We start from the raw sequence: 56,328 nt of genomic DNA on the forward strand, positions 1-56,328 counted from the left end.
ACCCACTCGATGCACCTACCGGCCGAGGAGGCCGACCACCTCTTCATCGGCTCCTCCGCCGGCCTGCCGAGCAGCGCCGCGAAGATCACCTTCTGAGCCGTGCTGGACCTCGCCACCGTCAACGAAGTCGGCCAGACCAGCTGACAACGGTACGGGGCGGGTCGGGTCACTTCGGCGCGGCCCGCCCCGTACCGCCCATCTGCAACACACCCCCTGGCCCATCCCCCTGGAGCCTTCTATGCGCCCTCGCGTGATTATGGTGTTCGCTGTCGCGGCGATCGTTTTCGGCGGGGTCCTGCTGGTCCCTGCCGCGTACGCCAGACTCGCCACCACCCCCGATCCGACCGACTCCGCATCCGCCACCCCCACCACCCCGCCGCCCGCGCTGACCCCGCCACCGCCGCCGACCCTGGCCGCCGCACCGATATCGGTGCCGGTGGACGGCTTCTTCGCGTGGGCACTGCTGGACCGCGAGAGCGGGCAGACCGCCGGCTCGGCCAACAGTGCCAAGTCGACCAACTCCACCGAATCGATGATCAAGGTTTGGATCGTCGCGGACTTCCTGCGCCGAACGGCGGAGGCGAACAAGACGCCCTCGAACGAACGCCTGAAACAGGCCAGCCAAGCGATCCGCTACAGCTCCAACGACTCGGCCGAAGCGCTCTACAACGCTGGCGGTCGCACAGCGGTGATCAGACGGATGATCAGCCTGTGCCGGTTGACCAAGACGAGGCCGGGCACCATGCCTGGCTACGCGGGCTGGTGGAGCTTCACCGAGATGACCGCCCAAGACGCGGTACGAATGGGCGAGTGTGTCAAGAGCGGCAAGGCCGCGGGTCCCAAATGGACCGACTGGTTGCTCAAGGAGATGCGCAACGTCTGGGGCACCACCGCCAAGAAGGATCAGCAGGAGGCGCGAGAGGGTGGCCGGTGGGGCATCATCGACGGCTTACCGATGGAGATGCTCGAGAAGGACCCGGTCAGCATCAAGAACGGCTGGACCTCGCTCGACTATGACGGCAACTGGCACGTCAACTGTCTGGCCATCACCAACAACTGGGTACTCGCGGTGCAGGTGCGCTACCCGGACCAGCACGGTCTCGACTACGGCGCACGCGTCTGTGCGCGCGTCGCCGCCCAACTGGTGACCCCGCGACCGGGTGCCGCGCTGAACGTGCCCCGACCCCAGACCGGAGGGGTCTGACCGTTCCATCCACGAAGGGGCACCGGCGTCTCCCAACACGGGTGCCCCTTCCCCGTTTCGCTGGCACTACCCCAGAGACTCGCTCCCCCGAGGCTGTGCGCAGCCTCGTCGTACACCAAGGTTGCACCATGACCCGTGACGCGATCCGGCTCCGCAACGTCACCCGCACCTATGGCGCGGGCGACGGGGCGGTGACCGCACTGAACGACCTCTCCCTGTCCTTCACCGAGGGCACCTTCACCGCCGTCATGGGTCCCTCCGGATCGGGCAAGTCAACGCTGCTGCAGTGCGCGGCCGGCCTGGACCGGCCGACCTCCGGCGCGGTGCTGCTCGGCGAGACGGACCTGACGACGCTCAACGAGACGAAGCTGACCCTGCTGCGCCGCGAGCGCATCGGCTTCGTGTTCCAGTCCTTCAACCTCCTGCCGGCGCTGACCGCCGAGCAGAACGTGGCGCTTCCGTTGCGGCTGGCCGGGCGCCGGCCCGGCCGCTCGCAGGTGCAGGACGTACTGGCCCAGGTCGGGCTCGCGGGCCGGGCCAAGCACCGGCCGGGCGAGATGTCCGGCGGCCAGCAGCAGCGCGTCGCGATCGCCCGGGCGCTGATCACCCAGCCCGAGGTGCTCTTCGCCGACGAGCCCACCGGCGCGCTGGACTCCACCACCAGCCGCGAGGTCCTGACGATGCTGCGGTCCATGGTGGACGAGCAGCGGCAGACCATCGTGATGGTCACGCACGACCCGGTCGCCGCGTCGTACGCCGACCTCGTCGTCTTCCTCGCCGACGGCCACCTCAACGGCGAGCTCGCGGCGCCCACGGCCAAGGCCGTCGCCGCCCGGATGACCCAGATGGAGACCGCCGCGTGCTGACCGTGACCCTCAGCACCCTGCGGTCCCGCTGGGTGACGCTCGTCGGCACGTTCGTCGCGCTGGCGCTGGGCGTGGCGCTGATCGCCACGATGGGCCTCGGGCTCGCGTCGACCCTCGACGCCCCCGACCAGAGGCCCGAGCGCTTCGCCGGCGCGCCGGTCGTGGTGCGCGGCGCCGACGAGCTGCGGGTACCCTCACCGATCGGTGATCGCACCCAGCCGCTCGCCCAGCCGCGCGGCGTCGCGCCCGAGGTCGCCACGGCGCTCGCCGCGAAGGCCCCCACGGTCGCCGACCGGTCGTTCCCCGTACGCGTGGCCGGACCCGACGGCGACGACGCCGGCCTGGTCGGGCATCCGTGGTCGATCGCCACGTTCGGCGGATACCGGCTGACCGCCGGGCACGAGCCCCGCCAGCCCGCCGAGGTGGTGCTCCCCGGCGACGCGTCCCTGGTCGGCACGGCGGTGCCGGTGCGCACCCCGGCAGGGCTGAGCACGCGTACGGTCGCCGGCGTGGTCGCGCCGGCCCGCTTCGAGGAGGCGATCTTCTTCGCCGACGCGGAGGCCGCCAAACTGTCGCCGCGCATCGACCACCTGGTCGTGCAGGCGGCGCCCGAGATGGTGCGTACGGTGCTCGGTGCCGGCTCGGACGTCCAGGTGCTCACCGGCAGCGACCGGCGCAAGGCCGACCCGGAGCCCAACCGCGACCGCGACGCCCTCATCGCCATGAACGCCCTGCTGGGCACCGCGGGCGGCGTCACCACGTTCGTGTCCGTCTTCGTGGTGGCGTCCACCTTCGCCTTCGCCGTCGCCCAGCGGCGCCGCGAGATCGGGCTGATGCGCACCGCCGGCGCCACCCCGCGGCAGGTGCGTTCGATGTTGTTCATGGAGGCGATGGTGGTGGGCGTGCTCGCCTCGGCCGCCGGGTGTGTGCTGGGCTCGTACGGCGCCCCGTGGCTCGCGAGCCTGCTCGTCGACGAACAGCTCGCACCCCCGTGGTTCACCATCGGGGCGTACACCTGGCCGTACCACGTGGCGTTCTGGACCGGGCTGCTCGTCGCGCTCGGCGGGGTCACGGTCGCCACGGTGCGGGCGGGGCGCATCCGTCCCGTCGAGGCGCTGCGGGAGGCCTCGGTGGACACCAGGGCCATGACGCTGGGGCGCTGGATCTTCGGGGCCGGCCTGCTCGCCACCGGGCTCGGCATGCTCGTCTGGCGGCTGCTCACCGACCCGGGCGAGGCGCTGCACCGCAAGACGTACACCACCCAGCCGATGCTGCTGATCACCGCGGTGGCGCTGCTCGCGCCGATCCTCGTGCGGCCGCTGACCCGGCTGCTCGCGTGGCTCCCGGCCCAACTGCCCGGCGCCACCGGCATGCTGGTGCGCGAGAACGCGGCCGCCGGCGTGCGGCGCACCGCGGCGATCGCGGCGCCCGTGCTGGTGACCGTGGCGCTGGCCGGCTCGCTGCTGGGTGCGACGGCGACCATCAACGAGGCGAAGGCGACCGAGATCCGGGAGCAGACCCGCGCCGACCTGATCGTGCAGGCCGACGACGCCGCCGGGGGTTTCGCCGCCCAGACGGTGGCGCAGGTCCGCCAGGTGCCCGGAGCCACGGTCATGGCCAGCGCCGCCACCGCCGTCTACCACCTCGAGGAGGGCACGGCGCTGATCCGCTCGGACGCGCAGGCCGTCGACCCGGGCGAGCTCACCGGGGCGCGCAAGCTGCCGGTGCGGGCCGGCGACATTGCCGACCTCGACGACAGCAGCATCGTCGTCAACGAGGAGTGGGCGCAGCACACCGTCGGCGAGCAGGTCGACGTGTGGCTCGGCGACGGCATCAGGACGTCGCTGCGGATCGCGGCCGTGATCGCCGCCGGCACCGGCAACAACGGCGTCTACGTGACCCCGCGTAACGCTCCCGGGGTTCCGCCGGACCGGCTGGAGGTCACCTGGGCCGCGGGCACCGACGCGAGCGCCGGGACCGCGGCGGTCCGGGCCGCCCTGCAGCCCACCGCCGCGGGTGTGCAGACCCGGGCGGAGTGGATCCGGTCGGAGTACCCGAGCAACAGCCGGCAGACCCGCGTCGGCTACCTGGTGGTGCTCGGCATCGCGCTGATCTACACCGGCATCGCGCTGGGCAACACCATGGTGATGGCCACCTCGGACCGGGTACGCGACCTCGCGGTGCTGCGCCTCGCCGGTGCGACGAAGCGGCAGATCCTCATCCTGGTCGCCGTGGAGGCGATGACCGTCGTGGTGGTCGGCGCGGTGCTCGGCACGATCGTGACGGCGGTCAACATCCTGGGCATCTGGGGCTCACTGGCCGCCCTGTCGGTCTGGTCCAGCGTGGTGCTGCCCTGGCAGACGCTCGCGGCGACGCTGGGGGCGTGCGTGGTGGTCGCCGTGGTCGCCTCCGTGCTCCCCGCCGCCGGCGCGCTGCGCACCCGCCCGGTGGAGCTGGCCGGCGCCCGTGAGTGAACGCCGCCGCCCGGCCCCGACCCCCAGGCAACCAACAGGGCGTGCTGACCTGCGCCCTCATGAGCACCTAGCTGCGGAAGCCTTCCACCGGAGTCATAGGCGTCCACCGCTGCTCGTTCCCTTCGTCACCCAGATAGTCACTCAGCCGTTGCTGGGACTAGAGATTCCTCGTTCCGCAAAGGACGCAGCGACGTCGTCGAAGACCCTGACGGCAAGCTCCGGCTGCGCGACGGCATCCGACAGTGGTAGCTCCAGCTGGGGGTCGTACCCGGGTAGGCCCGTGACCGCCTGGACGGCTTCGCCGATCCGATACATCGCCGTAACGATCGCCCGGGCATCTCCACCTCGGTACCAGTAGGGAACCGTGATCCCAGCCTCTTCTGCGTAGTAGCTGACCTGGATGCCGGTCGGCTCGTGAGTCAGCTCGTAGTTGTGGGCCCCCTCGAAGACGGAGACCTCACCGAGCACCTGCCGCGCCGCCGCCACCAGTCGGGCCCAAGCCTCGCCGCTTGGACGCTCGTCGGTGTCGGCCTCCTCGGCCGCCTCCAACGCGTCATCCCAGGACTGGTCGTCGCTTCGGGGCACGAAGATCAGGTCATAGCTCATGGCGATGGACCGTACATCCCACTGGGCTCTCCGGGGAGGGGTGCCGCACCGTCAGTCTGTCCCCGACGACTCTGTCGCGCCGTCCGTGCCGTGCGTGAAAATCGGCGGTGGTCGCCCGCCGACGTCGAGGTTCCTTGGACCTTCGAGTCCGTCAGTTTGTCTGCGCACCGCCACTATTCCCAGCACGGTAGCGACCAGAGCGGCCAGCACGAACAGGACCTCGAACATATGGTCGGGGTACGGGGGCCATCGTTGTTGAAGTCGATCGAGTAGATGCAGTCGGTCGGCCCCGTTAGTGCCGAGACACAGCAACGTCGGTTGGCTAAACGCCAAACGGCGGCCCGCTGAACCAGTCGGGCCGCCGCTCACAGAATGTGGATCAGAGCGGGCGGATGTTCTCCGCCTGCGGGCCCTTCTGGCCCTGGGTGACGTCGAACTCCACCTTCTGATTCTCGTCGAGGCTGCGGAAGCCGCTTGCCGAGATCGCAGAGAAGTGGGCGAAGACGTCGACGCCGCCGTCGTCCGGGCTGATGAAGCCGAAGCCCTTGTCGGCGTTGAACCACTTCACGGTACCTGTAGTCATGTCTGCTCCTCGCAGGCTGTCAGAGACCGCAATGTGCGGACCCTTACGCCGCCGCGTTGATCACCCGCGTCGAATCGACACGAAAAACGAAAAGCGCCTAGATGGGTTCAGATACCCCATCAGGCGCCGGATAACGTCTACGGAAATCAAAACTGCAACTCGGCTACCGTAGCACATCCGTCGCCGATCCCACGGCAGCGCGTGGGCCTGGCCCCTCATCTGCTTGCCCATCCCGCTCGGACGGCACGTTGACCGGGTAAAAAGCGCCGATTCGTCAGCGCACCAGGCGCTCCACTTCGGATCCGCCGAAAAGGTATCCACGGAGGATGCGATGCTCGCCTGCGCGCCGCCGGAACGCCGATCGTCAGCGCCCTGGCCCACCCCGGTCTCACCCGCACCAACCTGACTCCGCGTGCCTGGGAACACCGTGGCCGATTCGGGCGACTGATCGCGTCGGCCGACCTGCTGGCAACTCAGCCGGTGGCGCAGGGCGCGCTGCCGGCGAGAGTGGCGACGGTTCTAATCCTGGCTTGAGGTTGATCGGGGAGGATGAGCGGCAAAGCATCGACTGGAAGGGGGCGCGCCGGCGTGCGGATCATGATCGCGGATGATGACGCGGCCATCCGTGAGTCGCTGGAGCGGGTTCTCCAGGTCGAGGGTTACGACACCAGCACCGTCGCCAACGGTCTCGCCGTGCTCGACGGGGTCGGTGGGGCCGGCGGTGACGCACTGGATCTGCTGATCCTCGACGTGATGATGCCTCGCCTCGGCGGGTTGGAGACGTGCCGGCGGTTGCGGGCGGCGGGTCGGGATCTGCCGGTGCTGATGCTGACCGCCCGGGATCAGGTCTCCGACCGGGTCGCGGGGCTGGACGCGGGCGCTGACGACTACCTGCCCAAGCCGTTCGCCACCGAGGAGTTGCTGGCCCGGGTGCGGGCCCTGCTGCGCCGGCGCACGCCGGCCGACGGGGAGTCGCAGGTCCTGTCGTTCGCCGATGTCCGGGTCGATCCCGACAGGTTCGAGGCGTGGCGTGGCGGGCGCCCGCTGCGCTTGACCCGGACCGAGTTCTCCCTCCTGGAGGTCCTCGTGCGCAACGCGACCCGGGTGTTGACCCGCGACGCGCTGTTCGAGGCGATCTGGGGCTTCGACATGAGCGCTACGGCCAACAACCTCCAGGTGTATGTGAGCTATCTGCGCCGCAAGATGGAGGCCGAGGGTGAGCCGCGATTGATCTACACGCTGCGCGGCCTGGGATACACGTTGCGCGAGACTCCTCCGTGAGCAGGCCCGCCGGCCGGGTACCGCGCCGGCTGACCCGATGGTGGCGCCGGCGGTCCCTGCGGACCAGGCTGACGGTGATCGCGGCGACGGCCATCGCGGTCAGCGTGTTCATGGCCTTCCAGGTGGCCAGCGAGCTGCTGGACTGGGAGCTGCGGGACACCGCCGAGGGTCAGCTACGCGCCGACTCCCGCGTCCTGGCGACGGACGCGGAGCGCGCCGGTGTGGCGCAGGTTCAGCTACCGCCGTATCCCGGGTCCGGTCGGCTGGTACGGGTCATCCTGCCCGACGGCTCGACCCGGACGCCGGTCGGCCAACCCGCGCTGCCTCCGGTCAGCGGGCACGCCGGGCGCGTGGCGCAGGGCGCGTCGGCCGACCTGATGGAGACGAACGACAGCGACGAGGACGGCTACCACATTTACACACTGCGGGCGGGCGACGGTGCGGTCCAGGTGGCCCGCGTGGCCGACGACAGCCCGATCAACCGGTTCGGGTTCGGGATGTTGGTGATCGGGCTGCTCTGCGTGGTTGGCGGCGCCCTTGTCGGGCGGACCGTGGCGCGGGCCGGGCTGGCACCGATCGACCGGCTGACTGCCGCAGCGGTACGTGTCGCGCACACCCGGGTTCTCGACGCCGACATTCCGGCTGAGGGCGGTGGGGAGATCCGGAGGCTGATCCAGTCGATCAACGAGATGCTCGCCGCGCTCCGGGACTCCCGGCGGGCCCAGCGGCTGCTCGCCGAGGACGCCGCCCACGAGCTCAAGACCCCGCTCACCAGCCTGCGCCTCAACGTCGAGCTGCTGATCCGGCTCGATCGGCGCGGCACCCTGGACAACGCACTCTCGGCGGAGAGTCGGACCCGGTTGCTCAACGATCTCGGCGCCCAGGTGGCCGAGTTGAGCACCCTTGCTACCGAGCTGACCGAGGTGGCGCGCGGTGACGTCAGCGACGAGAGCACCGAGCTGCTCGACCTCGCCGACGTGGTGGTGGCCGCCGCGACCCGGGCGCGTTCCCGCGTGCCTGACATCGAGGTCGCGCTCGACGTGACCTCCGTGTGGGTGAGCGGGCGTCCCGCTGCGCTCCAGCGGGCGGTGCTCAACCTCATCGACAATGCCGGCAAGTGGTCCCCCGCGAACCAGCCGGTCCAGGTCCGGCTGCGTGCCGAGGGCGCGTCGGCGGTGCTCGAGGTCGACGACGCCGGGCCGGGCATCGACGCAGTCGACGTACCGCGGGTGTTCGACCGGTTCTACCGTGCCGACAGCGCCCGGGGGTTGCCGGGATCCGGTCTGGGGCTGTCGATCGTGCAGCGGGTCGTCGACGCCCACGGCGGCCGGGCCGCTGTCGCCCGTTCCACACGCGGTGGCGCGCTGCTTCGTGTCGACCTTCCGGCCGCGGCCCCGCCCGCCCCGATCGCGCGCCGCACCGCCGGGGAGGACACCGCGGCGCGTTGACCCCGTCCCGGCGGTGCGGCCCAGGACAAGAGACGGCCGCCTTCGGGCATGACCCCGCGCCGTTCACCTTCGGGGCCGGACACCGCAGTGCGCGACCCCAGGCCAGGTGCGTCGCGCAGGACCGGAGGGCGGCGGCCGTCAGACCCACGAAAGGACACGGGACGGGCTGGGTGCCCGTCCCGGATCTCGTCCGTGCCGCCGCGCTCACCGTTTCAGCGCGGGCTCCTCCTCGCCGGCGAGCGTGTGTCGACCGATCGGTGGCCCTGCCGCTGGACGGGACAGCCGGCTCGGCCACCAGATTCGCCGGCCGATCAGGAGGGTGAGGGCGGGCACCAGGACCGACCGCACCAGCAGGGCGTCGAGCAGCACGCCGAAGGCGACCAGGAACCCGACCTGGATCAGCATCACCAGCGGGAGTGTGGCGAGGACCGCGAACGTGGCCGCCAGGACCAGCCCCGCCGAGGTGATGACGCCACCGGTGGCGGAGAGGGCTTTGAGCATGCCCTCTCGGGTGCCGAGCCGCACGGTTTCCTCCCGGGCCCGGCTGGCCAGGAAGATGTTGTAGTCGACGCCGAGCGCTACCAGGAACAGGAATGCCAGCAGCGGCACCGAATAGTCGATGCCCTTGAACCCGAGGATCGTGTCGAAGACGAACACGCTGCCGCCGAAGGCCGCCGCGAACGAGACGACCACGGTGGCCATCAGGACCAGCGGGGCCACGATCGCGCGCAGCAGCAGCCCGAGGACGATCAGGACGACGGCGAGCACCAGCGGGATCACCCGCTTCTCGTCGCGGCTGGTGGTCACCTCGGTGTCGAGGTTCTCCGCGCTCGGCCCGCCGACGATCGCCTCCGCCCCGCTCACCGCGTGCACAGCGGTGCGCACACGCTTGATCGTGTCGTACTCCGCGACGGTGTCCGGCGCGTCCGTCGGGAACACGGAGATGTCGGCCCAGCCACCCTTGGTCTGGCCCGGGATGGCCATGGCCACACCGCGGGTGCCCTTGACGATGTCGAGCACTCGCTCCTGGTACGCCGGCCGCGTGAAGATCGTCATCGGCTGGCCGCCGAGCTCCGGGAAGTGCTGGCGGAGAACGGTGAAGCCGGTGACCGACTCCGGCGCGGACAGGAACTGGTCCTGCTCCCGCAGGGCGCCGGTATTGCCCCCCAGCCCGAGGGCGAGCACGCCGAGGACTCCGAGCGAGCCGAGCGTCGCCACCCACCGTCGGCGGCTGATGGCGGTGCCAAGCCGTCCCCACAGCCCCGGCTTCTGCTCCACAGCCGTGCTGAACCGCGGGATGGCCGGCCAGAAGATCCGCCTGCCGAGCACCACGAGCACCGCCGGGAACAGCGTCAGCATGGCCACCAGCGCGCACAGGATGCCGGCCGCGCCGATCGGGCCCAACCCGCTGGTGCTGTTCAGGTCCGCGACGAGCAGGCAGAGCAGGCCGGCGATCACGGTGGCCGCGGACGCGACGATGGCCGGCGCCGCGCCGCGTAGCGCGTGGACCATCGCAACCCTGACGTTCTCGTGGTGGTGCAGTGCCTCCCGATACCGAGCGATGAGCAACAGCGCGTAGTCCGTGCCGACGCCGAAAACCAGGATCGTCAGCAGCGCCGAATTCTGGTCGTTGACCACGATGCCGAAGCCCTTGACGAGCAGGTAGACGGTCGCCATCGCGGTCAGTGCGGCCGCGCCCACGACCACGAGCGGGATGAACCACAACACCGGGCTTCGGTAGGTGAGGATGAGCAAGAGCGTGACGACGACGACGGTGGTGAGGAAGACCTGCAGGTCGATGCCGTCGAAGACAGCGTCCATGTCACCGTCGATCGCGGCCGGGCCGGTCACGTCGAGTTCCAGGCCGGTGGGGCGGTCCTTCGCGGCGTCACGCAACGGGCCGACGATGGCCTCCGGTGCGCCGTAGGTCGTGCTCACGTCGAGGGTGAACATCATCGCCTTGCCGTCGGTGGAGAGTCTCGTCGCCGGACCCTCGTCGTCCTCGCCGGCCGCCACCTTCGGCGGGTACCGCTCGGCGAGGGTGTTGCGGTGGCGCTCGACCGTCGCGCGGTCGGCGTCGGTCATCCCGCCGGCGCGGTGGTACACGAACACGAACGTGCTGTCCTCGCCGCCGGGGAGACTGTCCTCCAGCATCGCCACCTTGGTGGACTCGGCGCTGGCCGGCAGGGTGTCCACGGCTCTGTCGGTGGTGACCGAGCTCAACTTTCCGCTCAACGGCACCATCACCGCCGCCAGCGCCACCCATAGGCCAATCACCAACCACGGCACCCACCGGCCTGCCAACCGACCGGCCGGCGCCTCCCTGGGCGGCGCTGCGTTGACTGACATCAATAGCCTCCTGGCGGGTTGCGTCGCTTGTCTGAGGCCAACTTCGTACCGAGCGAATCTGAGACGACCGTTAATCCGGTGATCAGACCGGTCGGCAGGGCCCAGGCGACACAGCCGTCGGACCGGGTGAGCAACGCGGCAGGGCTCTCGTGCGGGTGTCGAACGGCGCTCCGGGAGTAGTACCGCGGTACCACCTCCCTCCCCTGAGCCGAGCGCCGCCGACACGGGCGAGCGTGATTCACCTCGCACAAGTTTGCCCCTGACGTCAACGTGAGGTTTTAGCGTGGCGATATGCACATCAACGGCTCAACAGCCCTCGTGACCGGAGCTAACCGCGGCCTCGGCAAGGCCTTCGCCGAGGCCCTCCTCGCCCGGGGCGCCACCGTCTATGCGACCGCCCGCCGCCTGGAAAGCATCGACATTCCCGGTGCCATCGCGCTCCAGCTGGACATCACGGATCCCGCGTCCATCGAGGCCGCCGCAGGCAAGGTGGCCGACCTCGACATCCTCATCAACAACGCCGGCACCTCCACCGAAGCCCCGCTGCTCGGCCCCTCCACGGAGAACATCCGCCGCGACCTCGACACCAACTTCTGGGGCACTCTCAACGTCACCCGCGCCTTCGCGCCCAGGCTGGCCGGCGGCGCCATCCTCAACGTCATCTCGGCGCTGAGCTGGTACACCTTCAGCCCCGGCAGCAACGGCTACGCCGCCTCCAAGGCCGCGGAGTGGTCCCTGACGAACGGCATCCGACTCGAGTTGGCCGACCAGAAGACTCTGGTCACCGCCCTGGCGCTGGCGATCGCCGACACGGACATGATGGCTGGCTTCGACATCCCCAAGCTCGCGCCCCACGAGGTGGTCGCCCAGGCCCTCGACGGACTGGAAGCAGGCAAGATCGAAGTCATCGCTGACAAGCCCACCGCCAACGTCAAGGCCTCCCTCTCCCGCGATCCCGCCGACTTCTACGCCGACATCACCGGCAATCTCTTCGCCTGACTTCACCGGTAATCCGCCTGCCGCAGTAAGCGGCCTGGTCAACGGGCGTACGCCCGGCGGTAGCCCGGATTCTCACGAAGCCGGGCTGCCGCCGGACCGCCGCAGGGGTGCGGACGTCGAGCGAAGCCATGAAGATCGTGCTCGACTTCGTGGTCTTGAAGCTGGCGCCTCCAACGGCCCTCGACCACCTCGCGTAGGTAACGACGGGATCGGTGACCAGGTCGACGTCGACTTCGACCAGCTCCATTTCCACGCCCCCGACGCACGCGGCACCCGCGGTCCGGCCGATCCGATGGCACGCCTGACAGGCGTGCTCGATCCCGTTCGGTCAGCCGCGAAGGTAGGTGAGAACGGCCGACACCCGGCGGTCCGAGTGCGGGTCGAGGGGGAGCTTGGCGAAGATGTTGCCGATGTGCTTGCGCACCGCGGCCTCGCTGACGAACAGCTTGCCGGCAATCGCGTGGTTGGTGTGGCCTTCGGCCATGAGCGCCAGCACCTCCAGTTCGCGTTCGGTGAGGCCGGCGAGCGGACCGTCGGTGTGCCGGCGGACGACGAGCTGGCGGACGACCTCGGCGTCGATGACCGTGCCGCCCGCGGCGACACGGTCGACGCTGTCGAGGAAGTCGCGTACGTGCCCGACCCGGTCCTTGAGCAGATAGCCGATGCCGCCGCCGGGGGCGGAGTCGAGCAGCTCGTCGGCGTAGGCGTCGGCGACATAGGCGGACAGCAGCAGGATCGCGATGCCGGGATGGGCGGCTCGGATGGTGGCCGCCGCGCGCAGGCCCTCGTCGGTGTGGGTGGGTGGCATGCGGATGTCGGTGACGACGAGGTCGGGGCGGCAGTTGGCCGCGTACGTGAGCAGGGCCGGCGCGTCTGCGACGGCCGCGACGATGTCGTGGCCAGCGCGTTCGAGGATTCGGACCAACCCTTCGCGGAGCAGGGCCGCGTCCTCGGCGACCACGATGCGCAGTGCCTTCGGCGGCGGCGTCAGTGGATCGGGCACGTCATCCTCACCTGGGTCGGGCCGCCGGCGGGGCTGGTGATGTGCAGGTCGCCGTCGAGGGCGTCGAGCCGGGCGCGCAGTCCGGCGAGGCCGGTGCCGGCCTGCGGGTCAGCGCCGCCGACGCCGTCGTCCACCACCGAGACGATGAGTGCGTGGTCCTCGGTCCACGCGTGCACCTGTGCCGATCGGGCCCGGGAGTGGCGGGCGACGTTGGTGAGGTTTTCGCTGACGAAGAAGTAGGCCGCGGCCTCGACGGCCGGGGGAAGCCGGCCGTCGAGGGCGAGATCGAGGTGGACCGGGACCGGTGACCGACCGGCGATCTCGTGCACGGCCGCGGCGAGACCATGGTCGGTCAGTACCTGGGGGTGGATGCCCCGGATCGTGGTGCGCAGGTCGGCGAGGGCCTGTTCGGCCTGCTGATGGGCCTCGCGCACGAGGTCGAGGCCGGGGCCGTCGGTCAGGTCCAGTTCGGCGCTGCCCAGTGTCATGGTCAGCGCGACGAGGCGCTGTTGGACGCCGTCGTGGAGATCGCGCTCGATCCGGCGGCGTTCGGTTTCGAACGCGTCGACCAGCCCGCTTCGGGAGCGGCGCAGCTGCTGGACCGCTTCGGCCAGTTGGGCTTCGGGCGGGTCCAGCAGGTGCCGCACCAGGGCGGCCTGGCCGCAGGCCAGCGCGGTGACCGCGTACGCCAGCAGGACGAGTGTGAGGATGCCGGCGAGCACCGCCAACCACGCCTCACCGGTGTTGCCCACCCGCCACCCGGCGACCTCGACCACGTCGTGACGGACCAGCACCGGAGCGAGGATCAGCACGACCGCAGCCGTCAGCAGCACCACCACCGCGGCGTCCACGAGCCAGAACAGCGTCACCAGCAGGACCGTGGCGCCCGTCTCCGGCCAGGCCACGCCGCCATGTTTCCGATCGCGCGGCGCAGGTAACCGGCTCACCGGCCGCCCGGGAAAGATCAGCTGGAGCCGGCGCCGCTCGCCCGCGGCGGCGAGGTGCGTGAGCGTCGGAAGGCCGGCGAGCACGAACAGTCCCGCGACCACCACGATCGTGGCCACGCCCACTGTGAGTACGACGAGCAGGAGGATCAGCCAGCCGAGACCGATGGGCACGGTGGTGGCCACGTACGCGAGTGAGCGCCACGGCCACACCGACGCCAGAAACCGCGTGGGGCGTCCCCGTACGGCTGTCCAGGCATCATCCACGTGCCCAACCCTACGGTTCGCACCGGCCGGGCGGGGTAGCGTGCGCGCTACCCCCGAAGTCGCGTCGAAGCCCGTGTGGTGGGCCGCGCCGGCAGGTGTACTCAGGGCATGAACCAGGCATCCCCGGCGGCCGTCACGCTCGACGGCCTCACCCGCACCTACCGCTCGCGCGCCGGCACGGTGCATGCGCTGCGCGGCGTCACCCATGTGTTCCAACGCGGCACGTTCACCGCGATCATGGGACCGTCCGGCTCCGGAAAATCCACCCTGCTGCAGCTCGCCGCGGGCCTCGACCGGCCGACCGGCGGGCGGGTGCTCGTCGGCGACACTCAGCTCGACAAGCTGGACGAGACCGCGCTGACCCGCTTCCGGCGCACGTCGATGGCGTTCGTCTTCCAGTCCTACAACCTTCTCGACGCGCTCACCGCGTTCGAAAACGTCGCGCTTCCCGCCCGCCTGGCCGGACGCCGTGTCGACCCGGCCGCCGTGCAGACCGCCCTGGCTCACGTCGGCCTTGCCGAACACGCCAGGCGCCGGCCATCGGAGCTGTCCGGCGGCCAGCAACAGCGGGTCGCGATCGCCCGGGCGCTGCACGGTCGGCCCGACGTCCTGTTCGCCGATGAACCCACCGGCGCCCTGGACCGCGGCACCGGACGCGACGTGCTGGAACTCCTGCGCTCGCTGGCCGACGGCGGCCAGAGCGTCGTCATGGTGACCCACGATCCACTGGCTGCCTCGTACGCGGACGCGGTGTTGTTCCTCGCCGACGGGCAGATCGTCGGTCACCTCACGCACGCCGACGCCGCTCAGATCGCCGCGACGATGACCGACTTGGAGCGATGATGCTGACTTTGAGCCGGCAGACGGTGCGCAGCTCATGGCGCGGCTACCTGGGCGCCTTCGTCGCGCTGCTGTTCGGCGTCGTCCTGATCGCCGTCACCGTGACGCTCCTCGGGAGCGTCGACGCCACCGGCGGCCGGCCCGGCGTCACCACCGACCAGCGCGCCCAACTCGACGACCTGGCCGCGGTCTTCGGGATGATGTCGGCGATCTCGGCGTTCATGGCGCTGTTCGTGGTCAGCAGCACGTTCGGCTTCGTCGTGGCCGGCCGCCGGCGCGAGCTCGGCCTGCTGCGCCTGGTCGGCGCGACGCCAGGGCAGGTGCGCCGGCTTCTGCTGGGCGAGTCCCTCGTCGTCGCGGCCGCGGCCACCACGGTTGGCGGTCTGCTCGGCACGGCGCTGGCCCCCGCCGTTCTCTGGCTGGTGGAGGCCATCGGGATCACCACGCTCGACCTTCGGGCGCCGCGCCCGTGGATCGCCTGGGCGGTCGCCGTGCCCACCGGTGCCGTGATCGCGCTCCTCGGGGTCTGGCGATCCTCGCGCCGCGCCGCCCGGATCGCCCCGAGCGCCGCCCTGCGGGAGGCCACGATCGAACGAACCCGGCCGAGCATTCTCCAGCTCGCCGTCGCGACGCTGTGCTTCGGCGGCCTGGTGGTGGTGGTCGTCGTCGTCGCCGAGATGCCGCCGCTGTTCGCCCTGATCGCCTCCATCCTGCTGCCCGAGGTGGTCGTGATTGGCCTGATGAGCATCGGCCACGCCGTCATCCCGCGGCTCGCCGCCCTGCTCGCCCGCCCGTTCGTCGCCCGGGACGTCACGGCCCGGATGGCCCGCGACGAGGTGCGTGCCGCCGCCCGCACCACCGCCGCGGTCGCCGCCCCGGTCGTGGCCATCTCCGCCATCGCCGGGTCGCTGCTGCTGTCCCTCAGCTTCCTCGCCGACTGGACGACCGCGCAGGACCGGGCCCGGCTGCGCGCACCGCTCGTCGTCGAGGCGGACAGTCCGGCCGCGGCGGCGGCGGTCGCGTCCGACAAGGCCGTCGCGATCGCCGACGTACGCCGGCAGGGCATGCTCCAGCGTGACGAGGAGGGCCGTCCCGGCGTGCGCGATCAGGTCGAGATCCTCGACCCCGTCACCGCCTCCGCCGCCCGGGGCCTGACCGCCACCCGCGGCACCCTCGACGACTTCCAGGGACGCGTGGTGGCGGTCACCGCCTCGGGGGTCATCGACGCCGGCGTCGGCCTGGGCGGCACTCTCCCGGTCTGGATCGCCGGCGAGTTGGTCCCGTTGCGGGTCGTCGCCGTCATCCCCGACGCACCCGACCTGTACGGCGATCTCGTCATCCCGGCCGGCCTGCTCCCGCCCGCAAGCGAACGTGCCACCGGGACGGTCTTCGTCCTACCGCGCGCCGACGCCGCCGCGGCGCGCGTCTCCCTCCAGCGCACCCTCGCCGGCACCGACAGCCGGATGCTCGACTCCGGCGACTGGATCGACGCCACCACGGCCCAGACCCGCCAGGCCAACAACCTCGGCCTCACCATCCTGCTCGGACCGGCCGGCCTCTACGCCGCCATCGCGATCGTCAACGCCACCCTCATCGGCGGATCCCAGCGGCGCCGGCAACGCGACCTGGTCCGGTTCCTCGGCGCGACCCCCGACCAGGTCCGGCGAGCAGCCATCTGGCAGGCCGCCCTCGTCGGCGGCACCGGCCTGCTGCTGGGCGGTGCCACCACCCTGCTGCTCGGCTGGCTCGTACGCCGCGCCATCACCGCCGACCTGGTCGGCGTCGCCGTGCCCATCACCATCCCATGGCTCCCGCTGCTCGGCATCGGCGTCACCTGCCTGCTGCTCACCGTGGCCGCAGCAGCGGCCGGTATCCGTACGCGCAAGGCTCCACATCTAGTGCTGTGACCACTGACGTTCACCGGGTTGTCGGTGGTGTTGTGGTTCCTCGCCCAGACGTTGTCGGAGCGAGCGACTTCCCACCGTCGTCGGCGGTGAGATTGGTCCACGCTCGGAGTTCCTGGCGGGTGCTGGGCTTGCCACGTCCGGCGCGCTGTTCCCGGCAAGCCGCACATCCCTTCAGATACGACGCCTAGCACTGGCGGGACGTGACGCGCCCGCCGCCCTTCCGCGGTAGCGGCCCCTGGCAGGGAAAACGTGACTCTGTGTCGCTGGGTGCGCGCGTTCTGAAGGCACCCCGGTCAGTCGACCGGGCGGCTGAGAATTCGCGCCGAAACCCGGTAACCAAATCGGCTGGCCAACTCGTCAGGTCAGTGACGGATCGCCACTGCCGGCGGTCGGCCGAGGAGGGACAACGGACATGGGCGACGTGCGTGGGCGTTTCCGGGACGACCTGGCCCAACATCCCGCCCCGCCACTGGGTGACCTGGTCCAGCAGTCGGTGGTGCAGGGCCGACGAATTCGTCGCCAGCGTCGCCTGGCGCAGTTCGGCGCCGGCGGATCGGCGTTGGCGATGCTGCTCGTGATCGGCCTGGCCGCCGGGCCGCTCGGCGTCGGAGCGGATGACGCCGGTCAGCCCGGGGGTCCGAACGTGGGTCTGCCGAGCGGATCGGTCGACACCGCCACGCCGTCCCCGGCTGGGTCCTCCGGTGGTGCTCCGGGCGGGTTCGAGCAGGGCGCCGGACGAGACCCCTTTCGATCAGTGTCGCCGACCCCGTCGACCACGGTGATCGACACGGTGAGGATCGGGGAGGGGCCGGACGGCGAACTGCTGACCACCACACCGCAGGGTGCCCTGGAACTGCTGACCCGGCTGCTGCCCGAGGGGAGGACCAGCGGCTATGCGAGTCTGGAGAGCAGCGGGGCGGGGCCCGGGATGCCGTACGTCCAGCTCTACCTGGACCGAGGCGACGGACCGGGCATGCTGCGGCTCGCCATCTACCGGGACCGCCTCGGCGGCGACCCCGCCCCGGGGACTGTGGAGCTGACCGAAGTACCCGACAACTGCGTGCAGAACCAGATGGTCACCGTGCACCACCGCGCTGGCCTCCAGGTTGATCTCACGATCTCCACCTGTCTGGTCTGGGACGCCAAGGGAACCGTGCCGGCACCGCCCGCCCTCTCCGTGAAGGAGGCGATCGAGATCGCCGCCAACCCGATCTGGGGAACGACACTACCGGCCGAGTACGTCATCAACGGGACCAAGAGGTTCCCGAAGCTGGCCCGGTCGAATGGCTGACGAAGACTTCGTGGAGTTCGCGCAGGCGGCCGCCGGCCGGCTGCGCGACGCCGCGTTCCTGATGTGCCGCGACTGGCATCTCGCGCAGGACCTCACCCAGACGACGCTGGCCAAGGTGTACGCCAACTGGAGGCGGGTCCGCCGGGCCGACGACCCCCACGCGTACGCCCGCAAGATCCTGCTGCGCTGCATGATCGACCAGCAACGGCGTCGCTCCAGCCGCGAGTTGGCGATGTCGGCGCCGCCGGAGCGGGGTGAGGAACACCCTGCCGAGCTGCGCATGACGTTGCTGGATGCGGTCGCCACCCTGCCGTTGCGGGACCGGGCGATCATCGTCCTGCGCTACTGGGACGACCTGAGCGTGGAGGCAACCGCCGAGGTTGTGGGCGTCTCCACCGCCGTCGTGAAGAGCCAGAGCATGCGCTCCCTCAACCGCCTGCGCGAGTTGCTCGGCGAGACCCGTTCCGAGCTGTTCGCCGAGGAACGCCATTGACCGGTCCCGTCTGCGGCCGGGGTGTGGCGGATCCCGATGGTGTCGAACCGTCGGCCGGCAACCGCCGCGTCGGTGCTGCGGCGACGAAGGTGCCGCCACGCGTCGTCGGCTGAAGCGCCACCCGCGGTGGCAAGTATCTGTGTGTGGGAGAGGTTTTCGGTGTCCGTATCGAGCAGCAGGACGAGCCGAGGCCGGATTCGCGGCAGAGGCCGAGGTGCGGTCGCGGTCCTGTCGGCGTTGCTGGTGATGGCCGCAGGGTGCCATCGGGGGGAGTCCGGTGTCGGCCCCGACGAGCTGCACACCGCAAACGCGGAACGGGGCGATCCGAGCCGGCTGCTGGTGGCGGGCGATCTGGGAGCGGACTGGCATGAGGACGACGCGCGAACCGGTCTGCCGCAGTGGCCGTGGGAGCAGGGCAGCTGCCCCAACTACAAGAGCAGCGACTACCCGGCCAAGTCACATCGGCGCGCTGCCGTGCAGCGCTACTACCGGCTGTCTGACGGCTCGTCGCCGGCCCACCACGTCGTGGAGACGTACGAACCTGGATGGGCCGAGCGGAACGTCGAGGACGTCCGTCGGGTCCTCCTGCGGTGCGCGAGCTACCCGGTCCTCGGATCACAGGTCTCGTTCGACGTCGTCGACCCGCACTACCTGAAGGGCACCGGCATGCTCGTTCGAGGTCGCATCGCGCACGCGGACACCCCGAACACCGTCACGTACTTCGTGATGCTCAAGCGAGGCGAGACGGTCTCGACGGTCCGCCTGCCCGATCCGGGCAGCCAGGTCGTGGTGGACGAGATCGCGGCGAGGGCGGTGGCCCGCCTTGACTGAACGCGCAGGGCGGCAGCTGCCGCGCCGCTGGGTCATCTCCGCAGCCACCATGTCACTGGCCGGCGTCGCGACAGCCGCCTTCGGCGCCACGCGCGCCCGCGACGGCGCCGGGGCCGGGGCCGGGGCATCGCACGGTCCATCCCCGGCCAGTCCGATCCCCACCACGCCGGCCATCGACCGGATCGACCAGGCGAGAACGCGCATCAAGGCCTACGTGCAGCGGTACGACGGCCACCTGGCGGTCGCGGCACTGGACCGACAAGGAACGGCCGCGGTGACGGTCGGCGCCAGACGGTTCGAGACCGCCAGCATCGTCAAGGTCAACATCCTCGCGGCCCTTCTGCTGCGCCAGAACCCGCCGGGCAAGGCCCTGGGCTCTGACACCCGGCGGTTGGCCGAGGTCATGATCGTGTCCAGTGACAACGACGCGGCGGTCGCCCTGTGGCAGCGCATCGAGGGCTCGCGTGGCCTCACCGCCGCGAACCGCGTGCTCGGTCTGCGCGAGACCAAGCCCAACACGCACTGGGGACTCACCACGACCACGGCTGCCGACCAGCTCCGTCTGCTGACCGCGCTGACGTCGCCGACGGGACCGCTGACCCCGCAGGACCGTACCTTCGTCATGGGCCTCATGAAGAAGGTGATCCCCGAGCAGCGATGGGGAGTCACCGCCGCGCGGGAGCCGGGCAGTCGTTCCGAGTACGTCAAGAACGGCTGGGACACCGCCGACGTCGACGGGGGCCGCTGGCTGGTCAACAGCATCGGGCGGATCGTCGAGGCTCGTCACGACTGGCTGATCGCCGTGCTCTCCGACCATCACGTGAGCCAGAAGGAGGGCATCCGCGTCGTCGAGAAGGCAGCCACGTACGTGCTCAAGGAGTTGCGCGCCGCCACCGCCGACGACGGTCCTTCACAGGGGTAGGCCGCACATCCGAACTGCCCCACGTCGGCTACCACCTGGACGAGGTCAGTCGGCGTACACGATCAGTGCTTTCCACCGTGCCCACCCGCGGCCGCGCGCCCCCATGCCGTCCTCGGCCTTGCGGGCCGTGCGGTACGCGCCCTGGTCAGCGCGCCGGCCAGGCGGCCATGGCCAGTTCCGCAGTATCGGTGAGCTCCGCCGCCGTGGCGCCATCCCGGGCGCGCTGGGACATGCCGTGCATGACGGCCGTGAAATACGCGGCAAGCTTGCGGGGGTCGGCTGTCGCCGGTATTTCGCCCTCGTGCCGGGCGGTTGTCAGGCGCTTCTCGAAGGTGCCGACGCTGGCGTTGCGCAGGTCGCGCATGTAGGTGGCGACATCGGTGTCGGCCGCGGCCGCGCTGCAGAGCAGATTTCCGGCCGGCGTCTCGGCGTCGGTGTACATCGCCGCCGCGTCGAGCAGGATGCGGCGGAAAGCATCGAAGGCCGTCGGCTCCCTGGCCATGGCGGCCCAGATGAACTCGCCGGCCGGGGAGCGACCGTACGCCTCGATGACCTCGTTGAACAGAGACCTCTTGTCCCCGAACGCCGCATAGAGGCTGCCGGGCCGGATGCCCATCTCCCGGGTCAGGTCGTTGATCGAGGTCCCCTCGTACCCGTTCTCCCAGAACAGGCGGGTGGCGGCCGCCAGTGCCGCCGCCCGGTTGAAGGTCGGCGGCCGGCCTCGCCGTACCTCTGGTGTGCCCATGACCCCATTCTAGAGCGATCGTTCAAAAGTGGGTCGGCGACTTGTTGGTAGATCACTCAAGAACGAGCTACGGTTCCTCTTGAGCGATCATTCAACAAAGGAGCGGTCATGTCAGGAGCACTGGAGAACAAAGTGGCCGTCGTCACCGGCGGCAGTCACGGGATCGGCCGGGCGACCGTCGAGCGGTTCGCCCGTGACGGGGCGACGGTCGCCGTCGGCTACGGCCACGACGAGGTGGCGGCCCGCGACACGGTGGAGCGCATCCGCAAGGACGGCGGACGTGCCTTCGCCGTGCACACCGAGCTGGGCACACCCGGCGACGCGGCTCGCTTCTGGGAAACCTTCGACAAGGCGGGCCGGGAAGTCGTGCCCGACGGGAAGATCGACATCCTCGTCCACAACGCCGGCAGGGGAAGCTTCGCCCGGCTGGCCGACCTCCCCGAGGACGAGTTCGACCAGGTGATGGCCGTGAACGTGAAGGCGCCGTTCTTCATCACGAAGCTCGCGCTGCCGCGACTGCGCGACGGCGGCCGGATCATCAACGTCTCCAGCACCGCGGCCAGAGTCGGAAGCCCGGATCTGCTGGCCTACGGCGTCAGCAAGGCGGCGCTGAACTGGTTCAGCTACGACATGGCGCTGGATTTGGGCCCGCGCGGAATCACCGTCAACTCGGTGTCACCCGGCATCGTCATGACCCGGAACAGCCAATACCTGGTCGACAATCCGGAACTCGCGGCGCAGCAGACGGCACGCGTAGCCCTCGGCCGGCTCGGCGAGACGGACGACGTGGCCAGCATCATCGCCTTCCTCGCCTCCGACGAGGGGCGCTGGGTGACCGGTCAGGTCATCGACGCTTCGGGCGGCACCGCGCTCTGAGAACGGGCCGACCAGGTCGCGTTTCGTCGGTGGCGTCGATGTTGCGGAGAGGTCTCCGGTGCGTGGTTCAGCGACCAAGCTGGAACTTCACACCGGAGACCTCTACCACTGCCCGCACCGCCGGTTTCCGGGCGCCGTGACCTGGTCGCGGCTGCCACCATCGCCACCCGTAGCCCGGGCGGCGGACACCCGGTGAACGTTCCTGAACACCGCACCTAGCGGACGCGAAGCCCGGCGACGAGGAGGTCGACCAGGCGGCGTGCGTCGTAGCGGGGGTCGTTGCCCGCGCCGATGCAGAGATTGCCGACTCCGCGCAGCAGCCCGTAGGCGTCCAGGTCGGGGTGGATTTCGTCGGCGGCGACGGTGGCGTCGAGGAGTTGGCCGCAGACCGGGACGAGCCGGTCGAGGAAGTAGGCGTGCAGGGTCTGGAAGGTGGCGTCGTCGGACTGTAGCGCTGCGGCGAGGCCGTGTTTGGTGACCAGGAAGTCGACGAACAGGTCGATCCACCGCGCCAGGGCGGCGTACGGGGTGTCGCTGTCGGCCAGGAGGGCCGGTCCCGCGTCGGCGCACGCCTCGATCTGGTGCCGGTAGACGGCCACGATGAGGTCGGCCCGGCTGGGGAAGTGGCGGTAGATCGTGCCCACGCCGACGCCCGCCCGGACGGCGATGTCCCGCACGGGGACGTCGACGCCGGAGGTGACGAACGCCGCGGCGGCGGCGTCGAGCAGGGCCCTCTCGTTGCGCCGGGCGTCGGCTCGCTTGCGCGGGGCCGGTTGCGCCGAGCCGTTGTCGATGTCGGCCACGTCGCGTTACCTCCGTCACGTCACTTGGCAACCGGAACACAGTTCCGTATGTTGGTTATCGGAACAGCGTTCCGCTTGCTCACCATACTGACCGGACGGGCTGCCACCAAACCGTGGACCGCCGGACGTGAAGGAGACCAGTCATGCAGTACCGCACCTTGGGCCGCACCGGTGTGCAGGTCAGCACCCTCGTACTCGGCGCGATGAACTTCGGCAGGATCGGTAACACCACCCAGCAGGACGCCACCGCCATCGTCGACGCAGCGCTCGAGGCGGGGATCAATCTCATCGACACCGCCGACGTCTACAGCGGCGGCCAGTCCGAGGAGATGGTCGGCAAGGCCATCGCCGGTCGCCGCGACGACGTCGTCCTGGCCACCAAGGCGACCCTGCCGATGGGCGACGAGCGCAACCAGCGGGGCGGCTCACGCCGCTGGCTGGTCACCGCGCTGGAGAACAGCCTGCGCCGCCTCGGCGTCGACCACGTCGACCTCTACCAGATGCACCGGTGGGATCCGACGACCAGCGACGACGAGACGCTGTCGGCGCTGACGGACCTGCAGCGCGCGGGCAAGATCCGCTACTTCGGCTCCTCGACCTTCCCCGCCTACCGCATCGTGCAGGCGCAGTGGGCCGCCCGCGAGGGACGTCTGAGCCGTTACGTGACCGAGCAGCCGAACTACTCGATCCTGCAGCGTGGCATCGAGGCACACGTGCTGCCCACGACCCAGGAGTACGGCATGGGCGTACTCGCCTGGAGCCCGCTGGCATCGGGGTGGCTGTCCGGCGCGATCCGCGCCGGCCAGGACATCAGCACGAACCGCTCGGGCTTCATGCAGCAGCGCTACGACATCAGCATCCCCGCCAACCGCGCCAAGCTCGACGCCGTCGAGCAACTCGCCACAGTCGCCGACGAGGCCGGCCTCAGCCTCATCCAACTCGCCCTCGGCTTCGTCACCGCGCACCCGGGCGTGACCAGCGCGATCATCGGCCCCCGCACGACGGACCACCTCCGCTCGCAGCTCGCCGCCGCCGACACGGTCCTCCCGGCCGACGTGCTGGACGCCATCGACGCGATCGTGGCCCCCGGTGTCGACCTCGCCGCCCACGAAAAGAACGACACCCCACCCGCTCTGCTCGAGCCGACACTGCGCCGCCGCTGACCACCCGGCACGCCAGTGACCAGGCGGCAGGCGGACGTGCGCCCGAGCGTCCGACTGCCGCCTGACCCGCCAGATCTTCCCGGCTCGGCACCGAAAGGACGCACGGACCCATGCCAAGCAAGCCCTCGCCCAGCTTCGGGCTCATGACCGCCCCGATGCACGTCGGCTACCACGACATCCTGCGGGTATGGCAGGAAGCGGACGCCATCGCCGAGATCGAGCACGCGTGGCTGTTCGACCACCTCATGCCCATCGGCGGCGACCCGGGCGGACCGGCGTACGAAGGCTGGACACTGCTCTCCGCCCTCGCCGCGCAGACCGAGCGGCTGCGACTGGGCGTGATGGTGACCAGCAACCGCTTCCGGCCTCCCGCGATGCTCGCCAAGATCGCCACGGTCGTCGACATCGTCTCCGGCGGGCGCCTCGACTTCGGCATCGGCGTCGGGTCACGGCCTGGTCACCCCCTGGCCCGGCGGGAGTACGCCGCGCACGGCCTGCCCTTCGCCGACACCGTCGACGCCGTGGGCAGCCTCGCCGAGGCGCTCACGGTCATCCGGCGGCTCTGGACGGACAACGAGCCGTTCGACTTCCACGGAACGTACGTCGACCTCACCGGCGCGTTCGCCAGCCCCAAGCCCGTGCAGCGCCCGCACCCGCCGATCGTTGTCGGTGGCCGCTCCGCCGCCACATTGCGGGTGGTCGCCGAGCACGCGGACATCTGGAACATCGCCAGCGGAGACATCGACGACGCCGTCAGCCGCAGCGCCCTGCTGGAACGCTACTGCGCCGAAATCGGCCGCGACCCAGCGTCGATCACCCGCTCGATCAACCTGCCCGTCTCCTACGACCAGCCCGGGCTCACCCAGGACGCCATCGGCAGGGCGATCGGTGCCGGCTTCGGGCACATCGTGCTCACACTGCCGGCGCCCTACCCCGCTGGCGTCGCGCGTTGGGTCGCCGATGAGCTCATCACCCCGTCCACCGCACAGCTGCCCCGGCGGGTCGAGCTGAACTGATCTCCGACCCGGGCGGGCGGGGCGGCGTTCGCGTCGGTGAAACACCCCTACGTAGCGATGGCCAGTAGAACCTGGGTACCAACGCCGGGCCGGAAATGCCGACCGCGGTACCACGATGGGGGCTGTGCCCGGACCTAGCGTGGTGAGCATGATTCAGGTGCGCGAAGTAACCAAGCGATACGGTGCGAAGACGGTCGTCGACCGCCTGTCGTTCACCGCGAAGCCCGGACAGGTCACCGGATTCCTCGGCCCCAACGGCGCCGGCAAGTCGACGACCATGCGGATGATCGTCGGCCTCGACGCGCCGACCTCCGGCGACGTGCTGGTCAACGGCAAGCCGTACGCGTCGTCGCAGGCACCACTGCGCGAGATCGGCGTTCTGCTCGAGGCCAAGGCCGCACACCCCGGCCGGACGGCGGTCAGCCACCTACTGGCCCTGGCCCGTACGCACGGCATCCCGCGTTCGCGCGTGGACGAGGTGCTCGACCTTGCCGGCCTCTCGGCCGTCGCCCACAAGCGGGTCGGTGCGTTCTCCCTCGGCATGGGCCAGCGACTCGGCATCGCCGCCGCCCTGCTCGGTGACCCGGCCGTGGTGATGCTCGACGAGCCGGTCAACGGCCTCGACCCCGAGGGTGTCCTCTGGGTGCGCAACCTGCTCACCGGCCTGGCCGCCGAGGGCCGCACCGTGATGCTGTCCTCACACCTGATGAGCGAGGTCTCGCTGATCGCGGACCACCTGGTCATCATCGGCCGGGGCAGACTGCTCGCCGACACCACCGTGGCCGACTTCGTGACCGCCGAGGGCGTCCGGGTCGTCACTCCCGCCCCCGACGCGCTGCGCACGACGATTGCCGGCCCGGGCATAACCGTCACCTCGACCGGCGCCGAGGAACTGCTCGTCGCCGGCACCTCCGCCCGCAAGATCGGGCTGGCCGCGGCCGCCCGCGGCATCCCACTGTTCGAACTCACCCCGCAGAACGCCTCCCTCGAAGAGGCGTTCATGGACCTGACCCGCGACGCTGTCGAATACGAGGCCTCCCGATGAAGATCACCCCTGGTGGCGTCGCCGCCGCCGAATGGACCAAGTTCTCCTCCCTGCGCTCCACCTGGATCACGACCGGCATCTCCGCCCTCCTCCTCATCGCCTTCGGCATGATCGCCTCGGCGTCCTTCTCGGGCGACAACCTGACCCCGATCGACCTGGCCCTGTCGGGCAGCGCCCTGGCAGCCCTGTCCGTCGGTGTGCTCGGCGCGTTGCTGGGGGCGAGCGAATACACCACCGGCATGATCCGGGCGACTTTGGCCGCGGTGCCGCGCCGGTTGCCGGTGCTGTGGTCAAAGAGCCTCGTGGCCGGGGCAGCCGCCTTCGTGACGATGACCATCGCCGCCTTCGCCGCTTTCGCCCTGGGGTCGGCCGTGCTCAACGACAAGGTCGACAGTCTGGGCCTCGGTGCCGAGGGCGTCGCGCGGGCCCTGTTCGGCGCCGGCCTCTATCTGGGGTTGGTCGCGGTGCTCGGCGTCGCGCTCGGCATGCTCGTCCGGTCCAGCGCCGGCGCCATCGCGATCCTGTCCGGCGCGCTGCTGGTCGTGCCCGGTCTGGCCCCGCTGCTACCGGACTCGATCGCCGATGCCGTCACCCCCTACCTGCCCAGCAACGCGGGCAGCGCCGTGATGGCACTGGCTCCCACGGACGGCACGCTGGGTCCGTGGGCCGGTCTCGCGGTCTTCGCCGGGTACGTGGTCGTGACGCTCGCCGCTACCGCCTATCGGCTCAAGAAGACCGACGCGTAAGGGAGACTCGGGCGATGAGCACGCAGGGATGGCTCGTGGACCGGCAGGCACGGCTGCGGGCGTTCGACCGACGCCACCCGTGGGTCATGGACACCCTGGTAGCCGTTCCGATCGTGCTTTTCAGCATCCCGAACATCATCGAGGAACCCCTCTCGGCGACCATCGCGACCCTGGTGCTGCTGCCACCGCTCTACTGGCGGCGGCGGTACCCGTTCCCGGCGTTCCTGGCCGCCGCGACCATCGAGCTGATCGAGGGACTGCTGGACGTCGGCGTCGGCGCCGGAGTGATCCTGCTCGTGATGCTCTTCGGGGTGGCCTCCCGAGGTGCATGGCGGTCGCTGGCCTGGGCCTCCGGGATCGCCCTCGCGCTGCTGGTCGCCGAGATCTACCTGATCAACCCGGTGACGGAGAACCGCGTCACCACCCTGCTCCTGGCGATCGGCACAGAGGCGGCCGCGGTCGCGTCCGGCGTCGCGGTGCGCACCCGCCGGGCGTACCTCATCGCCCTGGAGGACCGGGCCGCCCGCCTCGAGATCGAGCGGGATCAGCAGGCCCGCCTGGCCGTCGCTGACGAGCGGGCCCGGGTGGCCCGCGAGATGCACGACATCGTCGGCCACCACGTGTCGGTGATCGTCGGCCTCGCCGACGGCAGCGCCGCCCTCGCCAGATCGCGGCAGGAGCAGACCGCCGAACCGCTCCGGCTGATCGGCGAGACCGGCCGCCAGGCGCTCGCGGAGCTGCGCCGGGTGCTCGGCGTGCTGCGCGAGGGTGACCCTGGTCCGCAGCTGAGGCCGCAGCCCGGCATCGACGATCTCGACCGGCTGCTGCCGAGCGTGCGGGCAGCCGGGCTGCCAGTCACCTACTCCACCTCGGGCGAGCTGCACACCCTCGGCAAGGGGCTGCAGCTCGCGGTCTACCGCATCGTCCAGGAAGCGCTCACCAACACCCTCAAACACGGGGGGCGCAGCGCGTCCGCGACAGTCACTCTCGCTGCCTGCCGCGGCGAGGTACGGGTACGCGTTCTCGACAACGGCCGTGCCATCCCGGCCCCTCCAAGCCACGGCCTGCTCGGCATACGCGAACGCGCCGCCATGTACAGCGGGGTAGTGACCGCTGGCCCGGTGGAGAACGGCTGGCTCGTTGACGTAGTCCTCCAGGAGCCCTCATGACCACCGTCCTGATCGTCGACGACCAGCAGTTGCAACGAATGGGCTTCAAGATGCTGCTCGACGGCACCCCCGGCATCACCGTGGTGGGTGAGGCCGCCACCGGCGCCGAGGCCGTGCGAAAAGTCGATCAGACCCGGCCCGACGTGGTGCTGATGGATGTGCGCATGCCCGGCATGGACGGCATCGAGGCCACCCGCCGCATAACCGCGTCCGGTTCCCGCACCCGCGTGCTGATCCTGACCACATTCGATCTGGACGAATACGTATACGCCGGACTGCGAGCCGGAGCGAGCGGCTTTCTCCTCAAGGACGCGCGCCCCGAGGAACTGATCGCCGGTATCCGCGCCGTCGCGAGCGGAGACTCAGTGGTAGCCCCCAGCCTGACCCGCAAGCTGATGGACGCCTACCTGCAGGAACCGGCGCCGGCCACCTCCGAGAATCCCCGCCTGAGCACGCTGAGCGAGCGGGAGCGCGAGGTGCTCGAGGCGATCGGCCAGGGCGCCACCAACACCGAGATCGCCGAACGCTTCACGTTGACCGAGTCGACAGTGAAGAAGCACGTTGGACGGGTCCTGTTCAAGATCGGCGCCCGTGACCGGATCCAGGCGGTGATCTTCGCGTACGACAATGGCCTGGTCCAGCCTCGCTGAGGGGCGGAAGGGCAGGAATGTTCTTGGCAAAAGTCATCCTTGTTACGCTGTCGCCAAAAAATGTCGTAATTTAGCTAATTCGACCACCTGTTGGACCGGCGACTCTCCTGGAACTACTGCACGAGCCCCGCCTGAGGCGGCAGATACTCGAGCTCACTCAAGGCTCGACACCGATCTTCGCAGCCGTCCAGGCGAACGTCCGCCAGACCGCCAGGCCCCTTTCCGGCCGGCGATGCCGGGATCGGTAGCCGCGCTTGGCCGCCGAGAAGGAATGGTCCCCGGCCGTGCGCTCTCGGCAGGCTTCTTCTCGGTGATGAGCGAGCCGTCGCGGGTGGACTGCCCACCCGGTCCCTTGAAGTGGTGGATCCGTCCGGTGGTGCCGACCAACTGGGCCTCCGGCACCGAGGTGCCCGGGAAGGCGCCGGCGGCTTGATCGCCGCGGGATGCCCGGAAACCCGACCTGCCGATGGCCGCCAGCACCCGGATACCGGGTCAGGCACGGGAAGCCCTTCGCATCGTTGCCTCCGATTCTGCGCACGTCGGCACGCACCAGCCCGGACGACGGAGCTGGACACGGCGGTGTTCGAAGCGCAGCCGCGACTTGCGGAAGTTTCAAGATCCGAGTTATCCGCGCATTGACTCTGTGGTGGGAACACGGTGTCGACTGCGAGCCAGCACTTGACCGCCGACCGCCGGGTCAGACCCAGGAAGGAATCGACGTGGCCTGGAGCACCCGTGAGCTCGCGGAACTCGCCGGCACCACGGTGAACACGATTCGGCACTACCACCGGCTCGGACTGCTCGACGAGCCCGAGCGCCGGCCGAACGGATACAAGCAGTACGGGGTGCAGCATCTCGTCGTCCTCCTGCGCATCCGGCGGCTCGTGGAGCTGGGCGTGCCCCTGTCCCGGATCGGCGCGATCACCTCGGGCGGCGCCCCCGCCCCGGAAGTGCTGCGTCAGGTCGACGCGGACCTGGCGGCCGAGGTCGAGCGTCTGCGCCGAGCCCGCTCGGACATCGCGATCATTCTGCGCGACGGGGTGCCAGCCGACGCGCCCGCCGGCTTCGAGTCGGTCGCGGCGCGGCTGACCGTGTCCGACACCTCGCTCATCCACGTCTTCACCCAACTCTATGACGAGGACGTGATGAAGGACCTGCGGCGCATGGCGGACGCCGACACGGATCCCATCAGCCACGACATCGACACCCTGCCACCCGACGCCGACGAGGCGACCCGCCAGAACCTCGCCGAGAAGCTCGCCGGGCTCCTGGCGCAGCATCTGGTCGACTATCCCTGGCTGCGCGACCCCGCCCGGCATCTGTCGAAGAGCCAGCACGTCACGCGCCAGATGTTCATCGACGCCGTCGTCGGTCTCTACAACCCCGCCCAGGTCGATGTGCTGGGCCGGGCCAGCATCCTCGCTCAGGAGCAACTGCGCCGCGACCAGGGGCTGGACCCTCCGGCCTGACCTCGTGCGTAGCATCCCGAATCGAAAGGAAGGCACCATGGCTCAGCTCGGGCCCGCCACCTTGGGCGAAGACCTCCTGTTGCTTCTGTTCCAGCCGAACGCGGGGATGCGGGGCACCGGTGTCATCGCCGGCGAGAACACGCTCGTCTACGTTCTCGGGGGTGCGGTGCTCGCCGATCTCGGCCTCGGCGGACATGTGCGAACCATCCCCGGTTGGGGAGGATCGACCCGGGTGGAGGCCGTCGCGGACCGTCCCCCCGCGGACGACGTTCTGCGATCGGTGTGGGACTACGTTGCCGTGAAGCCTCGCGGTGTGCAGGCCACACTCGCCGCGATCGGGCCGACCCTGCGGAGCCCGATGCTCGACCGGCTCATCATCCGCGGCGACATCCGCGAGTCCATCCCCAAGGCGCTCGGCGTGTTCGACATGAAGGTCCTCGAGGACGGCGGATCCGGCCGGCGTGCCGGTCTGCTCTCCGACGTGCGGGCGGTGCTGGTCGACGGTGTGGAGCCACAACCCCGGGTCGTCGCGCTCGCGGCGTTGCTGTCGGGAAGCCGTACGCTTCCGCAGTTCGATCCCGAGATCCCCTGGACCTCTTCGGTCATCACCCGCGCCCGGAAGCTCGAGCAGGGCAACTGGGGAGCCGAGGCTGCCGCCGAAGCGGTCGCCCGCACCATCACCGCGACCATCGTCAGCAACGTGATCGTCGCTGCGGCTGTTCTTCCGCCGCAGAACCAGTAACGACTGAAGCCGCTCTCCGGCGCCGACCCCGCCCGCTTCCGCCGCGAGCACCGTCAACAACGTGATACTCGCGGCGGCCGTCCCGGCCAAGCGCTGAACGAACTACACCCCTCGCTCCGGACCGATGCGACGCGACCGTTCGCGAAGCCAGACGAACGTGAGCACTGCCAGGTTGACGACGGCCAGGATGATCAGGGCAGGACCGCCGCCTGCGCCCTCCGTGCGGTCGACGACGATGGCGCCGCCTCCGGCCATGAGGGCGTTGATGGTTGTTGCGACCACGTTGTTCGCGACGTGAAATGCCATCGCGGCCTCGAGTCCGCGGCTGACCAAGCCCATCAGGGCGGTGCAGGCCGACAGGAGCAGGTAGTAGCCGTTCAGCCAAGGGTCGCCGGCCGCGTGCGTGAGGGCGAACGCGAGGCTGGAGACCACGAGTCCGGTGATGAACGCCAGCCGTACGGCGCGGAACCACGATGCTGCCGCCGGGAGCATCGCGCCCCGGAACATGATCTCCTCGCCGGCCGACTGGATCGGTGTGGAGACGACTACGACGACCAGCAGCGCCGTGGTGGTGCCGGTGAACCCGAAACCCACCCAGTTCATGGCGTCGGGCGCAAAGGTCGCCCCGACGGCGAGGCCGGCCCCGACGAGCACGACGGAACCGCCGAAATAGAGCGCCAGGCGCCGTTTGTCGAAGTGCCGTGGCGAGCTGAAAATCGTGCGCCACGGCACCTCCCCGAACCGGGAGACGAGCACCACGGCGAGCAGCGCGGTCAGGCCGGTGCTGAGATTGGCCGCCAGCAGCTTGAGCGGGGTGAGCGTCGGCTCGGAAGGGTCGCTCCCCTCGATCGAACTGGCCAGCTGATAGAGCACGATCTGAAGCAGGAGCAACGTCAGGGGTATCGCGGCGATGACGATCACCGACTTCCACCAGGCCATCCGGATGTGAGTACCGAAGGGACGGGTGGTGCTGTCGGGGGGAGCGATGGTTGGCGTCGAGTTCACGAAGGGTCGGTCCTCTGCATTGCTTATCTCTGGCGGACGTGACGGAAACTGGCACGCACCTCCGCGGCCAGCAGCTCGGGTTGCTCCCAGGCGGCGAAGTGTCCGCCCCTGGGCAGCTCGTTGTAGTGCACGAGGTTCGGGTAACGCTGCTCCACCCAGCGGCGGCTGGCGAGATAGATGTCGCGGGGAAAGAGGCTGACGCCGACCGGCACTTCGACCTTCGGGTCGCGGTAGGTGCGGAAGCTCTCCCAGTAGATGCGAGCCGAGGAGGCGGCGGTGCCGGTCAGCCAGTACAACGTGATGTTGTCCAGCATCTCGTCGCGACTGAGCAGGTTCTCCGGATCGCCGTCGTAGTCGGTCCACTGCTCGTACTTCTCGTAGAGCCAGGCCGCCTGCCCCACCGGCGAGTCGGTGAGCGCGTACCCGATCGTCTGAGGGCTCTGGATCTGCTCGTGCTGGTAGCCCGACTCGTTGGCCTGGAAGTCGCGCCAGCGTTGCAGCGCGCGCTCCTCCTGCTCGTCGGTGACTTCCTCGGTGCCGTACGTGGGGAACATGTTGGAGTGGATGGCTCGCACGGTGGGCTCGCCGATGGCGCCCAGCGCGGTCGTGACCGCGTGCCCCCAGTCACCGCCCTGCGCGCCGAAGCTGTCGTAGCCCAGCCGCCGCATCAGCTCGACCCAAGCCTCCGCGACTCGATCGGGGCCCCACCCGGTCTCGGTCGGCTTGCCGGACAGTCCGAAGCCGGGCATCGTGGGCAGGACGACGTGGAACGCGTCCCGGGGGTCGCCGCCGTGGGCCCGCGGGTCGGCCAGCATCGGCGCCACCTTCAGGAACTCGATGACCGAACCGGGCCAGCCGTGGGTCATCACGAGCGGCATCGCCTCCGGTTCGGGCGACCGCAGGTGCAGGAAGTGGATGTCGAGTCCGTCAATGCGCGTCGTCGACGGACTGAGCGCGTTCAGCCGGGCCTCGCAGGCCCGCCAGTCGTAGCCGTCCCGCCAGTAGTCGCACAGCGCTCGAAGCCTGCGCAGCGGCACGCCCTGGCTCCAGTCCTCCACCGGTTCGGGATCGGGCCATCGCGTACGCAGAAGCCGCTGGCGCAGATCGTCGAGCGCGGCCTCGGGGAAGGCAAAGGGGGATGGCCGTACGGCTTCGCTCTCGGCCTCGGCCAGGTACGCCGCGAGATCGTCGTAGCCGTAGAGGACCGCAAGCTGCCGGGGTGTGTGACCGGTGTGCGAGGTGAGGTCGAGGCGGGCGCCCGCCTCGACCAGGGCCTGTGCTGCCTCCCGGTGCCCGTGCCACACCGCGTCGTGCAAGGCGGTGAAGCCGTTGTAGGCGCCCTGCGCGTCGATCTCGAGCGTCGCCGTACCGCTGGGGCCTCGCGTCGTCAGAGCCCGGACGACCTCGGCGTGCCCGGCGAAGGCGGCCTCATGGCCCGGCGTCGCGCCCATCAGCCCGTTGAGCCGGCGCGGATCCGCACCGGCCTCACGCAGCACGCGGACGATGCCGATGTGCCCGTCGCGAGCGGCGATCCCGAGCGGCGTGTAGTCGTCATCGTGATCGCCGACGGCCGGCATTCGTTCGTCGAGGTCCGCACCGGCCCCGATGAGCCGTTGCACTGCGGTGAGGTCGCCGGCCTTGACCGCCGCCGTCACCTGCAGCGACCGGATCCGGTCGGCGTCAGCCGCGGTCCGCGCGTGCAGGAGAGCGGCGATTGCCTCCGAGCCGTCGCGCACCGCCAGGTCGAGCGCCGTCTCTTGCCAGTGGTTCCGCACCGAGGTATGGGCTCCGCGGGCCAGTAGCAGCCGGACCGCCGCCTCGTGCTTGTACTGCACCGCGTCCATCAGCGGCGTGTGACCGAGCCGGGGCGACTGCTGGTCGACGAAGGCGCCATGGTCGAGGAGCAGGCCGATGACGCCGTCGGCACCGGCCTGCGCCGCCTTGTGCAACGCCGTGGCGCCCATGCGCGGCTCGACCGTCAATACGTCCGCGCCGGCCTCCAGCAACAGCTCCACCAGGCGTTGCCGACCGAGACCGGAGGCGACCATCAGGGGTGTGAGGCCTTCGGCGCCGCGGCGGTGCGGGTCTGCGCCCGACTCGAGCAATTCCGCCACCGCCGCCGCGTCGTCGGAACGGATCGCAGCTTCCAGTGTCATGCCGGCTCCTTTCATGAATGTATTCCCGTATGCGACACCCTGTTCCAGGAACCGGGTCAAGCGGTCGGTCCGCCGCGCCCGTCCGGCGCTATCGCCTTGACTGTTTTCGTGGAACACGGTTTGCGCTGGGAGCAGTCTCCAGCCCGACCGAGGATGATCACCTGAGCGTGGATTTTCTGTACCCGGACGGATTGCCAGAGGACGGTCTGCCCAGGTCGTCGTGAATCGGCGTGGCGGTTCACGGGTGGACCCCGGGGGTGTTCAGTCGGTGCTCGTCGCCGTGGCCGCAGCCTTCTTCAGGGACTCGTGCGTCGGGGCGTCCGGCACGTGCGCCGGTTTGCGGGCGGCGAATGGCCCGGTCGGGGTCGCCGTGGCCATAGTGGGCGAAACGCTCGCGGTAGAGCCCGACCATGCGCTGGGTATGCGAGGTGGGCCAGAGGGTGTTGTTGGCGACGGAACTTACCCGACCAGTCGACGGTGTCCTCCCGCCACAGCCGGCGTAACAGCGCGTAGTTCTCGATGGCCAGAGGGATGCCGGCCCGGATGTCCCTACCGAACCACGGGTAGACCGGACCGGTGTTGCCGCGGCCCATCATCAGGTCGACCCGCCCGTCCGACAGATGCTGCAGCATCGCGTAGTCCTCGGCGATCTTCACCGGGTCGTTTGTGGTGATCAGCGTCGTGGCCGTGCTCAACAGCAGCTTCTCGGTACGGGCGGCGATCCAGCCGAGCATGGTGGTCGGCGAGGACGGCACGAAGGGCACGTTGTGGTGCTCGCCGGTGGTGGACACGTCGAGGCCCACCGTGTGCTGGCCACACAGTCAACGTCATCGCGGAGCCCTGCCCGAGGACCCGCGAGAGTGACGGGGAACGCTCAGGCCGGCCGGCAATCAGCTGTTAACCTCGGGCTTTCTTGAGTACCACCCGGTACTTGTCGCCTGCGGCCGAGGTCCGCACCCGAGGGGCCGGGAAGGGGATCGACGTGGCCTGGAGCACGAGCGAACTCGCGACACTCGCGGGCACCACGGTGAACACGATCCGGCATTACCATCGTCTGGGCCTGCTCGAGGAGCCCGATCGCCGCCACAACGGTTACAAACAGTACGAAATATCGCATCTCGTACGCTTGCTGCACATCCGCCGGCTGGTCGAGCTGGGCGTGCCGCTGTCCCGGATCAACGAGCCGAGCGCGGGCTCCCCCGAGACGCTCCAGCAGATCGACGTCGACCACGCGGCCGCCATCGAACGGCTGGAAAAGGCCCGGCAGAGCATCGCGGCCATCCTGAGCGAGAACGCGCCGCCTGACACGCCACCGGGCTTCGAGCCCGTCGCTGCCCGCCTGTCCGAGGCCGATCGCTCACTTATCCACATGTACACGCAGTTCTTCGACGACCAGGCCCTGGCCGACGTGCGGCACGCGGTGGAGAACAACAGCGACGACGACGACGTCAGCGCCGACTTCGACGCGCTGCCCGCGGACGCCGACGAGGCGACGCGGCAGCACCTCGCCGAGAAGTATGCGCCGTCCCTGGTCCGTACCCTTCGTGACTATCCGTGGATGGACAACGACGCGATGGCGCACGTGTCGTCGGGGGGAGCCGTGACGCGGCAGACGTTCGTCGACGCGTTGCGGGAACTCCACAACGAGGCCCAGTTCGACGTCATCCACCGCGCCAAAGAGCTGGCCCGCCAGCAGTTGCGGACGGAAGCCCGATCCGCCGTCAGTCCGCCACCGCGTCCAGCCATCGGTTGTACCGCAGGCGCAGAGCACGCTCGGTGCTACCCACCGTCGCGCTGACCGCAAGCGCGATGTTGAGCCAGGCCGACGCGTCGATCGGCGACTCGAGAACACCGAACCGCTCGGCCAGCGGCGGGAACCGGGAGATCGACTCGACGGTCTGCGGAAGGCCGAGGACCAGCGACACGACGATCAGGACGAGGGAGATCACGCCGATCCAGCGGCTGAGCAACGGACGCTCACGGTCGAGCCGGGCGCGGCGCCCCTCGGCCGAGCGCGGATCCGGCACGAGCTGCTGCTCGGTCCCGTCGGCGGCGACGAAGTGGCACCGCCGGAGGCCGAAGGCCGACGTCCTCACCTCGATCGCGCCGCCCTCGATCGGGAAGACCACAGGGAGCCTCGCCCGCTCGAAGCGCCGGCCGTCGCGGTACAGGTGGGCTTCGGTGTCGAGGTTGTCGTTGCTCTTCATGTGGTTCACGTCGACCGCGTATTCCACCGGCCGGCCCGCGCCGGCGTCCGCGGGAAGGTAGAACAGGGACCGGGACAGCGACTGCCACCAACGGAATCTCTTCAGCGCGCGCCCGTCCCCGGCCTTGATGCGCTGGATGGCTCGGCGCCGCCGCCAATCGTCGAACACCCGGTCATTCAAGACCGTGTCCTCGGGACACAGTCAATCGGAGGGGACGGACCTTGATCGCCATGAACCTCGAAGAACGCCGCCTCTGAAGACCCGCCCGCGTACCGACCGGTGGTGCTTGACCGTGTTCCGACCACACGGTGTTGGCTGACACGATGAACGACGACGTCGACGTACGCGGAAGGGGCCTGCGGGTGGTGCCGGCGTGCCCGTTCTTCGCGAGGTTCATCAAGATCCACCCGGAGTATCAGGATCTGACCCGTCGCGGCCAGAGCTCCCGCACTGTTCTGGGCGAGCACGATGAGTGAGCCGGATCTGAAGTCGTACCCGGGATCCGACATCACGGTCACGTTCGACCGCGACCGGTGCCTGCACTTCGCCGAGTGCGTGCGAGGGCTCCCGGAGGTGTTCGATGTCGCCGCACGGCCCTGGATCGCCCCGGACAACGCCGGCGCCGCCGCGCTGGTCGCCGTCGTGGAACGCTGCCCCAGCGGCGCACTGCAATACACCCGGCACGACGGGGGCGTCGAGGAGACACCGCCCGACCCCACCGTCGTGACCGCGAACGAGCGTGGGCAGATCCTGCTGCACGGCAACCTGACGCTGACCGGCGCCGGTCCGCGACCTCACCCGAAACACCGGATGACGCTGTGCGGTTGCGGCCGATCATTGGAGCGACCGTTCTGCGACAACGCGTGCCGCAGCACCTGACGGCCGTCGAGCGCGCGGAGCTCCTGGCCAGCCCGGCAGCTGACGGCGGCGGGCAAGGCTCGGCGGCCGGCGTCGCGTCCCCTGAACCCCGTCCAGGGGACGCGACGGTCACGCCTCCACTGACGAGCGGTCCCAGGCGGCCAGGTCGGCGGCGGCACCGTAGGTTGCGCGGAGGAACTCGAGGAGTGTCGCGTCGGGATCGGCCGATTCGGCCACCTCCTCGTACGGAAGCACACACTCCTGCAGGGTCTTGTCGTAGTACGCCTCCGTACGCTCTCGGTAGCCCGGCGGTTCCGGATACGCGTACGCATAGAAGGCGCCCTCCTCACCACCGCCCGGCCAGAAACCGAAGCTGGCGAGTTCGTGCGAGTAGCCCTCGTGCATGACCGACGGCGGACAGTTGGGCACGCCGCCGGGGTGTTGCGGGGCGACCCGACCGGAGAAGCGGGTGTAGGCCAGATCCATCGCACCCCAGAAGAAGTGCACCGGGCTGGCCTTGCCCACAAACTCGGAACGGAAGCGGCTCATCACCCGCTCGGCCTGTAGCAGCTGCCGCCAGAAGAGACGCGCGGCTTCCCCGTCGTACGAGCAGTTCCGGTCGTTCTCGGCGAAGGGGATCGCCAGCTCGACCTCGTTGGGCACGGGGTGGATGCCGGGCTTCAGGCCGAGCGCGCCCAACGCCTCGAGCGTCTCGCGGTAGAACGTCGAGACGGGCTTCGGCTCGAGAACCACATCGCGCGAGCCGCCGTCGCTGGTGCGCACCCGCAGCCGCTCGTCGACGAAGTCGAACTCGATGTCGAAGACGCCCCTGTCGTACGGCACGGCCGACGTGGTCAGGCCGCGGGCTGTGGGATAGAGCGTGACGTGCCACCAGTGGTTGACCGACGGCATGTACGCCATCCGGATCTTGCCGACGATCTGGGTCCACATGTGCAGGGTGTCGCGGGTCTCGGTCCAGTCGGCCACGCGCAGCCGGGGCCACCACAAGTTGTTGATCGTTGTCTCCACGGTTCAGCCGATCGATCGGGTGGCATCGAGGATGATCTCGGCGACCGCAACCGGCTCCGACGCGGGAATCGCGTGCGACGCGCCGGCGAGTTCGACGGCGGCGCGAGCGCCGGCCCGCTTGGCCATGAAGCGGTGAGCCTCGAGCGGGATGTTGTGGTCCAGCTCCGGGTAGACGAACCAGGACGGCACACTCGTCCATGCCGGGTCGCCGGATCCCTCGTTGAGAGCGGTGGTGTTCAGCGGACGTTGAGTGGCCGCGTCGATGGCGGACCGCTCGGCCGGGACGTCGGCGCTGAACTGCTGATGGAACTTATCCTGCTGGATGTAGAGATCGACCGTTCCGTCGGCCAGGGGAACCTCCCGCAAAGTCCCGCCCAGGGTGCCGCCGGGGAACTTGCCGGACAACGCGCCGATGCTCTCGCCGGCTTCGGGGGCGAAGGCGGCGACGAAAACGAGCGCCTTGACATTGTCGTGTCCGACGGCGGCGTTGGAGATGACCGCCCCGCCGTACGAGTGGCCGACGAGCACGACCGGCCCGTCGATCGTGCTCAGGATGCTGGAGACGACGGCGGCGTCCCCGGACAGGCTGCGCAACGGATTGGGCGCGGCGATGACCGGGTAGCCGTCGTCGAGTAGGCGCTGGATGACGCCGCCCCAGTTGGCGGCCTCGGCGAACGCGCCGTGCACCAGGACGATTGTGGGTTTCACTTCAGTTCCTCTCATCGGGCCGGCCGGACAGGTCGCGGCTCCGGCCCAGCAGAAACCATGTTCTCCGAACAGGGTCAAGGCCTTGACTGTGTTCCCGCGACATGGTGTCGCATGACACCGAATGCCGACGGACGACGCAGGAGGCTGTACATGCACCGAAGACATGGCGCGGCGCTGATCGGGATGATTGCCCTGCTCGGCACATTTGTCGTGGCCGAGCCGGCGGCTGTGGCCCGGCAAGTCGCGCCCACGCTGACGTGGGAGGCCTGCCCGGCCGAAGTCGTGATGCCGGCGCCGGTCGCGGTGCAGTGCGCGAAGATCCCCGTACCCCTGGACCACCGCGACCCGGACGGCGAGCAGATCGAGATCATGATCTCGAAGATCGCCAGCACCAATCCGGCCAAACGGCGCGGCATCCTGCTGCTCAACCCGGGCGGGCCGGGCGGCATCGGGATCGACCAAGGCGCCTTCCTGGTCAGTCGGGGTTTGCCGACCACCGTCACGGACGCGTACGACCTGATCGGCATGGACACCCGGGGGGTCGGGCATTCGACGAAGATCAGCTGCGGCTTCACGCTCGAGGATCCGTACTGGGCCAACGTTCCGCCGTACGCGGCCGACGACGCCGCGGTGACCCGGCAGGCCGCGATCGCGAAGCAGGTGGCCGACAAGTGCGCCGCCGCTGACAAGGACGGCCGCCTGCGGCACATCACCACGGCGAACACGGCCCGCGACCTGGATCGGGTCCGGGCGGTGCTCGGTGAGAAGACGGCCAGTTACTACGGAGCGTCCTACGGCACCGCCCTCGGCGCGACGTACATCTCCTTGTTCCCGAAGACCACCGACCGGATCGTCTTCGACAGCAACGTCGGCGACACCCACCTCGACCCGGCGGGCATGCGCCGGTTCGGGCTCGGCTTCGAGCAGACCTTCCCCGACTTCGCCCGTTGGGTGGCGACCCGGCACGACTCGTACGGCCTGGGTCGTACGCCGAAGCAGGTCCGCCAGACCTTCCTGGGGATCGTCCAGCGGCTCGACCTGACCCCCGCGCCAGACGGTGTTGACGGCGCCGTCCTCCGGTACCTCACCTTCTCCGGCCTCTACAGCGAATTGTCGTACGGGCGGACAGCGCGCACCGTGCAGACGTACCTCAACCCGGCCCAAGCCCCGGCGACGAGGCAAGCGGCGCCGCCGAACCCCAGCGACAACGCCTTCACGGCGTTCCTCGCGACCACCTGCAACGACGTCAACTGGCCCGAGGACGTGGCGACCTACCGCCGAGTCGTCGCCGAGGACCGCGAGCGGTACCCGCTGTTCGGCGCCGCGACTGCCAACATCACGCCCTGTGCCTATTGGAAGCACGAGCCGTACGAGCCTCCGGTGAAGGTCGACGCCAATGGCCCGGCCAACATCCTGATCCTGCAGAACCGCCACGACCCGGTCACCCCGTGGGCGGGCGGAAAGCTGCTGCGTGACAAGTTCGCCGCACGCGCAAAGCTGGTGACAGCCGAGGACAGCGGCCACGGCGTCTTCCTCGTCCACACGAACGCCTGCGCGCTCCACATCACCACGGACTGGCTGGTCGAAGGCAAGATGCCGGCCCGGGACACCACCTGCCAGCCCAGCTGAACAACCCGCGCAGCGTGTGGTCGGACGGAGCCGCGACCGCCGCCACGCTCATCCCGAGCGCCGTCGTCCTGGCCACCGTGGTGATCGTCTGGTTCACCACTCGGCGCACCGGACCACTGACCGCCGACCCGGCGGCTCGGATGACATCGACCCCGAAGTAGACAGATGGAGGACATATGCCAGTCGAAGTGAAAGACGTTCCCGAGGCCAAACGGTACGAGGCCCGGCAAGGAGGAGAGTCCGAGCTGGCGGGCATCGCGGAATACATTCGCACGGCGGAACTCATCGCGTTCGTGCACACCGAGGTTCCTCCGAAATACGAAGGCAAGGGAGTAGGGGCGGCGCTCGCCCGGGCCTCCCTTGACGAGGCTCGCGCCGCGAACCTGCGGGTGCTGGCGATCTGCCCGTTCTACACGGGGTGGATCGCCCGGCACCCCGAGTACCAGGACCTGCTGTACCAGTCCCGGAGCAAGGTCACCGACTGAGACAGAAGTCAGGAGGTCGCGGTGACCGACTATGCCGAGGTCGCCGCCCTGATGTCCGTCGTGGATCGCGCCGTGTCGCAGGGCCCTCTCCTGAATCTGGGCGAGACAGCGGAGCCGTGGCTGGCGGAGGTGGATCGAGCCGTCGCCGACGGCACGCTGCTCGCGGTGCTCACGATCTGGGTCGTCACCGGCACGAAGCCCGGGTCCGGCATGGCTTGATCAATGCTGGTATCAGATGGGCCCCCGAAGACTGTTGACCAATGGGCTCGACCGCCATCGCGATTCGGGGGCGACCGCTATCTCGTACCGCAGCCACCGTACGGCTTCCTGCGCGCGCAGCCGGTCGACGGCGCTCAGGTCGCGGACACCGCGGTCCCAGAGCGCCGCCGATCGGCGGGCCGGGCGCTAACGCGCCCGGCGACCGTCGCGGGCATCGGCGGTCACGCTGTCCGGTGCCCGAACCCGTACGACTGATCGACTCGCCACGCGTCAGCCTTCAGCCGGCCTCGGCCGCACACGTGACGTCGTGCCGCGGACGCTGGCCGGTGGTGAGGAAGGCCGTCACCGTGTTGTTGGCGCACATGTTCTTGGCGAAGAGCAAGTAGGCGCCGTGACCACCCTGGTCCACCGTCACCATCCGCGCCCGGGCACCGAACGCGTTCCTGAGCTCGCGGGCGCCGACCAGCGGGGTCCCCGGGTCGCGAACGTTCTGCACCATCAGCACGTTCGACGGCCCTCGGTCACCGATGCGCACCGGCCGCTCGACCGGGGACGGCCAGAACGCGCACGGACCGATATTGGCCGCGGCGGCACCGACCAACGGGTACTTGACCCGGTGGACCGCGACGGCCCGCTGGTAGTCGCGGACGGAACTCGGCCACTTCGAGTCGCCGCAGATGACATGCAGGCGGCCGGAGACGGCGTTGTCGACATTCGCCGGCGGCGGCTCGGGCGGCATCGGCTGGTTCGTGTCGAGCGCTTTCCACACCGCGGCCAGGGTGGGCATGCTCACGTCGCTGAAGAGGTGGTCGAACGTGATCCCCCGGAACAACGAACCGTCCACGCCCTGCACCGGTGACTTCTCCAGCCGCGCGGCGAGGTCGATGAACTTCGCGCGCACCTGCTTCGGCGTCGTGCCCAGCCCGTACTGGGGATTGGCGGCGGCGAACTTCGCGAAGTCCGGGAACCGGTCCTCCAGGCCGCGGCCGACCCGTCGCATGGCGGTGAGGTCGTAACCACCGGGGCCGAGGTTGCTGTCGAGCACGAACCGGTCACTGCGCTGGGGGAACATCGTCGTGTAGACCGCGCCGAGGTAGGTGCCGTACGACACACCGAGGTAAGAGATCTTCGGCTCGCCCAGCGCTTCCCGGATGCGGTCCATGTCCCGTGCGGTGTTCGCGGTGGTGATGTGGGGCAGCAGCGCGGCCGTCTCCGATGTCGCACACTGCCGGGCCATCGCCTTCGCGATCTCGGCGTCCTTCCGTACGCCGGCCGCGTCAGCCGGGTACCAAAGGTTGCGCCGCGCGATCTGCTCCGGCGTCAGGTCACAGGTCACCGGCGAGCTGTGGCCCACTCCGCGCGGGTCGAATCCGATCACGTCGTACTGGTCCTGGACGCTGCGCGGCAGCGGCTGCGGTGACAGATTGCCGGCGAGCAGGCCCGGGTAGATCAGTCCCCCGGCGCCGGGACCGCCCGGATTGGTCACCAACACGCCCCGCCGCTGCGACGGGTCCTTGCTCAGCAGACGGGAGACCGCCACGTCGAGCTGCCGCCCCTGCGGCTTCCGATAGTCCAGGGGGACCTGGACCGTCGTGCACTCCAGTCCGGGCAGCGCGCTGTCGGCGGGGCACGGACCCCACGTCAACCCGCTTTGCGCCGTCGCCTGGGAAGCCCCCAGAACCGACACCAGCGACATTGCCGCGACCGCCGAAACGAGCACGACCGACAAGGTTTTTCGCATCTGACTCCCCAATTCAAGACTTGCCCTACCAGTGAAAACCCTGTCGCCGCCACACGGTCAAGGGAGTGTCCGCACTTGCCGTCTCGCCCCGGACAGCGCCCGCCGCGCCACGCCGGGCTTGAAGAGCGCCGCCGGCGCTGCCCGTGACCGAGGAGTACGGCATGGGGGTTGACCTTGTTCTGGGCACACGGTCTGCAATGCATCTGTGGAAGCGAAACGCGTTCCGTTGCGGCTCCGCGCTCCGATCGTGATTCCGTGCGACATCACGTGCACGGTGTTGCGCGACGCGGTGGTCGACATCGGCGTCGACGGGCGAATCGAGAACGTCTCGACCGCGGCCAATGCTCCGGCGTGGACCGGCGGCGTGCGGACCATGTCCGGCATCCTTCTGCCTGGTCTGGTCAACACGCATGCCCACAGCTCGATGTCCGTGTTACGTGGCCGAGGTGGTGGACTTGGCCCAGTAGAGCGTCGTCAAGGGGTTGCGGGTGGCGGCGACGGGCGGGCCCTTCGCCGCCGACCGACACGGTGGTCAGCGGCAGCATGCTGGCGCTGACCATGGCGATGGCCGGCTGCGCCGTGTACTGCGACGACCTCACCGGCACTGGCGTGGTCACCCTCCGGGAATGCTGCGCTACCACGTGACGGCCGCCGGCCCGGGGCAGCGGGCGGCCCGGCCCGTCACTACGGTGCGGAGGATGGACAGTTCCCATCCGCTGGTGGCCGGCATTGTGCACCAGGCGCCCGGCTCGACCGTACGGTTGCGCCCGGTGGCCGAGGACGACCTGGCGATGTTGCGCCGGTTCGCGGTCGAACCCGGGCTGATCGGGCTCGACTGGGCCGGCTTCCGGGACGCGGCCGCGCCGGCCCGCCGCTTCGCCGAGGACGGCTATCTCGGCGAGCGGACTGGCGGCCTGGTCGTGCAGGTCGAGTCGGCGGCGGATGCCCGGGCGGGCTACCTCAGCTATCTCCAGGGCCAGTACGGTGGGCGGGCGCCCTACTGGGAGATCGGCATCGTGCTGCTGCCCGAGTGGCGCGGCCAGGGCATCGGCTGGCGGGCCCAGGCGCTGCTCTGCGACTACCTGTTCAGCCACACCCCGGCGCAGCGCATTCAGGCCAGCACCCATGCCGAGAACGCCGCCGAGCAGCGGTCGCTGGAGAAGGCCGGCTTCCAACTGGAGGGGGTCGTGCGGGCCTGCGAGTTCCGGGCCGGCGCCTGGCGCGACGGGTGGCTCTACAGCCGGCTGCGCGACGACCCGTCACCGCTGTGACCGAATGGCTCGGCGTCCCCCCGGGTGCTGCGCGGGGGCGGTGGCGTGATCACCGTCAGGTCATCAACGGGATTCTGTGGAAGCTGCGCACCTCGCGGTCGACGGACGCGGCCGGCCGCTGTCGATCCTGTTCAGCCCCGGCCAAGCCGGCGACAACCCCCAGCTCCTGGCATTGCTGGACGCGATCCGCGTCAACGAGTTCGGACCCGGACGGCCCCGCAAGCGCCCCGGGCGTGCTGATCGCCGACAAGGGCTACGCGCACGACTCCACCCGCCGAGCCCTACGGCGGCGCGGGATCCGGCACGTCGTCCCCGAACGCTCGGACCAGATCGCCCGTCGTGCTGCCATGGCCAGCAACGGCGGCAAGTCATCCGCCTTCGACCACCGGTTTAGCGTCAACCGCTGTACCGATGTACCCCAGGCCGATCACCCCCGGCCGTCTATGACTGTAGACGCACGGCGGCGGGCTGACCGGGTCCGATCGCGAGGCCGAGGAGCGGGCGCTGGCCCGACCGACGGTCCGGCCAAGGTCAGTCACCTGCTCTCAGGGCATTGAGTACGGCCGTCACCTCGGGGCGTGACGCGGCCGCTCGCCGGGCGCCGGCGGTGATGCGCCGGGTCAGCGGTGGGCTCAGTGGTCGGGTCACCACCCGGTATCGCGGGTCCACCGCCAGCTTCGGCAGCATGGTGATCGAGCGGCCGTTCTCCACGTGCTGGAGCGCCAGCATGTAGTTGTTGAACCGACAGATCACCACGGGCTCGAAGCCGGCCTCCCGGCACAGCCGGGTGGACAGCTCGGACATGTACGAGCCGGCGACGTCGAACGTCCAGCGCTGCTGCGCGCACGCCTCCAGGGCGATCGCCTCGGCGCTGGTCAGCGGATGCTCCGGTGGCAGTACGAGCACGATCGGGTCGGTGGCGAGCGGCACCAGGTGGATCTCCGGGGAGAGCTCGGCGCCGGCGAAGTCGGCCGTGGTGATGATCAGGTCGACGTCGCCGCGACGGAGCGCCGGCATGCTCTCGTGCGGCTCCAACTCCAGCAACACCACGCTCACATCCGGGTGTCGGGCCGCGAGACGGACAAGCGCCGGTTCGGCGAGGGCTTGCACCGCACTCTGGAACGCGGCCACGGTGACCGTGCCGGCTGGCTCGTCGGCGAGGCGGCGAAGCTCCGCCTCGGCCGCGTCCATGGCAGCGAGGATCTCCCGAGCCCGGCCGGCGAGCAACATTCCGGCCGCAGTGAGCCGCACCCGCCGCCCGGTGCGTTCGAGCAGCGCGGTCCGGGTCTCCCGTTCCAGTGTGGTCAGCTGCTGCGACACCGCCGACGGGCTCAGGTTGCCGCGCTGCGCAACGGCCCGGACGGTGCCGTAGGTCGCCAGGTCGGCGAGCAGGCGCAGTCGCCACGGATTCAGCGTCATGACCGCCGACTGTACGGCTTTGCTTAACAGCGACAGCGGAAATGTGCGATGGACGTGCCTGTCCTGGCTGCCTAGCGTCGATCCATGGCTGATTCCTTCTGGTCCGACGCCGATCGTCACCTGGTCCGCTACATCGGCGCGGGCAGCTTCGTCCGCGAGATCATCGACCGCGCCGAGGGCAGTTTCGTCTTCACCGCCGACGGCCGCCGCCTGCTCGACTTCACGTCGGGGCAGATGAGCGCGATCCTCGGCCACTCCCACCCGGCCGTCGTAGCCACGATCCAGCGGCAGGCAGCCACTCTCGACCACCTGTTCAGTGGCATGCTGAGCCGGCCCGTGGTCGACCTGGCACGCCGCCTCGCCGGCTCGCTGCCCGCGCCGCTGGACAAGGTCCTGCTGCTCACCACCGGCGCGGAGTCCAACGAGGCGGCGATCCGGATGGCGAAGCTGGTCACCGGCCGGCACGAAATCATCTCGTTCGCCCGGTCCTGGCACGGGATGACGCAGGCTGCGGCGAGCGCCACCTACAGCTCGGGGCGCAAGGGGTACGGGCCCGCGGCGCCCGGCAACTTCGCGATCCCCACGCCGAACGCGTACCGGCCCGACTTCACCTCTCCCAGCGGCGAGCTGGACTGGCGGCATCAGCTGGAGTTCGCCTTCGAGCTGTTCGACGCCCAGTCGGTGGGCAGCCTGGCGGCATGCATCGTCGAGCCGATCCTCAGCTCCGGCGGCGTGATCGACCTGCCGCCGGGATACCTCCTGGCGCTGCGCGACAAGGTGCACGAGCGGGGCGGGCTGCTGATCCTCGACGAGGCGCAGACCGGTCTGTGCCGCACCGGAGAGTGGTACGCGTTCCAGCGCGACGGCGTCGTGCCGGACATCCTGACCCTGTCCAAGACGCTCGGCGCCGGCCTGCCGCTGGCCGCTGTGGTGACCAGCCCGGAGATCGAGCAGACGGCGCACGAGCGCGGCTTCCTCTTCTTCACCACCCACGTCTCGGACCCGCTGGTGGCCGCGGTCGGCAACACGGTCCTGGACGTGCTGGAGGCCGACCGGCTCGACGAACAGGCGGCGCACCTGGGCTCGTACCTGCGCAAGGGTCTTCAGGAGATCAGCCAACGACACCCCGTGGTCGGCGACGTGCGCGGCCGCGGGCTGCTGGTCGGGCTCGAACTGGTCAGCGACCGGGAGTCGAAACGACCGGCCGACGCGCTGGGCGCCGCGGTCACAGGGCGCTGCCTGGAGCTGGGCCTGCACATGAACGTGGTGCAGCTGCCCGGCATGGGCGGCGTCTTCCGCATCGCGCCAGCGCTCACCTCCACCCACGCGGAGCTGGACCTGGGCCTGGAAATCCTCGACCATGCACTCGCCGACGTGGTGCCGCAGTTCATACCCTGATACATCCCGGTTGGATGAATGCCCACTTCCCGGGCCGTCGAGCAAATCTTCGGAGCCGTTCGCGCGATCATCGCGCCCGCCATGGCGTGAATGAGCAACTCTCCAGCGAGGACCCCAGCTTCCGTAATCGGCCACAGCAACGTGCGGCACCCTTCGAGCAGGGCGAAGCCTGCACGAACGCAGGGCGGGTGCTATGCAGGGGTGTCGTCGTGCCGGGCTGGCCCGAAGAGAGTCATGACGAGCGCCACAATGCTGAAAAAGCCGGATCCCAAGGCCAGCAGAAGCGAGGGCACGAAGGCAGCTGGCGGTGGCACCCAGCCACCAAGCACCCAGGGCAGCGTGACAAGTACGACAACCGCCGCCGTGGTGGCGACTTCGTTGACAATGAACGCGGTTGATATGGCCGAGCTGCCGCGAGCGACTGTGCGGTAGGTCGTGTCGGCAGTTGAGGCAACCAGCACGACCGAGAGCGCGATGAAAGTAAGAGCACCCCAGATCGGCTCCAGGCCGGCGAGTGTCAGCGACACGATGAGCGGCACGGCCGAGACCAAGAAGATCCACCGCACTCCTGAGCGCATGTAGCGGTCGGCCGCAGCTGAGCCCTTGCGGGTCTTGTGCAGGTCGGAGTCGAGGTAGAAGAAGACTCCGACGAGAAGTGTGCCGACAAGAGCACCAGAAACCTCTGCCATGGTAAAGAAAAATTCGTCGCTGATTTCTCGCATCGCGACCGACTCCCCTTCAGCATGGAAGATGTCCCGACGGCATTCTTTCGGTCACCATACGGCCGACCGAGGAGGACGTGTGCGTATTCGCAGTCTCGGCATTTCGAGGTGCCAAGTCCATGCGTTCAAGCGCGAGTTGTCCGAGGCATGGAAGGCACCATCAGCACACTGAGAGCAAGGCCAGTGATCGACGTTGTGTCCGCCGATCCCAGCGCGCTCGCGCCTGTTCCCCATGCGCGAGCCGATCGGGACAACGCGGCACGGACTGCGCCGAGCAGCACCAGGCGTGTGGCCGTCGCTGCTCAGCGCACCCCAATTGGTCAGCCGGTCTTGGCGGCGAAGGGGCCACCGTCGCCGAAGGCGAGCCGCGCGAAGTTCTGGGCGATGCGGCGATGTCCAGCAGGGTCAGGGTGGACCTCGTCGGGTAGCGGGAGTTCGGCGTAGTCCGCCTCGCCGTACAGGTCCCGTCCGTCGAGGTAGTGCAGGTTCGGGTCGTCGGCCGTGCGCTGTTCGACGATCCGGGCGAGTTCGGCACGGATGACGTTGAGCGTCAGCCGCCCGGCGCTGCGCTCGGCCGGATCCCCCGTGGCCTTGAACCGCAGGGTCCCGCCCTCGAAGTCGGGCGCGAGGGGGCCGGGCGTGTCCTCCTGGACCGGGCACAGGATGGCCGACACGACCAGCAGAGGTGTGGTCGGATGCCCCTCGCGGACAGTGTCGAGGAAACCGTGGACCGCGGGAGCGAAGGCGCGCAGACGCATCACATCGCTGTTGACGATGTTGATGCCGATCTTCAGGCTGATCAGGTCCGCCGGGATGTCGCGCATCGCGCGGGCGGTGAACGGGTCGAGCAGCGCGCTCCCGCCGAACCCCAGGTTGACCAACTCCACGCCACCCTCAGCCGCGGCCAGGGCCGGCCAGATGGCGCTGGGATGAGCGGCGTTCGAGCCGTGACTGATGGAACTGCCGTGGTGCAGCCACGTCCTGCGCCCACTGGGCGGGGCCTGCTCAACGGGCGCGTCGGTGCGCAGCGCGATCAGTTCGGTGATCTCCGTGTGCGGGAGCCAGATCTCGATGTCCTTCTCCCCCGCCGGCAGATCCGCGAAGCGGGCGGTGCCGGCCGGCCCCTCGGTCAGCACCGAGGTTTGGGTGAACATGTCGGTAACGGTCCGGACGTTGCCCCCGGGCACCGAGGCCTGCGCGGTCAGGCGGCCGTTGACCAGCAGGTCGTAGACGCCGTCCGCCGGGGGTGGGAAGCCTTGGTAGACCCGCTTGGTGGGTAGCGTCTCCAGTTCGATCGTGGTCGCCCGGGTACGGAACGCCAGCCGCACACCGGAGGGCTGGGCCTCGGCCATGGCCAGTTGGTCGTCGGGGATCTGCCGGCGCGCCTGGGTGGTCAGCCGATGCGGCAGCAGACCGCGCGCGGTCGCCTCCAGGTCGACAAAGCCGCGCAGGAGGTCCGCGGTGACCGGGGTGATCCATTGGTGTTCGGTGGTCATTGCCTCAAGCCTTTCGACCGAATCTCGGTGTTCATCGGCGCGCCGCGCAGCTAACCGCTTGCGGCGGTGCGGCCGTTGTCCGGGTCAGGTAGAGCTGCGGTTGCGTAACAGCGAGTCGAGCGAATCCACGATCCAGTCCCAGGATTCCTGCGCAGCGGGGGCGCTGTGTTCGAAACCACCGGCCAGCTCCAAACTGACGTAGCCGTGGAAGACGCTGCCCAGCATCCGGACCGCATGCGTCGCGTCCGGCTCGTCCACGTCGTAGCCCCGCAGGATCGCCCGGGCCATCTGGGCGTGCCGGACGCCAGCGCTGGCGGCCGCTGTTTCCGCACCGAGTCGGAGCCGGGCGGCCGCATACCGGCCCGGGTGCTCCCTGGCGTACTCGCGATAGGCGTCCGCGAACGCGGCCAGGGCGTCCCTGCCGGCACGGCCAGCGACGGCGTCGGCGACGCGATCGGCGAGTTCCTCCAGCGCGAACAGCGCGATGCGGATCCTGAGGTCCTGCGAGTTCTTCAGGTGCGAGTACAAGCTCGGGACCTTGACGCCGAACCGCCGGGCGAGCGCCGAGACGGTGACCTCGTCGAAGCCGACCTCGTCGGCCAGCTCCGCCCCCGCTCGGGTCAGACGCGCCGGCGTCAGCCCTAGCCTCTCCATCACCCTCCCCCTAACTACCTATGCCTATTATGCTCTTGCCTAATAGTTATAGGCAAACTAGCCCGCAGCTCGGGAGTAACGGACCGAATGAGCGATCTGGAAGGCGTGCGGGCGCTTCCCGAGGGCTCGGGCTCGTGCTGGTCAGCGAAGTCACCCGCTGCGGCTGGAAGGTCGCCGCCGCCACCGGGCGCAGCGCCCGCCGTCCAGCGGCGGCGCAACCAGGGCCCGCGCCGCCGGGGATCGGAAAAGCCGGGACGTTGGGCCCGGGCCGCGCCGACCTGTCGGTGTCTTTTTCGCGGGTTTCTCACCCGGGACCTTGGTGTTGAACTCCATCACCACCTCGATCCAGAGATCGAGGTCGGCATCCCGCGACCTCCTCGGCCGCGACCACGCGCCGTTACCGCCGACAGCACCAGCCGGGTCAGGCGGCCACCGTACGGTAATGCCGGTAGAGGGCTCCGGTGGCACCGAGCCGTTCCAAGAACGGCGCCCAAACCTCAGCGATGTGCGCTGCGGCCTGGGCCTCACTGCGCCACTCGGAGAAGCTCAGCACCCGCCGCTCGTCCAAGCTGACCTGTAGGTGAGCGGCGAGAGCACCGGGATAGTCGCGGTCGGCGCCCTCGCGTTCCTCCTCCCCGCGCAGCATGTCGTCCACCCACCTCTGGGCGGAGGTCTGCTCATCCATCGTGAAGAAGGCGACGGGAAAGGACTCCGGCGACGTCGCGCCATCCTCGGCACTGCCGCGAACGACGCGGTACGGCCGGAACGGAATCGACATCGGCTCATCCGGTCCGTACGTCCACCACCGGGGTCCGCCCGCGCCCTGGGCGGCCGGCCCGGTCGGCGGCGGGCTGTCCCCGGTGTATCGGGCGTAGGCCAGCACCTCGTGGCCGTCGCCGCTGACGAACATGCTGAGCGCCACCGGTCGCGTCGAGTGGGGTGTCTGCCCACGACGTTCCGCATCCCGCGCGGCGGCGCTCTGCCAGTGCCGGATCGCACTGTCCGCGAGCTCCTGCTGGTGCTGCTGGTTGCGAGCCTTGACGACGGTGACGAGCACGACGGCGGTGCCGGGATCGTCCAGGATGGGGCGCGGAGAGGGCTGAACCGAGGTCATCGAGGGGCTCCAAACTGGCGGCGCGGTCGGTGTGACTCCTTGAGCCTGCAGGGTCACACCGACCGGCCGGAGGGTCGTACCGTCAGGAGTTCGCAAGGTTTTGGCCGGTGGTTCAGGAGTCGCCCAAATCCTCGTGAAGATCGAGGTGCAGGGCGGCCAGCCGCTTCCGGGTCAGCTCGTCCAGGCGCCGCGCGGCCCGGGGATCGAATCCGGCGGTGTCGACGCGGAGCCGGACGCCTTCCACGAAGGCGCTCAGCGGATCGGCCGGCGGATCGTCCAGGGCGGCGAGAATCGGTGGCAGCACGGCCGAGACCGGCTTGGCGTTCTGCTGCATCGCGCGGATGTGCGGCAGCGTGGCGGTGTCGTAGGTGCCGGAGAAGCCAGTCGCGGTGACACCGGGATGGATGAGCACGTAACGGGGGCCGGCCGGGCCGTGCTGGTCGGTGAACGCGACGCCGAGCAGGTCGTTGAGTTTGCCTCCCTGCCCCAGGGCGGCGCCGCCGTGGTAGTCCCGGCGTAGTTCCAGGTCGTCCCAGCGGACCACGCTCAGTTCGGCGCCGGGACCGGCCACGTTGACCACCACCGCTCGGGGCGCCCGGCGCATCGCGGGAACGAGACCGTGGCTGATCAGGTAGCGGCTGAGATAGAACAGGGCGAAGTTCTCCTCGACACCCTCGGTGGTCACGCTGCGTCGCGAGTGGTAGTGGCGGGCGCACAGGACGACGGCGTCCACCGACGGGTACGCCGTGCGGATGTGCTCGACGGCGCGGGAGGTCGCGCGCAGCAGGCTGAGATCGGCGTGCACGAAGTGGAGCCGCTCCCCCGCACCCAGCTGAAACGCCTGCGCCCGGACGGCGTCGGCCTTGACCGGATCGCGGCCGACGAGGACGACGGTGTGGCCGGCGGCCAGCCGTTGCAATGCCACGGCACGGCCGATGCCGTCGGTGCCGCCGGCGACAACGACGACGCTCATGCTGGTTTCTCCGCACCGGCCAGGGAGGTCTCGCTGCCGGCCGGCGGCTGCTCCTGCGGCTCCTGGGGCGCTAGGCGCCCGGGCAGCAGGTTGCTCGCGAGGATGAGCACAGCCAGTGCGCCAGCCATCGTCCAGAACGCGGCGTGGAAGCCGCTCAGCGGATTGCCGTCTCCGGCGGTCAGCATGACCACGGCGACGGCGGCGATGCCGATCGAGGCACCGAGCTGGTTGAGCATGTAGAGCACCGAGCTGCCCTGCGGGACGAGCTCGGCGGGAAGTGTGCGGTAGAGCGAGCCGATGGTCGGCGCGCCGACGGCACCCAGCCCGAACCCGATCGTGAAGGAGGCCGCCGTCACCCACACCTGCGACGTCTGCGGGCCGATCTGCGTGAAAACCAGGGCGCTGAGACCGGCCAGGATGGCGCCGCCGAGGGCGAGCAGGCGGGCACCCACCCGGTCGGAGCGGCGGCCGGCCAGTGGCATGGAGATCGCTGAACCGATACCGAGCGGGGCGAGCAGCAGGGCCGCCTCGAAGGTGTCGTGGCCCCGGACCAGTTGTTGGTAGAGCGGCAGGGCGAAGATGCTGGCGAAGGTGACGAGCCCGACCAGGCCACCGACCAGGACGCTGGCGGCGAAGCTGGGCCGGGTGAACAGCCGCAGGTCGATCAGCGGCGCGGCGCGGCGCGGGCGAAGGGCGTGCCAGGCGTACCCGCCGAGCAGCAGGACCGCGGCGGCGAGCGGGGTGAGCACCCAGCTGGTGGTGAACGTGCCGCGCTCGGCGACCTGGGACAGGGCCAGCACACCGGCGGCGACGCCAGGGCCGAGCAGGGCGATGCCGATCACGTCCAGCCGGCCGACCGGGGCCGTCTTGTCGGCGTCGCGGGGCACGCTGCGCAGCGACAATGCCAGGGCGAGCAGCCCGATCGGCACGTTGACCAGGAACATCCAGCGCCAGGACAGCGACTCCAGGATGATGCCGCCGACGATCGGGCCAAGCACCGGACCGCTGGAGCCGACCACGCCCATCAGGCCCATCACCCGGCCGACACGGGAGCCTCCGGCAGCCCGGGCGAGCAGGGTGAGCATGAGCGGGTCGACCAGCCCGGCACCAACGCCCTGCAGCACCCGGAAGGCGATGAGGCTCTCCACGTTCCACGCCAGACCGCAGAGGATCGACCCGATCAGGAAGACGACCAGTCCGGCCAGCCAGAGCCGCCGGCCGCCGACCCGGTCGACGGCCCAGGCGGTGACCGGAATCGTCACGGTCAGGGCGAGCAGGTAGCTCGCGGATACCCAGCTGACGGTCGCCAGTGATGCGCCGAAGTCGTGGGCCAGCCGATCGGCGGCCACGGCGATCATCGAGCCGTCCAGAATGCCCATGATCCCGCCCAGCAGCACCACGCCGATCAGACGGCGAAGGGCGGGATCGAGGCGTTGCACCTCTCCTTGACTCATCACGATCTCCACTAGGTCGAGCAACGAATTGCACTGACGGGTGCAGTCTAGGGAGCAGGATAGGGTGGCGCAATGCACTTCGTTAACTAGTTGATACGGATAGTGCGGTTAAATGCACAGAGAGGTAAGGTCTCATCGTGGAATCGACGATCGTCCCCACCAGCCGTCCAGCGCCCCGCGGACGCATTGACAAACGCGAGTCGATCCTCGCGGCGGCGTTCACCGTGTTCGCCAACCGCGGTTTCGCGAGGGCCTGCATGGAGGAGATCGCCGAGGTCGCCGGCGTGGCCAAGCACACCGTCTACAACCACCTCGGCGACAAGGAGTCCCTGTTCCGTGAGGCGCTGGCGACCGTCGCCGGCGACATGATGGCCGGCAACCTGGCAGTCGTCGAGACGTCCCTGGGCACCGGCGCCGCGGCAGACCCGGAGAGCGCCCTGCACGACGCCGCCCGCCAACTGCTGCATCGATGTTGCGACCAGCGGTCGTGGGCACTGCGCCGACTTCTCTACGCCGAGATCAACCAGTTTCCCGACCTGCTCGAGGTCGTGTGGGGGCACGGCGCGAGCCGCCTGCGGGAGGCCCTCGCCGACCGGCTGGCCCGGCTGTCACTGGCCGGCCACCTCGACACGCCCGACCCCAGCGAGGCGGCCGAGCAGTTTCTGGCTCTGCTGACCGGCCCGATGGAGGCCCGCTCGCATCTCGGCACGAAGGCCGTCGACGACCAGGAGCTCGAACGCGTCGCCCGGACCGCCGTACGCACCTTCCTGATGGCGTACGGCAGGCGCGGCTGATCGCGCAGCGGCGTGTGCCGGTCGACGAGGTCCGGCACGCGGCCGCCGCGAAGACGACAGGAGAGGATGGGGACAATGCAGGTCCTCGTGGTGGGAAAACCTCGTATCGCCCACGGGCATCTCGTCCCGGCGTTGCAACGGCAGGGACACTCGGTGACCACCGTCGACACCGGGGCAGCAGCGCTGAGGGCTCTCCGTGGAGCGGATTTCATCCTGGTCGACCTGCAGCTGCCGGACATCGACGGTCTGGAGGTCTGCCGCCGGCTGCGCGAGCGCTGCGACACCCCGGTGATCGCCTTCACCGACGCCGGCACCGAGCTGGACCGCGTGCTGGGGCTGGAGGCGGGTGCCGACTCCTGCCTGGACAGCCCGATCGAGCTGCGCGAACTCATCGCCCGCGTCGAGGCCATCAACCGGCGTGCCGGACTGCGGGCCGGGCCGGGCCGGGCCGACACATCCGTCCTGGAAGCCGGTGACCTGCGCGTCAACGTGGCCGCCCGGGAGGTCACCGTCGGCGGCCGAGCGGTGGAACTGACCCGCAAGGAATTCGACCTGCTGGTCTTCCTCGTCCGGCACGCCGAGACAGTGGTTACCCGCCAGCGCCTGATGGCGGAGATCTGGGACGACCCGCGCTCGTTGAGTTCGCGTGCCAGTCGCACCGTCGACACGCACATCAGTTCGCTGCGCGGAAAGCTCGGCGACAGCGACCGCATCCACACCGTCCGCGGCGTCGGCTTCTGTCTCGTGCCACGGCCGGCCCCGCCCGTGCCGCACCAGCGTCGCACCCTGCTTTTCCCGGATCTGACACTCAATTATGGATAAGCCGAAAGTCGCCTGGCACAACGTTTCCCAGCTCGGTCCTACGGTCGGAAGGCAATGCCCGCCCTCGTAGCGACGGAGACCCGCATGACCACCGTTGAGCCCGATCGGGCCGCACCCGGCTGCCCCTACCACTCCGCGGACCTCACCTCCGAACGGCTAGACCTCGATCCCCTGTACGCCGAGCTACGCGACCGGGAACCGCTGGCCCGCGTCACCATGCCGCACGGCGGCGACGCCTGGCTGGTGACCCGCTACGAGGATGTCCGTGCCGTGCTCGCCGATCCCCGCCTGAGCCGGGCGGCCGGTGTCGGCAAGGACGTGCCTCGCTCGAGCCCGCTGATCCAGCACCCGGAATCGCTGCTGAGCATGGACCCTCCCGAGCACACCCGGCTACGCCGGCTCGCGGCGAAGGCCTTCACCAAACATCAGGTCGATGCCACCCGGCCACGGGTACAGGGCATTGTGGACCTTTTCGTCAACCGTCTGGTCGACGCCGGGCCGCCAGCGGATCTGGCCGTCATGCTGGCCTGGCCGATGGGCATCACGGTGATCTGCGAGGTGTTCGGCGTCCCGCCGGAGGACCGGGACCGTTTCCGGGGCTGGACGAACGAGATGATGGCGCTCACCGCCGACGACCCACGAGCCATCGAGGCCGCCCGCGCCAGCCTGGACGGTTACCTGCGCGATCTGATCGCCCGGCGGCAACGCGATCCCGGTGACGACCTGCTCAGCCAGCTGGTCAACGCGCGCGAGGGCGAGGACCGGCTCACCGACGCGGAACTCGCCATCTTCGCGGTCGACCTGCTCACCGCCGGTCACGAGACCACCGCGAACCAGACCGGCAACTTCCTCTACACCCTGCTCTCGCGGCCAGAGCTCTGGCAGCAACTGGTGGCCGAACCCACCCTGGTGCCCAGCGCGGTCGAGGAGTTGCTGCGGTTCACACCCCTGGCAGCCGCGGTGGCCCCGTTCTCCCGGATCGCCGTCGTCGACGTCGAACTACACGGCAAGGTGATCCGGGCCGGCGACGCTGTTGTTGCCCAGAATGACGCCGCCAACCGTGACCCTGCCGTCTTCACCGACCCCGAGACCATCGATCTGGGCCGTGCCACGAATCCGCACGTAGCCTTCGGCCACGGACCGCACCACTGCCCGGCGGCCGCGCTGGCCCGCCTGGAGCTGCAGGTCATGCTGGACACCCTGGTACGCCGGCTGCCGGGGTTGCGGCTGGCGGTCCCGGCCGACGACGTGAGCTGGCAGCGCAACCGTGTCATGCGTGGCGTGCGGCACCTGCCCGTCATCTGGTGACGAGCGGCTCGGGCGCGGCTCCCGACGAGGTCGCGCCCGAGCCGGTGGAGTCTCAGCTGAACGATGCGGCGTTCTCGGCCGCCCACGTGGCGAACGGCCGGGCCGGGCGACCCAGCAACGCGGCCACGTCGTAC

The 56,328-nt window shown here is 69.8% G+C and carries 55 protein-coding genes and 2 pseudogenes (2 of these 57 running past the window's edge); 35 read left to right on the forward strand and 22 right to left on the reverse strand.

Annotated elements, in window-relative coordinates; all coding sequences use genetic code 11:
- The 4 genes from AB0A90_RS02335 to AB0A90_RS02350 form a co-directional block, all read left to right on the forward strand.
- A protein-coding gene (locus AB0A90_RS02335; protein WP_357240298.1) for a hypothetical protein crosses the window boundary here: on the forward strand, positions 1-96 show its 3' end. The gene continues 1,110 nt to the left of window position 1, outside the view; 96 of the gene's 1,206 nt are visible here — the last part of the coding sequence; its start codon lies off the left edge, out of view; its stop codon occupies positions 94-96.
- 142 nt (positions 97-238) lie between these two features.
- A complete protein-coding gene (locus AB0A90_RS02340) occupies positions 239-1,204 on the forward strand; it encodes a hypothetical protein (protein WP_357240301.1) in 966 nt (321 codons plus the stop codon).
- A 128-nt stretch (positions 1,205-1,332) separates the two neighbouring features.
- Positions 1,333-2,070, forward strand: a complete 738-nt coding sequence (locus AB0A90_RS02345) for an ABC transporter ATP-binding protein (RefSeq protein WP_357240304.1) — start codon at positions 1,333-1,335, stop codon at positions 2,068-2,070.
- Positions 2,064-4,544 (forward strand): FtsX-like permease family protein, encoded by a 2,481-nt coding sequence (locus AB0A90_RS02350; protein WP_357240307.1) that lies wholly within the window; start codon positions 2,064-2,066, stop codon positions 4,542-4,544. Before AB0A90_RS02345 ends, AB0A90_RS02350 begins: the two co-directional genes overlap by 7 nt.
- 141 nt (positions 4,545-4,685) lie before the next feature.
- On the opposite strand, the gene AB0A90_RS02355 is transcribed toward AB0A90_RS02350, so the two are convergent.
- Both AB0A90_RS02355 and AB0A90_RS02360 read right to left on the reverse strand, forming a co-directional pair.
- Positions 4,686-5,150 carry a hypothetical protein gene (locus tag AB0A90_RS02355; RefSeq protein ID WP_357240310.1) on the reverse strand — a complete coding sequence of 155 codons (465 nt, stop codon included), beginning with the start codon at positions 5,148-5,150 and terminating at the stop codon, positions 4,686-4,688.
- A 379-nt stretch (positions 5,151-5,529) separates the two neighbouring features.
- The gene (locus AB0A90_RS02360; protein WP_357240313.1) at positions 5,530-5,733 is read right to left on the reverse strand and encodes a cold-shock protein; all 204 of its coding nucleotides are present in this window, start codon (positions 5,731-5,733) and stop codon (positions 5,530-5,532) included.
- Positions 5,734-6,321: 588 nt separating this feature from the next.
- Between AB0A90_RS02360 and AB0A90_RS02365 the strand changes: the two genes are divergently transcribed.
- Together AB0A90_RS02365 and AB0A90_RS02370 are read left to right on the forward strand one after the other, a co-directional pair.
- Positions 6,322-7,014, forward strand: a complete 693-nt coding sequence (locus AB0A90_RS02365; protein WP_357240316.1) for a response regulator transcription factor — start codon at positions 6,322-6,324, stop codon at positions 7,012-7,014.
- Entirely contained in the window at positions 7,011-8,462 is a 1,452-nt protein-coding gene (locus tag AB0A90_RS02370; RefSeq protein ID WP_357240319.1) for an ATP-binding protein, read from the forward strand. Before AB0A90_RS02365 ends, AB0A90_RS02370 begins: the two co-directional genes overlap by 4 nt.
- A gap of 204 nt (positions 8,463-8,666) precedes the next feature.
- Here the strand turns inward: AB0A90_RS02370 and AB0A90_RS02375 are convergent, their stop codons facing one another.
- Positions 8,667-10,811 carry an MMPL family transporter gene (locus AB0A90_RS02375; protein WP_357240322.1) on the reverse strand — a complete coding sequence of 715 codons (2,145 nt, stop codon included), beginning with the start codon at positions 10,809-10,811 and terminating at the stop codon, positions 8,667-8,669.
- A gap of 291 nt (positions 10,812-11,102) precedes the next feature.
- Between AB0A90_RS02375 and AB0A90_RS02380 the strand changes: the two genes are divergently transcribed.
- Positions 11,103-11,810 (forward strand): SDR family oxidoreductase, encoded by a 708-nt coding sequence (locus AB0A90_RS02380; RefSeq protein WP_357240325.1) that lies wholly within the window; start codon positions 11,103-11,105, stop codon positions 11,808-11,810.
- A gap of 328 nt (positions 11,811-12,138) precedes the next feature.
- Here AB0A90_RS02380 and AB0A90_RS02385 read toward each other — a convergent pair whose 3' ends face one another.
- A complete protein-coding gene (locus AB0A90_RS02385; protein ID WP_357240673.1) occupies positions 12,139-12,780 on the reverse strand; it encodes a response regulator transcription factor in 642 nt (213 codons plus the stop codon).
- Positions 12,781-12,797: 17 nt separating this feature from the next.
- Entirely contained in the window at positions 12,798-14,024 is a 1,227-nt protein-coding gene (locus AB0A90_RS02390) for a histidine kinase (RefSeq protein ID WP_357240328.1), read from the reverse strand.
- Between the two features lie 108 nt (positions 14,025-14,132).
- On the opposite strand from AB0A90_RS02390, the gene AB0A90_RS02395 reads away from it, so the two are divergent.
- The 6 genes from AB0A90_RS02395 to AB0A90_RS02420 all read left to right on the forward strand — a co-directional run bounded on the left by AB0A90_RS02395 (position 14,133) and on the right by AB0A90_RS02420 (position 20,308).
- The gene (locus tag AB0A90_RS02395; RefSeq protein WP_357240331.1) at positions 14,133-14,867 is read left to right on the forward strand and encodes an ABC transporter ATP-binding protein; all 735 of its coding nucleotides are present in this window, start codon (positions 14,133-14,135) and stop codon (positions 14,865-14,867) included.
- Positions 14,867-16,771, forward strand: a complete 1,905-nt coding sequence (locus tag AB0A90_RS02400) for an FtsX-like permease family protein (protein ID WP_357240334.1) — start codon at positions 14,867-14,869, stop codon at positions 16,769-16,771. The genes AB0A90_RS02395 and AB0A90_RS02400 overlap by 1 nt, the downstream gene beginning before the upstream one ends.
- A gap of 412 nt (positions 16,772-17,183) precedes the next feature.
- Complete coding sequence (locus AB0A90_RS02405; protein WP_357240336.1) at positions 17,184-18,062, forward strand: hypothetical protein; 879 nt, start codon at positions 17,184-17,186, stop codon at positions 18,060-18,062.
- The gene (locus AB0A90_RS02410) at positions 18,055-18,555 is read left to right on the forward strand and encodes a SigE family RNA polymerase sigma factor (RefSeq protein ID WP_357240339.1); all 501 of its coding nucleotides are present in this window, start codon (positions 18,055-18,057) and stop codon (positions 18,553-18,555) included. The genes AB0A90_RS02405 and AB0A90_RS02410 overlap by 8 nt, the downstream gene beginning before the upstream one ends.
- A 246-nt stretch (positions 18,556-18,801) precedes the next feature.
- A complete protein-coding gene (locus AB0A90_RS02415; RefSeq protein WP_357240342.1) occupies positions 18,802-19,386 on the forward strand; it encodes a hypothetical protein in 585 nt (194 codons plus the stop codon).
- Positions 19,379-20,308, forward strand: a complete 930-nt coding sequence (locus tag AB0A90_RS02420) for a serine hydrolase (protein WP_357240345.1) — start codon at positions 19,379-19,381, stop codon at positions 20,306-20,308. Before AB0A90_RS02415 ends, AB0A90_RS02420 begins: the two co-directional genes overlap by 8 nt.
- 145 nt (positions 20,309-20,453) lie before the next feature.
- Here the strand turns inward: AB0A90_RS02420 and AB0A90_RS02425 are convergent, their stop codons facing one another.
- On the reverse strand, positions 20,454-21,053 hold the full coding sequence (locus AB0A90_RS02425) for a TetR/AcrR family transcriptional regulator (RefSeq protein ID WP_357240349.1): 600 nt from the start codon (positions 21,051-21,053) through the stop codon (positions 20,454-20,456).
- A 108-nt stretch (positions 21,054-21,161) separates the two neighbouring features.
- Between AB0A90_RS02425 and AB0A90_RS02430 the strand changes: the two genes are divergently transcribed.
- Positions 21,162-21,929: an SDR family oxidoreductase gene (locus AB0A90_RS02430; RefSeq protein WP_357240352.1), complete on the forward strand. Its 768-nt coding sequence runs from the start codon at positions 21,162-21,164 to the stop codon at positions 21,927-21,929.
- A gap of 215 nt (positions 21,930-22,144) precedes the next feature.
- On the opposite strand, the gene AB0A90_RS02435 is transcribed toward AB0A90_RS02430, so the two are convergent.
- Positions 22,145-22,723 carry a TetR/AcrR family transcriptional regulator gene (locus AB0A90_RS02435; RefSeq protein ID WP_357240676.1) on the reverse strand — a complete coding sequence of 193 codons (579 nt, stop codon included), beginning with the start codon at positions 22,721-22,723 and terminating at the stop codon, positions 22,145-22,147.
- A gap of 152 nt (positions 22,724-22,875) precedes the next feature.
- Here AB0A90_RS02435 and AB0A90_RS02440 point away from each other — a divergent pair, with 152 nt between their 5' ends.
- The 8 genes from AB0A90_RS02440 to AB0A90_RS02475 all read left to right on the forward strand — a co-directional run bounded on the left by AB0A90_RS02440 (position 22,876) and on the right by AB0A90_RS02475 (position 30,732).
- Positions 22,876-23,895 (forward strand): aldo/keto reductase, encoded by a 1,020-nt coding sequence (locus tag AB0A90_RS02440; RefSeq protein WP_357240354.1) that lies wholly within the window; start codon positions 22,876-22,878, stop codon positions 23,893-23,895.
- Positions 23,896-24,005: 110 nt separating this feature from the next.
- The gene (locus AB0A90_RS02445; protein WP_357240357.1) at positions 24,006-24,911 is read left to right on the forward strand and encodes an LLM class flavin-dependent oxidoreductase; all 906 of its coding nucleotides are present in this window, start codon (positions 24,006-24,008) and stop codon (positions 24,909-24,911) included.
- A 148-nt stretch (positions 24,912-25,059) separates the two neighbouring features.
- The gene (locus AB0A90_RS02450) at positions 25,060-25,956 is read left to right on the forward strand and encodes an ABC transporter ATP-binding protein (protein WP_357240360.1); all 897 of its coding nucleotides are present in this window, start codon (positions 25,060-25,062) and stop codon (positions 25,954-25,956) included.
- On the forward strand, positions 25,953-26,702 hold the full coding sequence (locus AB0A90_RS02455) for an ABC transporter permease (protein ID WP_357240362.1): 750 nt from the start codon (positions 25,953-25,955) through the stop codon (positions 26,700-26,702). Before AB0A90_RS02450 ends, AB0A90_RS02455 begins: the two co-directional genes overlap by 4 nt.
- Before the next feature lie 14 nt (positions 26,703-26,716).
- On the forward strand, positions 26,717-27,871 hold the full coding sequence (locus AB0A90_RS02460) for a histidine kinase (protein ID WP_357240365.1): 1,155 nt from the start codon (positions 26,717-26,719) through the stop codon (positions 27,869-27,871).
- On the forward strand, positions 27,868-28,521 hold the full coding sequence (locus AB0A90_RS02465) for a response regulator transcription factor (RefSeq protein WP_357240368.1): 654 nt from the start codon (positions 27,868-27,870) through the stop codon (positions 28,519-28,521). The genes AB0A90_RS02460 and AB0A90_RS02465 overlap by 4 nt, the downstream gene beginning before the upstream one ends.
- Positions 28,522-29,240: 719 nt before the next feature.
- Positions 29,241-29,990, forward strand: a complete 750-nt coding sequence (locus AB0A90_RS02470; protein ID WP_357240371.1) for a MerR family transcriptional regulator — start codon at positions 29,241-29,243, stop codon at positions 29,988-29,990.
- A gap of 4 nt (positions 29,991-29,994) precedes the next feature.
- Positions 29,995-30,732 (forward strand): GPP34 family phosphoprotein, encoded by a 738-nt coding sequence (locus tag AB0A90_RS02475; RefSeq protein ID WP_357240374.1) that lies wholly within the window; start codon positions 29,995-29,997, stop codon positions 30,730-30,732.
- 102 nt (positions 30,733-30,834) lie between these two features.
- Here the strand turns inward: AB0A90_RS02475 and AB0A90_RS02480 are convergent, their stop codons facing one another.
- The 3 genes and pseudogenes from AB0A90_RS02480 to AB0A90_RS02490 all read right to left on the reverse strand — a co-directional run.
- Positions 30,835-31,653, reverse strand: coding sequence for a type II CAAX endopeptidase family protein (locus tag AB0A90_RS02480; RefSeq protein ID WP_357240376.1), 819 nt, complete (start codon positions 31,651-31,653; stop codon positions 30,835-30,837).
- A 107-nt stretch (positions 31,654-31,760) separates the two neighbouring features.
- Positions 31,761-33,953, reverse strand: coding sequence for an alpha/beta fold hydrolase (locus AB0A90_RS02485; RefSeq protein ID WP_357240379.1), 2,193 nt, complete (start codon positions 33,951-33,953; stop codon positions 31,761-31,763).
- 289 nt (positions 33,954-34,242) lie between these two features.
- Positions 34,243-34,696, reverse strand: a pseudogene (locus AB0A90_RS02490) (LLM class flavin-dependent oxidoreductase); the annotation flags it as partial.
- A 179-nt stretch (positions 34,697-34,875) separates the two neighbouring features.
- Here AB0A90_RS02490 and AB0A90_RS02495 point away from each other — a divergent pair.
- Positions 34,876-35,691 carry a MerR family transcriptional regulator gene (locus AB0A90_RS02495; RefSeq protein WP_357240382.1) on the forward strand — a complete coding sequence of 272 codons (816 nt, stop codon included), beginning with the start codon at positions 34,876-34,878 and terminating at the stop codon, positions 35,689-35,691.
- Here the strand turns inward: AB0A90_RS02495 and AB0A90_RS02500 are convergent.
- Positions 35,615-36,280, reverse strand: coding sequence for a hypothetical protein (locus tag AB0A90_RS02500; RefSeq protein WP_357240384.1), 666 nt, complete (start codon positions 36,278-36,280; stop codon positions 35,615-35,617). The genes AB0A90_RS02495 and AB0A90_RS02500 overlap by 77 nt on opposite strands.
- A gap of 143 nt (positions 36,281-36,423) precedes the next feature.
- On the opposite strand from AB0A90_RS02500, the gene AB0A90_RS02505 reads away from it, so the two are divergent.
- Positions 36,424-36,576, forward strand: coding sequence for an N-acetyltransferase (locus AB0A90_RS02505; RefSeq protein ID WP_357240387.1), 153 nt, complete (start codon positions 36,424-36,426; stop codon positions 36,574-36,576).
- Positions 36,569-36,979, forward strand: a complete 411-nt coding sequence (locus AB0A90_RS02510; RefSeq protein WP_357240390.1) for a (4Fe-4S)-binding protein — start codon at positions 36,569-36,571, stop codon at positions 36,977-36,979. The genes AB0A90_RS02505 and AB0A90_RS02510 overlap by 8 nt, the downstream gene beginning before the upstream one ends.
- A gap of 108 nt (positions 36,980-37,087) precedes the next feature.
- On the opposite strand, the gene AB0A90_RS02515 is transcribed toward AB0A90_RS02510, so the two are convergent.
- Both AB0A90_RS02515 and AB0A90_RS02520 read right to left on the reverse strand, forming a co-directional pair.
- Positions 37,088-37,987, reverse strand: coding sequence for a DUF5996 family protein (locus AB0A90_RS02515; protein WP_357240393.1), 900 nt, complete (start codon positions 37,985-37,987; stop codon positions 37,088-37,090).
- Positions 37,988-37,990: 3 nt separating this feature from the next.
- Positions 37,991-38,695 (reverse strand): alpha/beta hydrolase, encoded by a 705-nt coding sequence (locus AB0A90_RS02520; protein WP_357240396.1) that lies wholly within the window; start codon positions 38,693-38,695, stop codon positions 37,991-37,993.
- 150 nt (positions 38,696-38,845) lie between these two features.
- Here AB0A90_RS02520 and AB0A90_RS02525 point away from each other — a divergent pair, with 150 nt between their 5' ends.
- The 4 genes from AB0A90_RS02525 to AB0A90_RS02540 are packed head-to-tail and all read left to right on the forward strand — an operon-like array spanning position 38,846 to position 41,028.
- Positions 38,846-40,324 (forward strand): alpha/beta hydrolase, encoded by a 1,479-nt coding sequence (locus AB0A90_RS02525; RefSeq protein ID WP_357240398.1) that lies wholly within the window; start codon positions 38,846-38,848, stop codon positions 40,322-40,324.
- Positions 40,325-40,338: 14 nt separating this feature from the next.
- The gene (locus AB0A90_RS02530) at positions 40,339-40,485 is read left to right on the forward strand and encodes a hypothetical protein (RefSeq protein ID WP_357240401.1); all 147 of its coding nucleotides are present in this window, start codon (positions 40,339-40,341) and stop codon (positions 40,483-40,485) included.
- A 15-nt stretch (positions 40,486-40,500) separates the two neighbouring features.
- The gene (locus AB0A90_RS02535; protein WP_357240404.1) at positions 40,501-40,809 is read left to right on the forward strand and encodes a GNAT family N-acetyltransferase; all 309 of its coding nucleotides are present in this window, start codon (positions 40,501-40,503) and stop codon (positions 40,807-40,809) included.
- Positions 40,810-40,830: 21 nt separating this feature from the next.
- A complete protein-coding gene (locus AB0A90_RS02540) occupies positions 40,831-41,028 on the forward strand; it encodes a hypothetical protein (RefSeq protein WP_357240407.1) in 198 nt (65 codons plus the stop codon).
- A 277-nt stretch (positions 41,029-41,305) separates the two neighbouring features.
- Here the strand turns inward: AB0A90_RS02540 and AB0A90_RS02545 are convergent, their stop codons facing one another.
- Positions 41,306-42,769 (reverse strand): alpha/beta hydrolase, encoded by a 1,464-nt coding sequence (locus tag AB0A90_RS02545; RefSeq protein ID WP_357240410.1) that lies wholly within the window; start codon positions 42,767-42,769, stop codon positions 41,306-41,308.
- A 698-nt stretch (positions 42,770-43,467) separates the two neighbouring features.
- Here AB0A90_RS02545 and AB0A90_RS02550 point away from each other — a divergent pair.
- Positions 43,468-44,040, forward strand: a complete 573-nt coding sequence (locus AB0A90_RS02550) for a GNAT family protein (RefSeq protein WP_357240414.1) — start codon at positions 43,468-43,470, stop codon at positions 44,038-44,040.
- Positions 44,041-44,128: 88 nt separating this feature from the next.
- A pseudogene (locus AB0A90_RS02555) lies at positions 44,129-44,366 on the forward strand (IS5/IS1182 family transposase); the annotation flags it as partial.
- 205 nt (positions 44,367-44,571) lie between these two features.
- Here AB0A90_RS02555 and AB0A90_RS02560 read toward each other — a convergent pair.
- Positions 44,572-45,459 carry a LysR family transcriptional regulator gene (locus tag AB0A90_RS02560; protein WP_357240417.1) on the reverse strand — a complete coding sequence of 296 codons (888 nt, stop codon included), beginning with the start codon at positions 45,457-45,459 and terminating at the stop codon, positions 44,572-44,574.
- 84 nt (positions 45,460-45,543) lie between these two features.
- On the opposite strand from AB0A90_RS02560, the gene AB0A90_RS02565 reads away from it, so the two are divergent.
- Entirely contained in the window at positions 45,544-46,857 is a 1,314-nt protein-coding gene (locus tag AB0A90_RS02565; RefSeq protein WP_357240420.1) for an aspartate aminotransferase family protein, read from the forward strand.
- A 191-nt stretch (positions 46,858-47,048) separates the two neighbouring features.
- Here AB0A90_RS02565 and AB0A90_RS02570 read toward each other — a convergent pair whose 3' ends face one another.
- From AB0A90_RS02570 to AB0A90_RS02595, 6 genes are all read right to left on the reverse strand, one after another.
- Positions 47,049-47,579 carry a hypothetical protein gene (locus tag AB0A90_RS02570; RefSeq protein ID WP_357240423.1) on the reverse strand — a complete coding sequence of 177 codons (531 nt, stop codon included), beginning with the start codon at positions 47,577-47,579 and terminating at the stop codon, positions 47,049-47,051.
- Between the two features lie 320 nt (positions 47,580-47,899).
- A complete protein-coding gene (locus tag AB0A90_RS02575; protein WP_357240426.1) occupies positions 47,900-49,075 on the reverse strand; it encodes a GDSL-type esterase/lipase family protein in 1,176 nt (391 codons plus the stop codon).
- Between the two features lie 84 nt (positions 49,076-49,159).
- Positions 49,160-49,729 (reverse strand): WHG domain-containing protein, encoded by a 570-nt coding sequence (locus AB0A90_RS02580; protein WP_357240430.1) that lies wholly within the window; start codon positions 49,727-49,729, stop codon positions 49,160-49,162.
- A gap of 421 nt (positions 49,730-50,150) precedes the next feature.
- Entirely contained in the window at positions 50,151-50,843 is a 693-nt protein-coding gene (locus AB0A90_RS02585; RefSeq protein ID WP_357240434.1) for a hypothetical protein, read from the reverse strand.
- Between the two features lie 112 nt (positions 50,844-50,955).
- Positions 50,956-51,816: an SDR family NAD(P)-dependent oxidoreductase gene (locus AB0A90_RS02590; RefSeq protein ID WP_357240437.1), complete on the reverse strand. Its 861-nt coding sequence runs from the start codon at positions 51,814-51,816 to the stop codon at positions 50,956-50,958.
- Positions 51,813-53,270: a DHA2 family efflux MFS transporter permease subunit gene (locus AB0A90_RS02595; protein WP_357240440.1), complete on the reverse strand. Its 1,458-nt coding sequence runs from the start codon at positions 53,268-53,270 to the stop codon at positions 51,813-51,815. Before AB0A90_RS02595 ends, AB0A90_RS02590 begins: the two co-directional genes overlap by 4 nt.
- A 137-nt stretch (positions 53,271-53,407) precedes the next feature.
- Here AB0A90_RS02595 and AB0A90_RS02600 point away from each other — a divergent pair, with 137 nt between their 5' ends.
- The 3 genes from AB0A90_RS02600 to AB0A90_RS02610 all read left to right on the forward strand — a co-directional run bounded on the left by AB0A90_RS02600 (position 53,408) and on the right by AB0A90_RS02610 (position 56,194).
- Positions 53,408-54,064, forward strand: a complete 657-nt coding sequence (locus tag AB0A90_RS02600; protein ID WP_357240443.1) for a TetR/AcrR family transcriptional regulator — start codon at positions 53,408-53,410, stop codon at positions 54,062-54,064.
- Between the two features lie 75 nt (positions 54,065-54,139).
- Complete coding sequence (locus tag AB0A90_RS02605; RefSeq protein ID WP_357240446.1) at positions 54,140-54,886, forward strand: response regulator transcription factor; 747 nt, start codon at positions 54,140-54,142, stop codon at positions 54,884-54,886.
- 84 nt (positions 54,887-54,970) lie between these two features.
- Positions 54,971-56,194, forward strand: a complete 1,224-nt coding sequence (locus AB0A90_RS02610) for a cytochrome P450 (protein ID WP_357240449.1) — start codon at positions 54,971-54,973, stop codon at positions 56,192-56,194.
- A 52-nt stretch (positions 56,195-56,246) separates the two neighbouring features.
- Here the strand turns inward: AB0A90_RS02610 and AB0A90_RS02615 are convergent, their stop codons facing one another.
- A protein-coding gene (locus AB0A90_RS02615; RefSeq protein WP_357240452.1) for an NAD(P)H-binding protein crosses the window boundary here: on the reverse strand, positions 56,247-56,328 show its 3' portion. The gene runs 746 nt beyond the window's last position; the window shows 82 of its 828 coding nt (coding positions 747-828); its start codon lies off the right edge, out of view; the stop codon is at positions 56,247-56,249.

Source organism: Micromonospora sp. NPDC049204 (genome assembly GCF_040647935.1).
Lineage (GTDB): Bacteria > Actinomycetota > Actinomycetes > Mycobacteriales > Micromonosporaceae > Micromonospora.

Coding starts and splice junctions, on each gene's coding strand:
- AB0A90_RS02340 (WP_357240301.1), top strand. CDS start 239: ATGCGCCCTCGCGTGATTATGGTGTTCGCTGTCGCGGCGATCGTTTTC.
- AB0A90_RS02345 (WP_357240304.1), top strand. CDS start 1,333: ATGACCCGTGACGCGATCCGGCTCCGCAACGTCACCCGCACCTATGGC.
- AB0A90_RS02355 (WP_357240310.1), bottom strand. CDS start 5,150: ATGAGCTATGACCTGATCTTCGTGCCCCGAAGCGACGACCAGTCCTGG.
- AB0A90_RS02360 (WP_357240313.1), bottom strand. CDS start 5,733: ATGACTACAGGTACCGTGAAGTGGTTCAACGCCGACAAGGGCTTCGGC.
- AB0A90_RS02375 (WP_357240322.1), bottom strand. CDS start 10,811: ATGTCAGTCAACGCAGCGCCGCCCAGGGAGGCGCCGGCCGGTCGGTTG.
- AB0A90_RS02380 (WP_357240325.1), top strand. CDS start 11,103: ATGCACATCAACGGCTCAACAGCCCTCGTGACCGGAGCTAACCGCGGC.
- AB0A90_RS02395 (WP_357240331.1), top strand. CDS start 14,133: ATGAACCAGGCATCCCCGGCGGCCGTCACGCTCGACGGCCTCACCCGC.
- AB0A90_RS02400 (WP_357240334.1), top strand. CDS start 14,867: ATGCTGACTTTGAGCCGGCAGACGGTGCGCAGCTCATGGCGCGGCTAC.
- AB0A90_RS02405 (WP_357240336.1), top strand. CDS start 17,184: ATGGGCGACGTGCGTGGGCGTTTCCGGGACGACCTGGCCCAACATCCC.
- AB0A90_RS02410 (WP_357240339.1), top strand. CDS start 18,055: ATGGCTGACGAAGACTTCGTGGAGTTCGCGCAGGCGGCCGCCGGCCGG.
- AB0A90_RS02415 (WP_357240342.1), top strand. CDS start 18,802: ATGGCCGCAGGGTGCCATCGGGGGGAGTCCGGTGTCGGCCCCGACGAG.
- AB0A90_RS02425 (WP_357240349.1), bottom strand. CDS start 21,053: ATGGGCACACCAGAGGTACGGCGAGGCCGGCCGCCGACCTTCAACCGG.
- AB0A90_RS02430 (WP_357240352.1), top strand. CDS start 21,162: ATGTCAGGAGCACTGGAGAACAAAGTGGCCGTCGTCACCGGCGGCAGT.
- AB0A90_RS02440 (WP_357240354.1), top strand. CDS start 22,876: ATGCAGTACCGCACCTTGGGCCGCACCGGTGTGCAGGTCAGCACCCTC.
- AB0A90_RS02445 (WP_357240357.1), top strand. CDS start 24,006: ATGCCAAGCAAGCCCTCGCCCAGCTTCGGGCTCATGACCGCCCCGATG.
- AB0A90_RS02450 (WP_357240360.1), top strand. CDS start 25,060: ATGATTCAGGTGCGCGAAGTAACCAAGCGATACGGTGCGAAGACGGTC.
- AB0A90_RS02455 (WP_357240362.1), top strand. CDS start 25,953: ATGAAGATCACCCCTGGTGGCGTCGCCGCCGCCGAATGGACCAAGTTC.
- AB0A90_RS02460 (WP_357240365.1), top strand. CDS start 26,717: ATGAGCACGCAGGGATGGCTCGTGGACCGGCAGGCACGGCTGCGGGCG.
- AB0A90_RS02465 (WP_357240368.1), top strand. CDS start 27,868: ATGACCACCGTCCTGATCGTCGACGACCAGCAGTTGCAACGAATGGGC.
- AB0A90_RS02505 (WP_357240387.1), top strand. CDS start 36,424: ATGAACGACGACGTCGACGTACGCGGAAGGGGCCTGCGGGTGGTGCCG.
- AB0A90_RS02510 (WP_357240390.1), top strand. CDS start 36,569: ATGAGTGAGCCGGATCTGAAGTCGTACCCGGGATCCGACATCACGGTC.
- AB0A90_RS02525 (WP_357240398.1), top strand. CDS start 38,846: ATGCACCGAAGACATGGCGCGGCGCTGATCGGGATGATTGCCCTGCTC.
- AB0A90_RS02535 (WP_357240404.1), top strand. CDS start 40,501: ATGCCAGTCGAAGTGAAAGACGTTCCCGAGGCCAAACGGTACGAGGCC.
- AB0A90_RS02545 (WP_357240410.1), bottom strand. CDS start 42,769: ATGCGAAAAACCTTGTCGGTCGTGCTCGTTTCGGCGGTCGCGGCAATG.
- AB0A90_RS02550 (WP_357240414.1), top strand. CDS start 43,468: ATGGACAGTTCCCATCCGCTGGTGGCCGGCATTGTGCACCAGGCGCCC.
- AB0A90_RS02560 (WP_357240417.1), bottom strand. CDS start 45,459: ATGACGCTGAATCCGTGGCGACTGCGCCTGCTCGCCGACCTGGCGACC.
- AB0A90_RS02565 (WP_357240420.1), top strand. CDS start 45,544: ATGGCTGATTCCTTCTGGTCCGACGCCGATCGTCACCTGGTCCGCTAC.
- AB0A90_RS02570 (WP_357240423.1), bottom strand. CDS start 47,579: ATGCGAGAAATCAGCGACGAATTTTTCTTTACCATGGCAGAGGTTTCT.
- AB0A90_RS02575 (WP_357240426.1), bottom strand. CDS start 49,075: ATGACCACCGAACACCAATGGATCACCCCGGTCACCGCGGACCTCCTG.
- AB0A90_RS02580 (WP_357240430.1), bottom strand. CDS start 49,729: ATGGAGAGGCTAGGGCTGACGCCGGCGCGTCTGACCCGAGCGGGGGCG.
- AB0A90_RS02585 (WP_357240434.1), bottom strand. CDS start 50,843: ATGACCTCGGTTCAGCCCTCTCCGCGCCCCATCCTGGACGATCCCGGC.
- AB0A90_RS02590 (WP_357240437.1), bottom strand. CDS start 51,816: ATGAGCGTCGTCGTTGTCGCCGGCGGCACCGACGGCATCGGCCGTGCC.
- AB0A90_RS02595 (WP_357240440.1), bottom strand. CDS start 53,270: ATGAGTCAAGGAGAGGTGCAACGCCTCGATCCCGCCCTTCGCCGTCTG.
- AB0A90_RS02605 (WP_357240446.1), top strand. CDS start 54,140: ATGCAGGTCCTCGTGGTGGGAAAACCTCGTATCGCCCACGGGCATCTC.
- AB0A90_RS02610 (WP_357240449.1), top strand. CDS start 54,971: ATGACCACCGTTGAGCCCGATCGGGCCGCACCCGGCTGCCCCTACCAC.